We start from the raw sequence: 48,891 nt of genomic DNA on the forward strand, positions 1-48,891 counted from the left end.
TGATCGCCTTCCTGATCCTGCTGTTCCTGCTCCGCAAGTACGCGGTGCCCCGCTTCGAGAAGCTCTACGAAGAGCGGACGGCGAAGATCGAGGGCGGGATCGAGAAGGCGGAAAAGGCCCAGGCCGAAGCCGAAGAGGCGCTCACGCAGTACAAGGCGCAGCTGGCCGAAGCCCGGTCCGAGGCCGCGAAGATCCGCGACGACGCCCGGCTCGAAGCCGAGCAGATCAAGGCGGAACTGCGGGCCGAGGCGGAAGCCGAGCAGCGCCGGATCGTGCAGCAGGGCGAAGCCCAGCTGCAGGCGCAGCGAGCGCAGATCGTCGCCGAACTGCGCTCGGAACTCGGCCGCAACGCGGTCGAGCTGGCCAGCCGGATCGTCGGTGAATCGCTCGAAGAAGAAGCGCGCCGCCGCGGGACGGTCGACAGGTTCCTCGCCGAACTCGATGCCAACGGTGTGGCCGGAGCCAGGAAGTAGATACGCATGACGCTGCACGCTGCGAGCCGGGAGGCTCTTGGCCTCGTCGAGACCCGTCTCGCCGAGGTCCTCGGTGAGGCGGGCACCGACCCGTCAGCTGTCGGCGAGGAACTGCTCGCCGTGGTGGCACTGCTCGACCGCGAGCTCGGCCTGCGCCGGGCGATCGCGGACGGTTCGGCCGCGCCGGAGGCGCGCCAGGCACTCCTGCGCCGCCTGCTGGAGAGCAAGGTCAGCGCGCCGACCCTGTCGGTGCTCGACGAGGTGGCAGGCAACCGCTGGTCCAGCCCGCGGGAGCTGACCGACGGGCTCGAGTCGCTCGGCCGGTCCGCCCTGCTGACCAGTGCGGAGAAGGCCGGGAACGTCGACTCGGTCGAGGACCAGCTGTTCCGGATCGCGCGCGTCGTGGCCGGGCAGCCGGAACTCGAACAGGCGCTGGGCGAGCAGACCGCGCCCGCCGACGCCAAGCGGACCCTGGTCCGCTCGCTGTTCGCGGACAAGGTGGACCCGGTGGTCGAGCTGCTGGCCGAGCAGGTCGTGCTGCGCAACCGGGGCCGGAGCGTGAGCGCCGGGCTGGACGAGCTGGTGGCACTGGCGGCGCTGCGGCGGGATCGCTCGGTGGCCTACGTGACCAGCGCCAGCGAGCTGACCGAGGCGCAGCAGACCCAGCTGGCCGAGAAGCTGCAGCGGATCTACTCCCGGCCGATCGCCTTGCACGTCGAGGTGGACGCGTCCCTGATCGGCGGCCTGAAGGTCAAGGTCGGCGACGAGGTCATCGACGGCACGGCCGCGGGCAGGCTGGACGCACTGCGGCGCCAGCTGGCCTAGCGCCGGCACAACTACTTTGCACACTGGCAAGAACGAAGCGAGAGCGGGAACGGACATGGCGGAGCTGACGATCTCCTCGGGTGAGATCGCCCACGCGATCGAGAACTACGTCTCGAGTTACGCCCCGGACGTGAGCCGGGAAGAGGTCGGTGTCGTCCTAGACGCTGGTGACGGTATCGCCCACGTCGAGGGCCTGCCTTCGACCATGGCGAACGAGCTGCTCGAGTTCCCCGGCGGGGTGCTCGGCGTGGCGCTGAACCTGGACGCGCGGTCGATCGGTGTCGCCATCCTGGGTGACTCGGAGACGGTCGAAGAGGGCCAGCAGGTCAAGCGGACCGGCCAGGTGCTGTCGGTTCCGGTGGGCGAGGGTTACCTCGGCCGCGTGGTCGACCCGCTGGGCAAGCCGATCGACGGCCTCGGCGACATCGAGACCACCGAGCGCCGCCCGCTGGAGCTCAAGGCCGCTTCGGTGGTCGAGCGCCAGCCGGTGAAGGAGCCGCTGCAGACCGGCATCACCGCGATCGACGCGATGACCCCGATCGGCCGCGGTCAGCGCCAGCTGATCATCGGCGACCGCAAGACCGGCAAGACCGCGGTCTGCGTGGACACGATCATCAACCAGAAGGCCAACTGGGAGACCGGCGACCCGAAGCAGCAGGTGCGCTGCATCTACGTCGCGGTCGGCCAGAAGGGCTCCACCATCGCCTCGGTGAAGAAGTCCCTCGAAGAGGCGGGCGCGATGGAGTACACCACCATCGTCGCCGCCCCGGCTTCGGACTCCGCCGGCTTCAAGTGGATCGCGCCGTACACCGGTTCCGCGATCGGCCAGCACTGGATGTACGAGGGCAAGCACGTCCTCATCGTCTTCGACGACCTGTCGAAGCAGGCGGACGCCTACCGCGCCCTGTCGCTGCTGCTGCGCCGCCCGCCGGGCCGCGAGGCCTTCCCCGGCGACGTCTTCTACTTGCACTCGCGGCTGCTCGAGCGGTGCGCGAAGCTCTCCGACGAGCTGGGCGCCGGCTCGCTGACCGGGCTGCCGATCATCGAGACCAAGGCCAACGACGTGTCGGCCTACATCCCGACGAACGTCATCTCGATCACCGACGGCCAGTGCTTCTTCCAGTCGGACCTGTTCAACGCGGGTCAGCGGCCGGCGGTCGACGTGACCATCTCGGTGTCCCGGGTGGGTGGTTCGGCGCAGATCAAGGCGATGCGCAAGGTCTCCGGTTCGCTGCGCATCGACCTGTCGCAGTACCAGGAGCTGAAGGCGTTCTCCGCCCTCGCCTCCGACCTGGACGCGGCGTCGAAGGCCCAGCTGGACCGCGGCGAGAAGCTGTACGAGCTGCTCAAGCAGCCGCAGTACTCGCCGATCCCGGCCGAGGAGCAGGTGGCGATCGTGCACCTGGGCACCAAGGGCCACTACGACTCGGTGCCCACCGAGGACGTGCGCCGGTTCAACAACGAGTTCATCGACTCGCTGCGCCGCAAGGGCGAGGTCCTCGGCCGCATCCGCGAGAGCAAGCAGTTCGAGGACGAGGACGCCAAGGCGCTCGCCGAAGCGGTCGAGGAGTTCAAGAAGGGCTTCGTCACCTCCGAGGGCCACACCCTGGGAGAGGCCGAGGCGGAAGCGATGGACGCCGACAAGGTCGGGCAGGAGACCGTGAAGGTCAACAAGCCCGCCCCGAAGAAGTAGAGCGACATGGCCGCACAGCTACGCGAACTGCGGTCGCGCATCCGCGCGACCAAGTCGATCGGGAAGATCACCAAGGCGATGGAGCTCATCGCCACCTCGCGCATCACCAAGGCGCAGGCCAGGGTGGCCGCTGCCCGTCCGTACGCGGAGGAGATCACCAACGTGCTCTCCGCGCTGGCGGGCGGGGCGGCCAACCTCGACCACCCGATGTTGGTCGAGCGGGAGAACCCGCGGCGGGCGGCCGTGCTGATCGTGACCAGTGACAAGGGCCTCTGCGGTGCGTACAACGCCAACGTGCTGCGTGCCGCCGAGGAGCTGCTGTCGCTGCTGCGCTCGGAGGGCAAGACCCCCCAGGTCTACGTGATCGGTGCCAGGGGACTGAAATACTTCCTCTTCCGCGACCGCGAGGTCGTCGACAGCTGGACCGGGTTCTCCCAGCAGCCCGCCTTCGAGAACGCCAAGCCTGCCGCGGAAACGCTGGTCGAGGCGTTCCTGGCCGGGGCGGACGACGAAGGCGACCGCCCGGGTGAGGACGGGGTGCTCGGCGTGGACGAGATCCACGTGGTCTACACCGAGTTCCACTCGATGCTGACCCAGAAGCCGGTCGCCAAGCGGGTCGCCCCGCTCGAGGTCGAGTACACCGAGGAAGGGCAGGAGGCCCCCAGCGGCCTGCAGTCCTCCTACGAGTTCGAGCCCAGCGCGGACCGGCTGCTCGCCGCCCTGCTGCCGAAGTACATCAACACGCGGATCTACGCGGCGTTGCTGGAGTCGGCGGCCTCGGAGCTGGCCGCGAAGCGGACCGCGATGAAGTCGGCCTCGGACAACGCAAGCGATCTGGTGAACTCGCTCACCCGGGAAGCGAACCAGGCGCGCCAGGCGCAGATCACCCAGGAGATCAGCGAAATCGTCGGGGGCGCTGACGCGCTCGCCGGAGTGGGAAGTGATGATTGATGACTACGACTGAATCCGCAGCCGCCAAGGGCAGGATCGTCTCGGTGACCGGTCCGGTCGTCGACGTCGAGTTCCCCCGCGGCGCCGTCCCCGACCAGTTCAACGCGCTGACCGTCGAGATCGAGTTCGAGCAGCTGCGCAAGACGGTGACCCTCGAGGTGGCCAGCCACCTCGGTGACAACATCGTCCGCACCATTTCGCTCCAGCCGCAGGACGGCCTGGTGCGCGGTGCCCCGGTGACCGACACCGGCGGCCCGATCAGCGTGCCGGTGGGCGACAAGGTCAAGGGCCACGTCTACAACGCGCTCGGCGAGTGCCTCGACGAGCCGGGCTACGGCGCCGACCTGGAGCGGTGGGGCATCCACCGCAAGCCACCGGCGTTCGACCAGCTCGAGGGCAAGACCGAGATGCTGGAGACCGGCCTCAAGGTCGTCGACCTGCTCACCCCGTACGTGCAGGGTGGCAAGATCGGCCTCTTCGGTGGTGCCGGCGTGGGCAAGACGGTGCTGATCAAGGAGATGATCACCCGTGTCGCCCGCAACTTCGGTGGCACCTCGGTGTTCGCCGGGGTCGGCGAGCGCACCCGTGAGGGCAACGACCTGTTCCTGGAGATGAGCGAGGACGGCGTCATCAACGACACCGCTCTCGTGTTCGGCCAGATGGACGAGCCGCCGGGCACCCGTATGCGGGTCGCCCTGTCCGCGCTGACCATGGCGGAGTACTTCCGCGATGTGCAGAACCAGGACGTGCTGCTGTTCATCGACAACATCTTCCGGTTCACCCAGGCCGGTTCCGAGGTTTCGACCCTGCTGGGCCGGATGCCGTCGGCCGTGGGTTACCAGCCGACGCTGGCGGACGAGATGGGTGAGCTGCAGGAGCGGATCACCTCGACCCGTGGTCGCTCGATCACCTCGATGCAGGCGATCTACGTGCCGGCGGACGACTACACCGACCCGGCCCCGGCGACCACCTTCGCCCACCTGGACGCCACCACCGAGCTTTCGCGGGCGGTGTTCCAGAAGGGCATCTTCCCGGCGGTGGACCCGCTGGCGTCGACCTCGACCATCCTCGACCCGGCGATCGTCGGCGAGGAGCACTACCGGGTGGCCTCCGAGGTCATCGCGATCCTGCAGAAGTACAAGGAGCTGCAGGACATCATCGCGATCCTCGGCATGGACGAGCTGTCCGAGGAGGACAAGCTCACGGTGAACCGGGCGCGCCGCATCGAGCGCTTCCTGTCGCAGAACATGCTCGTCGCCGAGCAGTTCACCGGGCAGCCGGGCTCCACCGTGCCGCTGACCGAGACCATCGAGGCCTTCGACAAGATCGCCAAGGGTGACTTCGACAGCTACCCGGAGCAGGCGTTCCTGGGGATCGGCGGGCTCGAGGACCTCGAGAAGAAGTACCGCGAGATCACCAAGAAGTAGGCGTTCCCCTGGTGGCGGGGCCGGGTGTCCTCAGTGGACTCCGGCCCCGTCGTCCGGTAGTGGGCCCGGCGCGCGGCGAGCCTGCTATTACACTCAAGTACAAGCGCGCCCGATGTGAAGGAGAGCCACGTGGCTGAGATGTCCGTTGAGCTTGTCGCGGTCGAGCGTCGCCTCTGGTCGGGCGAGGCCACCTTCGTGGTCGCCCAGACCACCGAGGGTGAGATCGGCATCATGCCGGGCCACGAGCCGGTGCTGGGCCAGCTGGTCGAGGGTGGCGTGGTCAAGGTGAACACCACCGACGGCGAGACCTTCGTCGCCGCGGTCCACGGCGGTTTCCTGTCCGTGACCGCGGAAGCGGTGATCATCCTCGCCGAGTCCGCCGAGCTGGCCGACGAGATCGACGTGGCCGAAGCCAGGAACGCGCTCCAGCAGGCCGATGACGAGGCCGAGCGGGCGAGGGCCGCGGCGAGGCTGCGGGCGGCCGGGCAGACGGCCTGAGCGAGCAGGCGACGAGCGGGAGCCGGCCATGGACGTCAGTTTGATGGTCTTGTGGCTCCTGCTGGCCGTGCCGCTGGTCGCGATCTGGTACGCGATGCGGTGGGTCCGGATGCGGCGCGGGGGCGGCGTGAGCGTCGCCCTGCGCTGGCGGCCCGATGACAGCCGGGAGAGCTGGCACCTGGGGATCGGCCGGTACGAGGGCGAGGAGTTCGTCTGGTACCGGGTGTGGAGCCTGCGGTTGAAGCCGGACCGGGTGTACCGGCGGGAGAACCTGGAGATCGCCGACCGGCGGGACCCGGAGGGCTACGAGTCGTATGCCGTCCCGGCGGGCTCGAAGGTGCTCCGCTGCGAATCCGGGGGCCAGCACCCGATCGAGATCGCCATGGGCCCAGGCGCCCTCACCGGCTTCCTCTCCTGGCTCGAATCCGCCCCCCCCGGCCGCCGAGTCCACTGGAGCTAACCCCACCCGCACCCGAGTCCCACACTCAGGCACCCGAGTCCCACACTCGGGCACCCGAGTCCCACGTTCAGGCAGCCGAACTCCACACTCGGGCAGCCGAGTCCCACATTCAGGCACCCGAGTTCCACATTCGGGCCCGAACTCCACGTTGAGGCAGCCGAGTTCCACATTCGCGCCCGCGTATCCGACGTTCAGGCAAGCCGAACCCCGCATCCAGGCAGCCGAGTCCCACACTCGGGAAGCCGAGAGCCACGTTCGGAACGCTGAGTTCCACGTTCGCGAGGCCGAGTTCCACGCTCGGGCACTCGAACTTCACGTTCAAGCTGCCGAGCTCCTCATTGGCGCTGCTGAGTTCTGCGCTCGCGTACCTGAGTCCCGCCTTCGTGAGGCCGAACTCCACATTCGTGAAGCTTGGGTGCTGCGTCCGCGTGGGTCGTGGCCGGGCACGCGGTGGCGGGCTCAGGCCGGGCGAGCCTGCCCGAACGTAGGGTTCAGCTGCCCGAATGCGGGGTTCGCCTTCCTGAACGTGGAACTCAGCCGCCTGAATGTGGGGTTCGGCGTCCTGACTGTGGGGCTCGGGTGCGGGAGCGTGGGGCTCGGCGTCCTGAGTGTGGTGTTCGGGTGCAGGAGTGTGGGGTTCGGATGCCTGAGTGTGGGGGTCAGGCGCCGCCGGGGGTCCAGAGGATGTCGCCGTTCGGGTTGGCCAGGCGGGCCAGGATGAACAGGAGGTCGGAGAGGCGGTTCAGGTATTTGACGGCTACCTGGTTCGTCGCGTCCGGTTCGGCTTCGACGAGGGCCCAGCCCGAGCGTTCCGCCCGCCGGGCCACCGTCCGCGCCTGGTGCAGGAACGCCGCCCCCGGCGTGCCCCCCGGCAGGATGAACGAGGTCAGCTTCGGCACCCGCTCGTTGAACCGGTCGCACCACCCCTCCAGCCGCTCCACGTACGCCTCGGTGATCCGCAGCGGCGGGTACGGCGGATCCTCCACCACCGGCGCGCACAGGTCCGCCCCCACGTCGAACAGGTCGTTCTGCACCGCCCTCAGCACCTCGGCGACCTCGTCGGACAGGCCGCCGACGGCGAGCGCCAGCCCGAGCACCGAGTTCGTCTCGTCGACGTCGGCGTAGGCGCCCAGGCGCGCGGAGGTCTTCGGCACGCGGGAGCCGTCGCCGAGCGCGGTGGTGCCGTTGTCGCCGACCTTGGTGTAGACGCGATTGATCCGTACAGGCATACCGCCGAGGCTAGCCGTTCACGAACGCCGTGGCCCCCGTCCGGAGGCGGACCCGTCCACCGGCCCGCCTGGTGCGGCAGGCATTATTGGCGCCCATGAGCGAGCACTTCGACGTCCATGGCGGCGCCCGGCTGGTCGGTGAGGTCGATGTGGTGGGGGCGAAGAACAGCGTCCTCAAGCTGATGGCCGCGGCCCTGCTGGCCGAGGGCACCACCACCATCACCAACTGCCCGCAGATCCTCGACGTGCCGCTGATGGCGGATGTGCTGCGCAGCGTCGGCTGCGAGGTGGAGCTGGACGGCGGCACCGTGCGCATCACCACCCCCGTCGAGCTGTCGCACCGCGCCGATTCGGCCGCGATGGGCAAGCTGCGTGCGTCGGTCTGCGTGCTGGGCCCGCTGGTCGGCAGGCTGCGCAAGGCCGTGGTGGCGCTGCCCGGTGGCGACGCGATCGGCCAGCGGCCGCTGGACATGCACCAGAACGGCCTGCGCAAACTGGGGGCCACCAGCACCATCGAGCACGGCTGCGTGGTCGCCGAGGCCGAGGGCCTGCACGGCGCGCAGATCTGGCTGGACTTCCCCAGCGTGGGGGCCACCGAGAACATCCTGATGGCGGCCGTGCTGGCCGAGGGCACCACGGTGATCGACAACGCCGCACGCGAGCCGGAGCTGGTCGACATCTGCCAGATGCTCACCGAGATGGGCGCCAAGATCGAAGGCGCGGGCACCTCGACGCTGACCGTGCACGGCGTGGAGCAGCTGCACCCCACCCAGCACCAGGTGATCGGCGACCGGATCGTCGGCGCGACCTGGGCCTTCGCCGCCGCGATGACCCGCGGTGACCTGACCGTGCGCGGGGTCAACCCACACCACCTCGACCTGGTGCTGGACAAGCTGCGCCTGGCCGGCGCGGACGTGACCACCTTCGACGGCAAGGGTTTCCGGATCGTGCAGGCCGAGCGGCCGACCGCGGTGGACTGGGTGACCCTGCCCTTCCCGGGCTTCGCCACCGACCTGCAGCCGTTCGCGGTGGCGCTTTCGGCGGTCTCCGAGGGCACCTCGATGATCACCGAGAACGTCTACGAGGCGCGCTTCCGCTTCATCGAGGAGATGATGCGGCTGTCCGCGGACGCCCGTACCGACGGCCACCACGCCGTGGTCCGCGGCATCGAGCGGCTGTCCAGCGCGCCGGTCTGGGCCTCCGACATCCGCGCCGGTGCCGGGCTGGTGCTGGCCGGGCTGTGCGCCGACGGCGTCACCGAGGTTTGGGATGTCTTCCACATCGACCGCGGTTACCCGCATTTCGTGGAGAATCTGAACCGGCTGGGTGCCCGCATCGAACGCGTCACCGGGGACCCCGACCGCGCCAGGTGACCGCGAGGGAACAGGGGAACCCGATGTCGTTGACGATGTCCGCCGAAGAGCGCCAGAACTTCCTGGCCGAGGTCCACGTCGGTGTGGTGGCGGTGGAGCGGCCCGGCCGCGCACCGCTGGCCGTGCCGATCTGGTACGGCTACCGGCCCGGCGGCGAGGTGGTGCTGTGGACCAGCACCGACTCGGTGAAGGGCAGGCTGATCCGGGAGGCCGGGCGGTTCACCCTCACCGCGCAGACCGAGGACTGGCCGTACCGGTACGTCTCCGCCGAAGGACCGGTCGTCGCCTTCGACGAGCCCGCGTCGCCCGAGGTGGTGCGGGAGATCGCGATCCGGTACCTCGGGCCGGAAGAGGGCGCCAAGTTCACCGACGAGAACTACCAGGCCGAGGGTTCCGTGGTGATCCGGATGCGGCCCGAGCGCTGGTTGAGCACCGACTACACCAAGTTGTGAGCGGGCTCAGGCTTCGGCGGCCAGCAGGGCGCCGAAGCCGAGCAGCGCGCCGCCGGTGACCGCGTCCAGCGTGCGGCGGACCCGGCGGCGCCGCAGCCAGACCCGCACCCGGTGCACGAAGAACAGCAGCACCATCAGCCAGGCGAAGCCCAGCACGCCGACGGTGTAGGCGAGCAGCAGCGCGTCCCAGGTGGTGGTGACCGCCGGGTCGAGGAACTGCGGCAGCACCGACAGGTACAGGATCAGCACCTTCGGGTTGGTGATGTTGGACAGGAAGCCCTCGCGGAACCGCCGGAACCCGCGGGCCCCGCTCGTGCCGTCCAACGCCTGGTAGTCGCCCTTCCAAGCACCACGCAGAGCTTGGACGCCGAGGTAGCAGAGGTACGCCACGCCGAGCCACTTGAGCGTGAGGAACAAGGGCTGCGAGTGCGCGATCACCGCGCCGAGGCCGAGCGCGGCCGCGCTGCCCTGCAGCAGGTTGCCGATCAGGATGCCGGAACTGGCCACCAGGCCGCCGCGGAAACCCCCGGCCAGCGAGTTCTTCAGCACCACCATGGTGTCCGGCCCGGGGGCCAGCACGACCAACACCACCACGGCCAAGTAGCTGCCATACACACTCCAAGTCACGATCTTCGAGGCTAACGGGTGAACCCGGCGTCTCGCTCGCTGTTTTCGGTCACAGTGGAACCGCCGATGATGTTACCGGCGAGTACACTCGCCGAAACGCCCATTCTGGGAGGTAGCCGTGCCCTATCCGACGGACCGCGAGCGCGACCGGCCTTGGGTGATGCGCACCTACGCCGGGCACTCTTCCGCCGCCGCGTCGAACGAGTTGTACCGGCGGAACCTCGCCAAGGGGCAGACCGGCCTGTCGGTCGCCTTCGACCTGCCCACGCAGACCGGCTACGACGCCGACCACAAACTCGCCAAGGGCGAGGTCGGCAAGGTGGGCGTGCCGGTGGCGCACATCGGCGACATGCGGCGGCTGTTCGACGGCATCCCGCTCGCCGAGGCGAACACCTCGATGACCATCAACGCGCCCGCCATGTGGCTGCTTTCGCTGTACGTGACGGTCGCGCGGGAGCAGGCCGAGGCCGAAGGTCGCGACGTGGAGGAGGTGCTGGCGAAGCTCACCGGCACCACGCAGAACGACATCATCAAGGAGTACCTCTCCCGCGGCACCTACATCTTCCCGCCGGGGCCCAGCCTGCGGCTGATCACCGACATGATCGCGTGGACGGTGCACCACGTGCCGCGCTGGAACCCGATCAACATCTGCAGCTACCACCTCCAGGAAGCCGGGGCGACGCCGACGCAGGAGGTCGCCTACGCGTTGTGCACGGCGATCGCGGTGCTCGACGCGGTCCGCGACTCCGGCCAGGTGGAGCCGTCGGACATGGCCAAGGTGGTCGCCCGCATCTCCTTCTTCGTCAACGCCGGCGTGCGGTTCGTCGAGGAGATGTCGAAGATGCGCGCGTTCACCGCCCTGTGGGACGAGATCACCAGGGACCGTTACGGCGTCGAGGATCCGAAGGCCCGGCGGCTGCGCTACGGCGTGCAGGTCAACTCGCTCGGGCTGACCGAGGCGCAGCCGGAGAACAACGTGCAGCGGATCGTGCTGGAGATGCTCGCCGTGTCGCTTTCGCGCGGTGCCAGGGCGCGGGCCATCCAGTTGCCCGCCTGGAACGAGGCGCTCGGCCTGCCGCGGCCGTGGGACCAGCAGTGGGCCCTGCGCATGCAGCAGGTGCTCGCCTACGAGACGGATCTGCTGGAGTACGAGGACATCTTCGACGGCTCGCACGTGATCCAGTCCAAAGTGGACGAGATCGTCGCCGGTGCCCGCGAGGAGATCGCGCACGTGCAGGAGATGGGCGGTGCGGTCGCCGCGGTGGAGAGCGGCTACATGAAGTCGCAGCTGGTCTCCTCGTTCGCCGACTACCGGCGCAGGGTGGAGACCGGTGAGCAGGTGCTGGTCGGGGTGAACAAGTTCGACACCACCGAGCCGAGCCCGTTGCAGGCCGAGGGCGCCAAGGCGATCGAGACGATCGACCCGGTGGTGGAGAAGCAGGCGGTCAGCGCGCTGGAGGAATGGCGGTCCACCAGGGACAGCGAAGCCGTCGAGCGCTCACTGGAGAACCTGCGTGCGGTCGCGAAGACCACGGAAAACCTGTTCGACGCCACGCTCGCCTGCGCGGCGGCCGGGGTGACGACGGGGGAGTGGGCCGGCGCGCTGCGCGAGGTGTTCGGCGAGTACCGCGCACCGACCGGCGTGAGCGCGGCCTCCAGTTCCGGCGACTCCGGCGAGCAACTCGAACGGGTGCGCAGGCGGGTCCGGGAAACCGGTGACGAACTCGGTGAACGGCTGCGCATCCTGGTCGGCAAACCCGGCCTGGACGGGCATTCGAACGGCGCCGAGCAGGTCGCCGTGCGCGCCCGTGACGCCGGGTTCGAGGTCATCTACCAGGGCATCCGGCTCACACCCGAGCAGATCACCGCCGCCGCGGTGCAGGAGGGCGTGCACGTCATCGGGCTGTCGGTGCTTTCCGGCTCGCACCTGGAAGTGGTGCCGGAGGTGGTCGACGGCCTGCGCGCGGCCGGGGCCGGTGACGTGCCGGTGATCGTCGGCGGCATCATCCCGCCCGACGACGCGAAGCTGCTCACCGAGCGCGGGATCGCCAGGGTGTTCACGCCCAAGGACTACGAACTGACCGAGATCATGGACGAGATCGTGACCGTGGTCCGGGAGTCACGCGGACTCTCCTAGTTCTTGGTGCCACGGCACCAGTACCGGTTTGCCGCCGTACTCGGCGAAACCGACCGCGGGCAGCCCCGGCCGTCCGCCGGGTGCGGTGCCGGGTAACTCCTTGCCGGTCAGCCGCAGCGCTGGGGCGTCCTCCAGCGCTGCGACGATCGGCTTGGTGGCCATCGCTTCGGTGCCCGCGGCGATGAACCGCAGGCCGATCTGCCGGCCGTGGGGAAGCAGTTCCAGCAGCGGCTGCAGTTCGTCGGCTTCCGGCGGGATCGCGTCGTAGTCGTCCACCACGAAGAAGAGGTCCGGGCCGTGCCAGTCCTGGCCGAGGCGCTTGCGGATGGAGGTCACCGCGTCGCTGACGATGGTGCGCAGCTCGGCGGGGTTGGTCGCGTAGGCGAGCAGCCGTTCCGGCTCGACGAGCCCGAGCAACTGCCGCCGTGGATCGGCCACGATGACCACCGCGTCCGCCACGGTGTACCGCTCCCGGATGCCGCACAACACCGTGCGCAGCACCGAAGTCCGGCCGGTGCGCCGCTCACCGAAGACCAGCAGGTGCGGCTCGTCGGCGAAGTCCAGTTCCAGCGGTGAGTAGAACTCCTCGGGCAGGGCGAACGGGATGCCGTCGCCCTCGTTGCGTTCGCGCACCACGTCGTAGGTGACCGTGCCGAGCGGTGGCCACAGCGGCCGGGCTCGATTGCCGAGCACGCTCATCAGCTCACCCAGCCGCGCGAGCATGCCTTCGGGCACCCTGGCCAGCTCGAACCGCCGTGGCGGCCGGGTGAAGTCGCTTTTGAGGTAACCGTTGCCGGGCAACGCGGGCAGCGGCGCCACGTCCGGCACACCGAGGATCTGGCCGTCCGTGGCCGGGGTCGCGCTGGGCAGCGCGATGCGGCAGGGCGCGAAGGCGTAGAGCCCGCGCAGCGCGCCGCTGGGCGTGGTGCGGCCGGTCAGCAGCAGGTGCAGGCGGAGGTCGTCGCCGAGTTGCGCGGCCCGGAGCAGGCTGTCGGCCAGCAGCGGTTTGCGGGCGCTCGCCTCGCCGATCTCGTCGACCACCACGACCAGCGCCGGCGCCTTGCCGATGTCCCCGGACTCGCGCAGCCGGATGCGGTGGCGGATCTCGTCGTCGAGCAGGTCGGTCAGCTGGTCGGCGTCACGGGCGACGGTGGCCACGTGCGGCAGCTGCGCCAGCCCGTCGGCGGTGCCCGCCAGCAGGAAGTTCACGAACTCGGGGGAGTTCCGCACGGCCAGCCCGGTCACCACGGTCCGCACCAGCTCGGACTTCCCGCTGCCCGGCATGCCGACGCAGACGCAGTGCGCGGCGAGGTCGAGCTCCACCGGCTCGCCGGACTCGCCGTGCCCCAGCGGGGTGCGCAGATCGACACCGGTGCTCCACGCGGTCCGGAGCGTCTGTGAATCGTCGGGGCCTTCGACCCCGAGTAGATCGAGCAGCACGTGCTCAGCCTGCCACAACCCGGCGCTGGTTGAGGGGGTTCGCGCGGGGGCCTACGGTCGGGGACATGGGCGAGTACCAGCACCTGATCCGCGAGCAGGACGGCGACACCGTCACCATCACGATGAACCGGGCGGCCCGGCGGAATTCGCTGTCCGCCGAGCACCTCGCCGAGTTGCTCTCGGCGTTCCGCGAAGCCGGTGAGTCCGACGCGACGGGCATCGTGCTGGCGGGCGCGGGGCCGGTTTTCTCGGCGGGGCACGACTTCGCCGACGTGGCCGCGCGCGACCTGACCGGGGTGCGTGAGCTGCTGCGGTTGTGCACGGACCTGATGCAGGCGATCCAGTCGGTGCCGCAGGTGGTCATCGCGCGGGTGCACGGCCTGGCGACGGCGGCGGGCTGCCAGCTGGTGGCCTCGTGCGACCTGGCGATCGCCGCGGAGTCCGCCGGGTTCGCGCTTCCGGGCGGCAAGGGCGGCTGGTTCTGCCACACCCCGGCGGTGCCGGTGGCCAGGGCGATCGGGCGCAAGCGGCTGATGGAACTGGCGCTGACCGGTGACGTGGTGGACGCGGCCACCGCGCTGGACTGGGGACTGGTGAACCGGGTGGTGCCGGACGCCGAACTGGACGCGGCCGTCGCGGACCTGCTGGCCAGGGCGACGCGGGGGAGCCGGGCGAGCAAGGCGCTCGGCAAGCAGACGCTGTACGCGCAACTCGACCGCCCGGAAGCCGACGCCTACACGATCGCGCTGGAGGTCATGGCCGCCGCGTCCCAACTGCCGGGGGCCAAGGAGGGCGTGGCCGCCTTCCTGGAAAAGCGCCGGCCCTCCTGGCCCGACTGACCCGGTCCAATGCTATGAGTGGGGCATTACTTGCATTGAATGCTAGTAATGCCCCACTCATAGCAATCATGGCTGGCCGTGGGGCTGCGCCCACGAGCCGGGGGTTACGTGAGGAAGCTGTCGTTCGCCCAGGCGGTGCCCAGCGGGTACTGGCCGGAGTACCAGGTGAAGCCGCCGACCTCGGTGGTGGTGTTCAGGAACGCCACCAGCTGCCCGTTCGCGCTCAGCCTGCTGAGCAGGTCGGGCTTGCCGTTGAGGTCGACGTCCTTGATTTCGAAGGCGTTCGCCAGGTCCCAGCCCTCGCTGAGGATCTGGAACTCCGGTGCGGCCGCGGCGGCCTTGGCACCCGGTGCGGCGGCGTGGGTCACCGCGCGCTTGGGGGCCGGGCTCGCCGACTTGGCCGCCGGTGCCGGCTCACCGTAGTAGGCGACCAGCTGGCTGCCCTGGCGCACCACCCAGTCGCTGTAGCCGTCGAAGTTCAGGTCGGCGATGTCGAACTGGTCGATGCCCGACCAGCCGGTGCCCATCTCGAACGCCGGGCTGACCACGACCTGGCCGTTCTCGATGCCGGTGAGCCAGGTGAAGATCTTGCCGGTGCTGATCTCCCGCGCGGTGACGTCGACGAGGCCGTTGCCGTCCTCGTCGTAGAGCGCCTTGTGGTCGAAGAAGTTCCAGCCCCAGCCGCCGTACTGGGTGGTGCCGTTCAGCGTGGCGAACGGGTTGGCCGGGCTGTAGGCGCCGGAGTGCTTGTGCGCGGTGATGATGCCGTTGACCTCGGCGAGCACGTCGGGGTGCCCGTCACCGGAGATGTCACCGGCGGAGAGCCAGTGCGCGTTGTTCCAGCCGTTGTTGATCGGCGTCGACGACCCGTAACCCACGGGGACCGCCGCGGACACGGCCAGCTGCCCGTTGGGCTTGCGGGTGAGCAGGTCTTCGTGGGTGTCGAGGGTGAAGTCCCGGTCGCGGCCGGTGAACTCGCCGTCCGGCGCGGCCGAGGCCGCGGGTGCCAACGTCAGCGCGGCCAGAACCGCGGCGGAGATTCCGATGACAGAACTGCGCAAAGACATACCCGTCCCTTGGTAGCAAATAGCACTGATGTTCGAGCAGCTGCCTTACCTGATCCAACCTACCCGAACTTCACCTTGCTGTGAAACGGTTTCCCCTGCTCAGCACCCATGTTTCAAGCAGGGCTGAAATCGTCCGCCCAGTGGCAGGTCAAGGGCTTTGTGAGCTATCGCAGAATGCTTGACATCAATTGTCTTCACTGCTCGTGCAGGCGGAGCAATCCGTATGCGGCAATTGTCGGAGCGTCGGTTATTTCCCCACTGAGAATCATTTTCTCGAACTTCTCGCGGGTGAACCACTCGGTGCGCATGTCCTGTTCTTCGAGTTCCCGGTGCGGTGGGCCCTCGTGCAGGTCGGTGGCGAGGTAGACCCGGCCGCGCTGGCTGGTCAGGCCCGGTGCGAGCGAGAGGCGGGCCAGTTCGACCATCGAGCCGGCTTCGAGCCCGGTCTCCTCGCGCAGCTCGCGCGCGGCGAGTTCGGCCGGGTCGAGGTCCGCCCGGTCCGGCGCGGTGCCCTGGACGAATTCCCAGGTCCGCTCGCCGAGCGGGTAGCGGAACTGCCCGACCAGGTGCAGCCGGTCGCCGTCGAGCGGGATGACCAGTGCGAATTCGGGCTTGTCCACCACGCCGTAGATGCCGGTGCTGCCGTCGGGGCGGCGGATGTCGTCCTCGCGCACGGTCATCCAGTTGTTGCGGTAGACCTCGCGGGAGCTGATGCGTTCGATCACCCGTCCAGTATCGGGGTGTCTGATCGAGGCCACCGCGGGTTGCCCTACCCTCGCCGGGTGCGTCTTGTCATCGCTCGCTGCCAGGTCGACTACGCCGGCCGCCTCACCTCCCACCTGCCGATGGCCAACCGGCTGCTGCTGATCAAGGCCGACGGCTCGATCTCGATCCACTCGGACGACCGGGCCTACAAGCCGCTGAACTGGATGAGCCCGCCGTGCTGGCTCATCGAGGACCGCGACATCTGGACCGTGCAGAACAAGGCAGGCGAGAAGCTGGTGATCAGCATCGCCGAGCTCCTGCACGACTCCGCGCACGAGCTCGGCGCCGAGCCCGGCCTGGTCAAGGACGGGGTCGAGGCGCACCTGCAGGAGCTGCTGGCCGAGCACATCGGCACCCTCGGCGAGGGCTATTCGCTGGTGCGCCGCGAGTTCCCGACCGCGATCGGCCCGGTCGACATCATGGCCCGCGACGCCGAGGGCGCCTCGGTGGCCGTGGAGATCAAGCGCCGCGGGGAGATCGACGGGGTCGAGCAGCTGACCCGCTACCTCGAACTGCTCAACCGGGACCCGCTGCTCGCACCGGTCCGCGGGGTGTTCGCCGCGCAGCAGATCAAGCCGCAGGCGCGCACGCTCGCCGAGGATCGCGGCATCCGCTGCCTCACGCTCGACTACGACAAGCTGCGCGGCACCGATTCGGACGAATTCCGCCTCTTCTGAGCCCACTTCCCGCTCGCTGACCTGCGAGGCACGCTCCGGAGTCGTACGCTCACCGCGACTCCGGTCACCGAACTGCGCGCACAAGGCGGGAACTTTCGCCAAACCTCCCCTGTACCGGTTCAGCCGGATGCAGTAAGGTCCGCCCGTTGGTCGGTCTTGTTGGATAATGTTTGAACTTGGAGGTGGCCGGTGGGTGTGCTCGCTGAGGCGAACCTGCGGCTGGACGCGAACGCGGTGGACTACGTCCTGCTGGCGTTCTACTTCGTTCTGGTACTGGGTATCGGCTACCTCGCCCGCAGGCAGGTGTCGACCAGTCTCGACTTCTTCCTCTCCGGACGGTCACTGCCCGCCTGGGTGACCGGTCTCGCCTTCATCTCGGCGAACCTCGGCGCGATCGAGGTCATGGGGATGTCGGCGAACGGCGCGCAGTACGGGATGCCGACCGCGCACTACTTCTGGATCGGCGCGGTTCCCGCGATGCTGTTCCTCGGCATCGTGATGATGCCGTTCTACTACGGTTCGAAGGTCCGCAGCGTGCCGGAGTTCATGCTCCGCCGCTTCGGCAAGCCGGCGCACCTGGTCAACGGCATCAGCTTCGCCGTGGCGCAGATCCTGATCGCGGGCGCGAACCTGTTCCTGCTGGCCACCGTGGTCAACGTGCTGCTCGGCTGGCCGATCTGGGTGTCGGTGATCCTGGCCGCGGTAATCGTGCTCGCCTACACCGCGCTCGGCGGCCTGTCCGCCGCGATCTACAACGAGGTGCTGCAGTTCTTCGTGATCGTCGCCGCGCTGGTGCCGCTCACCTTCGTCGGCCTCTACAAGATCGGCGGCTGGGAGGGCCTGGTGGACCGGGTGACCGCCAGCCCCGGCGGTGGTGAGCAGCTGAACTCCTGGCCGGGCAACGAGCTGACCGGGTTCGGCAACAACTTCCTGTCCGTGCTCGGCCTGGTCTTCGGCCTCGGGTTCGTGCTCTCCTTCGGTTACTGGACCACGAACTTCGTCGAGGTCCAGCGCGCGATGGCCTCGAAGAGCATGTCGGCCGCGCGCCGCACGCCGATCATCGGTGCCTTCCCGAAGCTGCTGATCCCGTTCATCGTGATCATCCCCGGCATGATCGCCGCGGTCACGGTCAGCGAACTGGCCGCCTACAAGGCCGGTGACGTGGCGGGCTCCGGTGGCGTCGACTACAACGACGCGCTGCTGCTGCTGATGCGCGACCTGCTGCCCAACGGCATGCTCGGCATCGCGATCGCCGGTCTGCTGGCCTCGTTCATGGCAGGCATGGCGGCGAACCTCAGCTCGTTCAACACGGTGTTCACCTACGACATCTGGCAGTCCTACATCAAGAAGGACAAGCCGGACGGCTACTACCTCAGCTTCGGCCGCCTGGTCACCGCCGGTGGCACCATCCTGGCGATCGGCACCGCGTTCATCGCGTCCAGCTACTCGAACCTGATGGACTACCTGCAGCAGCTGTTCTCGTTCTTCAACGCGCCGCTGTTCGCCACGTTCATCCTGGGCATGTTCTGGAAGCGGATGACCGCGACCGCGGGCTGGACCGGCCTGGTGTCGGGCACGCTCGCCGCGATCGGCGTGTTCATCCTCGCCGAGTCCGGGGTCTGGGACCTGCCGGGCCAGGGTGCCAGCTTCATCGGTGCCGGTGCGGCCTTCGTGGTCGACGTGGTGGTCAGCGTGGCGGTCACCTACGCCACCCAGCCCAAGCCCGAGGCGCAGCTGGTCGGCCTGGTGTACTCGCTGACGCCGAAGGACTCGCTGAAGCACTCGGACACCGGCGAGGACAGCGGCTGGTACCGCAAGCCGGGGCTGCTGGCCGGCATCGTGCTGGCGATCACCATCCTGCTGAACATCATCTTCTAGGAGGGCCGGGACATGAGCACGGAATCCACCCCGCGCCGCGCCGGCGGCTTCGACATCCGGCTGATCATCGCCCTGCTGATGGGCGTCTACGGCTTGGTCATCCTGGTGATGGGCATCGGGTTCACCACCCAGGAGGAACTCGACCGCGCCGACGGGCTGAACATCAACCTGTGGGCGGGCATCGCCATGCTGGTCTTCAGCGCGGCCTTCGTGCTGTGGGCGAAGCTGCGGCCGCTGACGGTGCCGCCGTCGGCCACCGAATGAGGTAATGACGAGGTTGTGCACGCGTGGCGGCCGGTGGGCCGCTACCGTGCACCCCGTGTCTTCAGCAGTGCGTTTCCGGGCCGCGGTGACCGCCGCGGCGGCTGTTCTCCTGCTCGGTTCGGTCGCCGGCTGCGGTGCCGACCTGGCCCGCTCGAACTTCCAGCGCACCACGGTGCCGCCGGAACCGGGCGGGTCGGGCGGCACCGGCCCGGCCCCGGCAGGGGAGATCACCGACGCGGCCGTGTCGGCCAAGGCGCTGCGGCTGATCGAGCCGTGCGCGCTGCTCTCGGCCGAAACGTTCAGCGGTATCGGCACCCCCGCCGAACCGCGGCCCAGCGGCTGGGACCGCTGCGCGGCCGACGTCACCGACGCCGGGCAGAAGAAGATCAAGATCTCGCTCGAGATCGGCGGCATCATCATCGGCCCGATCGAAGACGCGAAGACCGCCGTCGAGGGCCTGCCGCAGCTGGAGAAGAAGGACGGCGACACCTGCACCGTCACCGCGGTGACCAGGAAGGAACCGAAGTCCGGCATCGTGCTGCAGGTCGACTACGTCGGCGGTGACCCCTGCGGGGCCGGGCGCACCGCGATGCAGCGCCTGGTCAAGAACCTGCACAGCAATCCGAAGAAGCACCCCCAGCCGCCCGGCACGGTGGTCGGCGTGGACGCCTGCGCGAGCGTGGACACCGCGGTGGTGGCCGAGGCGCTCGGCGGCAAGCCGAACGACCCGTTGCCGGTGGGCCTGCACGGCTGCTCCATCCGCACGCGCACGCCGCAGGTGATGATCAGCTTCCGGCCCACCTCCGCCCCGGCCGAGGAGGACGGCTCCAGCCGGGTCGACCTCGGCGGCGGGGTCCAGGGCTTCGCCAAGACCAGGGTCGACGACGAGCCGGAGTGCACGGTGACCTGGCAGCACCTGGTGACCGGCAAGGACGAGTACAACCAGGACCTCGCCGAGCAGGCCGAAGTGGACTACAACGGCGGTGACGGCACGCCGGAATCGGACAAGTCCTGCGAGAAGGCGGTCAAGATGGCCAAAAGCGTGGTCGCCAAGCTCCCCAAGGCCTGACGCGCGTCTTCCTTGGCGCGGGCGGGCCGGGGGAGGTAGGAAGGTCCCGCAGCGGTTTGTCCAGCGCGGGAGGCTCCGATGAAGAAGATCATCAACGACCCGGCCGACGTGGTCGTCGAATCACTGAGAGGCCTGGCCGCGGCGCATTCGGGCATCCTGCGGGTGGTCGAGGACCCGGCACTGGTGGTCCGGTCCGACGCGCCGGTGGACGGCAAGGTGGCGGTGATCTCCGGCGGCGGCTCCGGGCACGAGCCGCTGCACGGCGGGTTCGTCGGGCCGGGGATGCTCGACGCGGCCGTGCCGGGCCCGGTGTTCACCTCGCCGACGCCGGACGCGGTGCAGGCCGCCGTCGAAGCCACCACCTCCGCCGCGGGCGCGCTGCTGATCGTCAAGAACTACACCGGTGACGTGCTGAACTTCGAGACCGCCGCGGAGCTGGCCGGGGCGGAGGGCACCGAGGTGCGCAGCGTGGTGATCGACGACGACGTCGCGGTCGCCGACTCCACCTTCACCGCGGGCCGCCGCGGGGTGGGCGGCACCGTGCTGCTGGAGAAGATCGCCGGGGCCGCCGCCGAACGCCGGTACTCGCTCGACGACGTGGAGGCGGTCGCGCGCCGGGTGATCGGCCAGGTGCGCTCGATCGGCGTCGCGCTCACCCCGCCCACCGTGCCGCACGCCGGTGAGCCGAGCTTCACCCTGGCGGACGGCGAAATCGAGTTCGGCATCGGCATCCACGGCGAGCCCGGCCGCGAGCGGATCCCGGCCGAGCCCGCCGATCAGCTGGTGGCGCGCATGCTGGCGGCGATCACCGAGGACCTGCCCTTCGAACGCGGCGACCGGGTGCTGCTGTTCACCAACTCGATGGGCGGCACCCCGCAGGTCGAGTTGTACCTGGCGCACGGCATCGCCGAGCGGCTGCTCGCCGAGCAGGGCATCACCGTGGAACGACGCTTGGTCGGGCCGTACATCACCAGCCTGGAAATGCAGGGGATCAGTTTGACGCTGCTGAAACTGGACGACGAACTCGTGGAACTGTGGGACTCGTGGGTCAACACCCCGGCGCTGCGGTGGGGGGTCTGAGGTGGCCTGCGACGCGAACGGGACCGCCGGCGCGATCCGCGCGGCGGCCGCGGTGGTGACCGAGCACCGGACCGAGCTGATCGACCTGGACCGGGCGATCGGGGACGCCGACCACGGCGAGAACCTCAACCGCGGCTTCACCGCCGTGGTGTCCGCCTTGGACTCGGCGACCCCGGAAACGCCGGGCGCGGTGCTGAAGACCGTGGCCACCACGCTGATCTCGAAGGTCGGGGGAGCGGCCGGTCCCCTGTACGGCACGGCTTTCCTGCGGGCGGCCGCCGCGCTCGGTGATCGGTCCGAAGTGGACTTGGAGGGGCTGGTCGCCGCGCTGCGAGCCGGGCTGGAAGGCGTCAAGGCGCGGGGCAAGGCGGAGGTCGGCGACGCGACCATGGTCGACGCGCTGGCTCCCGCGCTCGAAGCGGCGGAGGACGCCGCGAAACAGGAGGGGGCCGACATCTCCACCGTCTTGATCGCCGCCGCGGACGCCGCGGACCGGGGTTGTGAGTCCACAGTGGACTTGGTGCCGCGCAAGGGCCGGGCGTCCTACCTCGGCGAGCGCGCGGTCGGCCACGCCGATCCGGGTGCGCGCTCGACCGCGCTGCTGCTGCGCGCGTTCGCGGAGGCCGCTCGATGAGCCGCGTGGGTCTGGTCCTGGTCTCGCACAGCGCCAAGCTGGCCGAGGGGGTGGCGGAACTGGCCGCCGAAATGGCGCCGGAGGTGACCGTGGTGCCCGCCGGTGGGCTGGCCGAGGGTGGTCTCGGCACGGACTACGACGCGGTGGTCGCCGCGGTGCAGCGGGCCGATTCGGGCAGCGGTGTGGTGCTGCTCTACGACATCGGCAGCGCGCAGATGACCGCCGAACTGGCCACCGAATCGCTCGCCGACCCGAACGCCGCGGTGGTGGCGGACGCACCGCTCGTGGAAGGCGCGATCGCGGCCGCGGTCGCCGCGCAGGGCGGTGCCGACCGGACAGCGGTGGTTTATGCCGCCGCGTCGGCGGGTGCCGCGCCGGATCTGGCGGAAGCCGCCCAGAGCCCGGCGGAGGAGACCGCGGAGCTGACCCTGCGCAACGACGTCGGCCTGCACGCCCGTCCGGCCGCGTTGCTCGCGCGCACGCTGGCCGACGTGGACGCCGAAGTCCGGGTGCGCCTGGGCGACTCCGAGGTCGACGCGCGCAGCGTGCTCGGCCTCATGTCGCTGGGTGCCCGCCAGGGCGACACCCTGCACCTCGACGCCCGCGGTGCCCAAGCCGCCGAGGCCATCCGCCGCGCGAAGGAACTGGTGGAGACGAACTTCGGCGAATAGTGTCCGAAACGGTGTAATTGCCGTCCGTCAACGGGTTCCGGGCGCGCTAGCGTTTTGCGCATGTGGAGAAACCGGGCTCGTCGGGCGGCCGGAATTCTGGTCCTGGTTACGCTGCTCAGCGGTTGTGGGAGCACGATAATCGGCAAGCCGTCGCCGGATCAGGCGGCGCTGGCACAGGTCGAGGACGAGCGTTCGCCGCTCACCGCGGCCGCGGCCTTCGGGGACTACACCACGATCGACTACTGCTCGCTGATGGACGCGGCCGCGCTCGGCCGGACGGCCGAAGTGGTGGACCCACCGCGTGTTTCCCTGGACAACTGCATCGCCAAGGTGAAGGTCGACGGCCAGGAGGCCGACCTGGCGGTCGGCTCGGTGCTCGACGAGCAGGCGCGCAGCGAGTACACGACCACCACCACCGAGGTCACCGGCGGGCCGGAGCTCAAGCGCCGGCTCACCATCGAAAAGCCGTCCAGTGAGTACGACGGCAGTTGCTACCGCTACCTCGTCTTCGCCGACGAATCCAGCCTGCAGGCCAACATCAACAGTCTCAGCACCAGCGGTACCGACCTGGCCCCCGAGCGGCTGTGCCCGCTGCTGGAGGACGCGCTGGAGCACGCCGCGTCCGTGGTGGTGGAAAAGCGCGTGGGACACCTCAGCTTCCCGGCGGGCTCGCTCGGTTCGATCGACGCCTGCTCGGTCGTCACCGATGCCGAGATCGGTGCCCACCTCGGCTCCACCCAGACCGCCCGCCGGACGCTGACCAAGCACAGCTGCCGCTGGGGCCGCACCGGCGACGACTACGTGTCGCTGTACTTCTCCGTCGACCCGCCGGCACCCGCCGGTGCCGGTTACGTGCCGGAGACGCTGGGCGGGCGCCAGGCCATGGTGTGGACGGGCAGCGGCAGCTACTGCTCGGTGCAGGTCGCGCTCAAGCCGTGGCCGGGCGCGACTAAGGGCGAGGCGGAAACCGCGTCGATCTTCGTTTCGATGTACAGCGGTGGTGACCCGTGTGCGGTCATGCGCAACGTGGCGAACACGGTGCTGCCTCGCCTGCCGGCGTGAGCCTTCCCCCATCTTGCTCGATCCCGAACTGCCTTCGTGCCATTCCCGTGTCACTATCGGTGCTCTTACCGGCGAGTAACCGTGACATTGCCCGGGGGACGACCCCCGGGCCCCCGAAGAGCCAGTGGAGGCCCCATCGTGGCACGCGAGTTCTCGAGCGTAGGAGTGGTCGGACTGGGCACCATGGGCGCCGGCATCGCCGAGGTGCTCGCCCGCAGCGGGCTGGACGTGATCGCCGTCGAGGTGGACGAAGCCGGGATCACCAGGGGCCGCGGCCACCTGGAGCACTCGACCTCGCGGGCGCTGGCCGGGGGGAAGCTGACCGGAGATGAGCACGCCGCCCTGCTCGGCCGCGTGCGGTGCACCACCTCGCTCGCCGAACTCGCCGACGTGGATCTGGTGATCGAGGCCGTGCCCGAGAACCTCCGGTTGAAGGCGGAGGTCTTCGCCCAGCTCGACGGGATCACCAAGCCGGAGGCGATCCTGGCGTCGAACACCTCGTCGTTGTCGGTGACCGAGATCGGTGTGCACACCTCGCGGCCGGGCAAGGTGGTCGGGCTGCACTTCTTCAACCCGGCGCCGGTGCTGAACTTCGTCGAAGTGGTGCGGACCGTGGTCACCGAGCCGGACGTGGTGACCGACGTGGTGGCACTGGCGCGGCGGCTCGGCAAGGAGCCGGTGGTCACCGGTGACCGCGCCGGGTTCATCGCGAACGCGCTGCTCTTCGGCTACCTGAACCACGCCGTGCGGATGTACGAAGCGCGCTACGCCACCCGCGAGGACCTGGACGCGGCGATGCGCTTCGGCTGCGGGTACCCGATGGGCCCGCTCGCGCTGCTGGACCTGATCGGGCTGGACACCGCCTACGAGATCCTCGAATCGATGTACCGGCAGTCGCGCAACCCGCTGCACGCGCCGGCCCCGCTGCTCAAGCAGATGATCACCGCCGGGCTGCTCGGCCGGAAGTCGGGCCGCGGTTTCTACACCTACGAGGCGCCGGACTCGCCGGTGGTGACGGACAGCGCGGCCCCCGAGGAATCCACAGTGGACATCTCGCCGCGCGAGGTGCGGGTGGTCGGCGTGGTCGGCACCGGCACGATGGCCACCGGCATCGCCGAAGTCTTCGCCAAGCGCGGTTTCGACGTGGTGCTGCGCGCTCGCAGCGAGGAGAAGGCGCAGGCCGCGCTGGGCAAGGTCGGCAAGTCGCTGGACCGGCAGGTGAAGAAGGGGCGGGTCAGCGCCGAGGACGCCGCGGCCGCGCTGGGCCGCATCCGGCCAGCGGTGGAGTTCGCCGAACTCGCCGACGTGGACCTGGTGATCGAGGCGGTCGCCGAGGAACTCGAGGTCAAGCGCGCGGTGTTCGCCGCGCTGGACGAGGCGGTCAAGCCGGGCGCGATCCTGGCCACGACCACCTCCTCGCTGCCGGTGATCGAGTGCGCCGCGGCCACCGCCCGCCCGAGCGAGGTCCTGGGCCTGCACTTCTTCAACCCGGCGCCGGTGATGAAGCTGGTCGAGGTGGTGAACACGATCGCCACCGCGCCGGAGGTGGTCGCCACCGCGCACGCGATCTGCCAGGCGGTCGGCAAGCACCCGGTGCACTGCGGTGACCGCGCCGGGTTCATCGTCAACGCGCTGCTGTTCCCGTACCTGAACGACGCGGTGAAGATGCTGGAGGCGCACTACGCCGAGTCGGCCGACATCGACACCGCGATGAAGGTCGGCTGCGGCCTGCCGATGGGCCCGTTCGAGCTGCTCGACGTGGTCGGGCTGGACGTCTCACTGGCCATCCAGCGCACCCTGTACAACGAGTTCCGCGAGGCCGGGTACGCGCCGGCGCCGCTGCTGGAACACCTGGTCACCGCGGGCAGGCTCGGCCGCAAGACCGGCAAGGGCTTCCGCGACTACACCTAGGAACAGCACCCGCCGCCGCAGCAGCCGCCACCGGACGCGGCGGGGGCGGGGGCGGCGGACGAGCCGGTCAGCGCGACCGTGGTCAGCAGCTTCACCGTGTCGGCGTGCCCGCCGGGGCAGGGCGCCGGGGCACCGGACTCGGCCATCGGGCGTGCCAGCTCGAAGGTCTCGGTGCATTCCCGGCAGCGGTAGGCGTAGGTCGGCATGCCGTCCATTATCGCGGCCGGGTGCCCGAGGTGGGAAGCTGGCGTCGTGCTGACCGAACTCCCGCACCTGTCCCAGGTGGTGCCCTCCGCCCTCGCCGCGCTCGGGGTCGGCGGCTTCGACGACACGCTCGGCTTCGGCGAGGCGTCCGCCGTCTGCGTGCTGCTGGTCGACGGCCTCGGCTGGGAGCTGCTGAAGGCGCACCCCGAGGACGCGCCCGTGCTGAACGAGCTCCACTCCTCGCAGCTGCGCGTCGGCTACCCCTCGACGACCGCCGCCGGGCTGGCCGCCATCGGCACCGGGCTGTCGTCGGGGGAGCACGGCATGGTCGGATACACCTTCGAGGTGCCCGGCGCCGGCGTGCTGAACGCGTTGCGCTGGTGCAGCCACGACGACGGCGGTGATCTGCGTGGCACGCTGCCGCCGGAGGAGGTCCAGCCGCTGCCGACCACCTTCGCCCGCGCCGCCGCGGCCGGGGTGCGCACCAGCGTGGTCTCCGAGGCGAAGTTCGCCGATTCGGCGTTGACGCACGCGGTGCAGCGTGGCGCGCGGTACCGCGGTGTGCACGCGCTCGGCGACCTGGCCGCCCGCACGCTCGACGCGCTCGGTGAACCCCGCAGCTTCTGCTACTCGTACCACAGCGAACTGGATTTCCTCGGCCACGTCTACGGTCCGGGCTCGGTCGCGTGGCGGATGCAGCTGCGCCAGGTCGACCGGCTGGTTGAGTCCATTGTGGAGGGGCTGCCGCCGGGTGCGTTGCTGGCGGTGGTCGCCGACCACGGCATGGTGCTGATCGACGAGAAGATCGACATCGACGAGACGCCGGAACTGCTCGCCGGCGTCCGGGCGATCGGCGGGGAGACGCGTGCCAGGCACGTCTACGCCGAAGAAGGTGCCGAGGCCGAGGTAGTGGCCGCTTGGCGGGAAATCCTCGGCGATCGGGCGTGGGTGTACAGCCGTGAGGAAGCCATCGAGCGCGGATTGTTCGGCACGCGCGTCAGCGATCGGGTGCGGCCGCGGATCGGCAACGTGGTCGCCGCCGCGAAGCACTCGTTCGGCATGGTGCGCGAACTGGCGGAGGCGGTGGAGTCTTCACTGCTGGGGCAGCACGGCTCGCTGACCACCGCGGAGCAGCTGGTGCCGCTCGCGGTGGCCGGCGGGCGCTAGCTACGGGTTCAGCACGATCTTGAACCCGGGTGTGGTGTTGCGGATGTCGATGTGGTTGTCGCTCAGCTTCAGGTTGTCGAAGGTGGCCGTGCCGACAGCCGGGCCTTCACCCGGTTCCGGCAACTCGTTCGCCCAGATCCCGAAGCCCGACTTCGCCTCGAACTCGTCACCGCTCAGCCGCGCGCCGCTGATGCTGACGTTGGTGAACACGGTGTCCTGCACCGGGTTCAGCGGCTGCCCGCCGACGTAGTCCGTCTGGAACATGATGCCGTGGTAGGTCGGGTCCACGATGTCCACATCGGACACGCGGATGCCGGTGAAGGTCTTCGACGCCGAGTACAGCCAGATCCCGGGGAAGGTCTGCGTCCCCCAGAAGTGACCACCGGCCCGCACCACCGAGATGTTCTGGAAGTTCGTCGGCCGCGGTCCGAACCCGTGCATGGGATAACCGAAGTCGAGCGAGGAGATGGTGATGGCCGAGTAGGTCAGCGTGTCCGCGAGGTAGAGGTTGCGGAAGGTGTTGTCGTACCCGCCGTAGACCGCCAGTCCCGCGGCCCGCCACGGCAGGATCGCGGTCAGGTTCTCGTAGACGTTGCCGAACTGGTTGCCCGGGTTGTTGTCGGTGGCGGCGAACAGGGCGAAGCTGTCGTCACCGGTGGAGCGGGCCTCGTTGTTGCTGACGTGGTTCCCGGTGCTGCCGTTGGTGAAGTTGAGCCCGTCGGCGAACAGGTCCCGCAGCCGCGAGTCGTACACCCTGGTGTTGTCGGTGTTCGACCCCCAGAGCAGGCACATCTGGTGCTCCACCCAGAGTTCGTCGATGGTCATGTCCGACACGTTGGAGAAGTCGAACACCTTGCCCGGTCCGTCGTTGCGCGAGGTGTAGTTGCCGAACACGGCGAACTTCGAGAACTTCGAGCCGTTCGCGGAGGCCTCGCCGCGGAAGCCGATGTCGGTGTTCTCCAGGTTCGCCGGAGCGGTGAACCGGGTGAACCAGGCACCGGCGCCGACCACGTCGACCGCCTTGCCGTAGACCTGGAACTTGTTCGAGGTCGGGTAGTCCCCGGCGGGCAGGTAGACGCCGGTGAGCGTGCCGGTGGTGTCCATCCGCACCTTGTCCAGCGCGTTCTGCACGTCCTGGTGGGTGAACCCGGCGGGCACGGTGTAGCGGGCCGGGTCCGGGTTCGCCTGCGGGGCCACCTGTTCGAAGTCGACGAAATCGATGGCGTACCGCGAGGTGTTCGCGGCGTCCTTCTGCAGCTTGATCTTGCTGCCCGCGGGGACCGTGGTGCCCAGCAGCGTGCTCGCCTCGTCGTAGATGTGCCGCGGTCCGCCCGCGCCGGGGCTGTTGCCGGGACCGGCCTCGGGACCGTAGAGCCACGCGTGCTTCGAGCTCAGCGTGATCGGCTTGAGGAAGGTGCTGTTGACGTAGACGTTCAGCGTGGCGGTGATGCCGCCACCGCCCGGTGCGTCCGGGATGGAGAAGCGGGTGACGAGCGTGTTCGTGCTCGCCCTGGTGGTGAATTCGACGGCGCTGCCGGTGTTGTCGAGCGTCACCGCCCGCCGCCCGGACGCCTCGCCCGCGAGGTGGCCGATGGTCCGGTTCGGGCCGACCACCGCGGCACCGCCGCTCACGACGGCGTCTTCGGCTTCGACCGTCTCGTAGGGCATGTTCGCCCCGCGCCCGACGAACATCGGCTGGCTCGTGGTGTTGTTCGCCCGCTTGACCGGGAGTTCGTTGGCGTCCCCGGCGAGCACGGTCTTCACCGTGTACTTGCCGTTGACCGCGGGCCAGCTGCCCAGCGCGACCGGCGCGGTGGTGGCGCCGGGGGCGATCGCGCCGGTGTGGGCGCCGGTGAACGTGCGCACCACGGCACCGGTGGTGCTGTCGGTGACGGTCAGGGTGATGCCGTGCGAGCCACCCGCCGACGCGACCGTGCCCTGGTTCTTGATCGCCACCGAGAAGTTGACCGCGGTTCCGGCCGCCGGATTGCCCGGTGTCCAGGCGGCCGGCGAGGCGACCAGGTCGGAACTGGCGACAGCCGTCACCACGAGCGGCGACGGGCTGCTGAAGGCGTTGTCGGCCTCGTTCTGCTCGATGACCTTGTTGCCTTCGTCGACCTTGGCGCTGAGCGGATGACTGCCCGCGTCACGCTGGCCGATGTTCGCCGAAACGGTCGCCGACGCACCTGCGGCCAGCGTGCCGACCTGTGCCGTGCCTGCCTTCGCGGTGCCGAGGTAGAGGTTGACGTCAGTGGCCGCGGACGGGCTCAGACCGGTGTTGCGCACGGTCGCGGAGACGGTCACCGCGTCGGTTTCCACCGGGTTCGCCGGGGTCCAGGACAGGCCGGTGACGGACAGGTCCGGGTTCGGCGCGGGCACACCGAGCGCCTGGAATTCGGCGACCTGCCCGGAAGGCGCCCCGGAGTTCGCGGTGATCCGGAGGCGGACGTCGGCCACGCGCGCGGTCAGCGGGATGGTCACCGAATTGCCGCCGGCCGGGTCGAAGGCGTACGACTTCGCGGCGGCGAGCGTGGTGAACCCCGTCGCGGCCTGCTCGCGGCCTTCCACCGCGATCGTCTGCGTGCGGCCGGCCCAGATCGGGTCCGGGTTGAGCTTGACCACCACCGAATCCAGGTCCGCGTTGGACCCGAGGTTGACCGTCAGCAGGCTCGGGTAGGCGCCGCCTTCCCAGTAGGTGGCGGTGTTGTTGTCGTTCGCGTTCGCGGCGACGAAGGAGTGCACGGTCGACGACGCGGTGATCGGCTTGCCCACGGCGAGGTTCGCGCCCGCGGCCGTGCCGCCCCTGGTCACCGTGTTGCTGTTCGCCGACTGGTTCCCGGCGGCGTCCTTGGCCCGCACGAAGTAGGCGATCGTGGTGCCCGCCGGCTGGTTGTCGGTGTGGGTCAGTACGGTGCCCGGGAGGCTGGTGCGCAGGATCCCGTTGGCGTAGACGTCGTAGCCGGTCACGCCCACGTTGTCGGTGGCGGCGGTCCAGGTGAGCCGGATCTGGCCGGTGCCGGGCTCGGTGAACGCGAGGTCCGACGGCGCGCCAGGGGCCTGAGTGTCCCCTGTGGACGGTCCGGACACGGTGAGTTCGCTGAGCTGACCGGCGGGCCAGCCGGTGTTCGCGGTGATCTGCACCCGCACGTGGCGCACGGTCGCGGTGGTGAAGTCGATGGTCACGGTGTTGCCGCCGGTGGGGGTGAAGACCTTGCCGGAGGAGGCGGCGAGATCGGTGAAGTCGGTGCCGTTGCTGCTGCCGCGCACACTCAACGTCTGCGTCCGCGTGCCCCAGCCGCTCGGGAGTTTCAATTCCACCCGGCTGGTGGGGACAGCAGCCCCGAGGTCGGCTTGGAGCCAATGCGGAATGGCGTTGTCCGCACTTTCCCAATAGGTCGCCGCGTTGCCGTCCCCGGCATTGCTCGCCGGGTATTCGCCGTGCGCACTGCTCGCGGTGAGCGTGGTGGCGAGCGGGGTGAATTCGGCGGGCCGGGCCTCGATTTCGGCCAGCTGCGCGACCGGGGCGGCGGAATTCGCGGTGATTTCCACGCGGAGGAACCGGGCGACGGTCGGGGCGAAGCCGATCCGGACGGTGTTCTGCTCGGCGGGGGTGAACGCGTGCTCCGCCGCGGTGGTGATGGTCGAGAACCCGGTGCCGTCGGAGCCGGCTTGCAGGCTGAGCGTCTGCTTCCGGGCGGAGAAGTCGCCGGGGAGTTTCAGCGTCACCTGGTCGACGCTGCGTTCGGCGCCCAGGTCCAGTTGTGCCCATTGCGGCAGGCCGGCGCTGCTTTCCCAGTAGGTGTCCTGATCCCCGTCGTTGAACTTCGAAGCGGCGGCGGGTGCACTGCTGGCCTGCGCGGCCGCGGCGGTGCCGCTGATCGCCGGTAGCACCGCCGTGGGCGCGGCCACCAGCAACGCGGCCACGGCCAGGCTCGTCGCGCGGGGTCGTCGTCTTGAACTCACCAGAACCGTCATCACCGAGGGGACCTCTCCGTTGAGGGGGCGATCGAGCGGGTTATTCCTGGAGGCTGCCTACTTTTCACGAGTCAATGTCAACTTTTTGCGCAGAGCTGTTCAAGAGTTGCAGACGGTCTGATGAGAGTCAACGGGCGCAGCAGAACGGCGCCCCAGGCGGACCTGGGACGCCGTTCTCGTGGTGGGAGCCGGTCTGGCTTCGGGGCTAGTTCCGGGGCTTGACCGCGCGCCAGCGCTGCTGGCGTCCATCCGGGTTGGCCACTTCGACCTGCTCGAAGCCGGCCGCCGCGAGCCGCCGGGGGAGCGACTCATGGGGGATCGGGTTGTAGGTGTCGCCGAGGTGGACCAGCCGGAACACCAGCCGGTGCACGCCGTCGCTCCCGGCGAACACCCCGCCGGGCCGCAGCACGCGGAACGCTTCGGCGAACAGCCGGTCCTGCTGGGCCGCGGTCGGCACGTGGTGCAGCATGGTGAAGCAGACGACCGAGCTGAACTCGTCGTCGGGCAACGGCATCGCCGTCCCGTCACCGTGGATGACCTTCGCGCGGGCACCGTGGCCGCGTTCGAGGTCCCGCGCCATCCGTTCGTCGATCTCCAGTGCGGTCAGGCTCGGCACCCGGTCCACCAGCACACGCAGGTTCGCGCCGTAGCCGGGCCCGATCTCCAGCGCGTGGTCACCGAGTTCGACGTCCTCGAGCGACCACGGCAGCATCTCCTCCTCGACGAGCTTCGCCCACTTTTCGGAACTGCACAGCCGCCGGTGGTACCAGTTCATCGCCATGCGCCGACGTTAGGGCGGTTCCGGCCTGGCCGGAAGGCGATAGGCTGCCAAGCCATGTCGCTGAACCGACAGCCCGAGGCGATGCTGTTCGGCCACTTCGACCTCCCTTCGGGCACCTGGCTCGACTGGCACGTCCACCCCGACCACCACCAGCTCGCCTGGGCGGCGCGCGGGGTGGTCGCGGTGAACGTCGGCTCGGCGCACTGGGTGCTGCCGCCCGCGCGGGCGCTGTGGGTGCCCGCCGGTACGCGGCACCGCACCGGCTCCAGCGGGAACGCCGTGCTGCGCGGGATCTTCATGGACGCCGCGCAGTCGCCGGTCTCGTGGCAGGCACCCCGGCTCGTGCGCGTGCGCCCACTGCTGCGCGAGTTGCTCGACCACCTGACCGCCGGCGGGCTCGCCGAGGACGCCCGCCGCCGCGCCGAAGCGGTCGCGTTCGACCTGATCGAACCCGTACCGGTGACGCCCATCAGCGTGCCGCTGCCGACGGACGCGCGGGCGCGCCGGGTCGCCGAAGCGCTGATCGCCGAGCCCGCCGACGACCGCACGCTCGACCGGTTCGGCCGCGAGGTGGGCGCGAGCGAGCGCACCCTGGCCCGCCTGTTCCTCACCGAAACCCGGCTCAGCTTCGGCCGGTGGCGCACCCAGGTCCGGCTGCGCGCGTCGCTGCCCCTGCTCGCCGACGGCATGCCACTGGCAGGCGTGGCCGACCGCGTCGGCTACTCGTCACCGAGCGCCTTCGTCGCCGCCTTCCGTCGCGCGGTCGGCGTGCCGCCCGGCCGGTACTTCGGCTGACCAAGGCGGATACCGTGATCCGCGTGCCTCGACGCAACAAGCCCTCGCGCGGCCCCGTGAGCCCGCCGGCCCGTGAACTGGGCGGCGCGACGGGCTGGGCCGGCAGGGAGACCGGCGCCGACGGCGACTGGCTCGTCCGCTCGGTCCCGGGCGCGCAGGCGACCAAGTTCTACCGGTGCCCCGGCTGCGACCACGAGATCCGCCCCGGCGTGCCCCACGTGGTGGTGTGGCCCGCCGACGGGACCGGCTCGGTGACCGACCGGCGGCATTGGCACCGTCCCTGCTGGGACGCCAGAGCGAGAAGGAGGCCCGGCCGGTGGTGAGGATCGGACCGAACACCCTGCTCCCCGCGCGGCGCGAGGCGGTGACGCTGCACACCGAGGACGGCCTCCGGCTGGTCGGCGAGCTCGCACTGCCCGCCGATCGCGCACCCGTGGCGACCGTGGTGCTGCTGCACCCGCTGCCCACGCACGGCGGCATGATGGACTCGCACGTCCTGCGCAAGGCCGCCTTCCGCCTGCCGGCCCTGGCCGGGCTCGCGGTGCTGCGGTTCAACACGCGCGGCGCGGCCAGCGAAGCCGGGCGCAGCGAGGGCACCTTCGGCGCGGCCGAAGGCGAACGCCTCGACGTCGCGGCCGCACTCGACTTCGTCCGGGCCCGGGAGCTACCCCGGGTCTGGCTGGCCGGCTGGTCGTTCGGCAGCGACCTCGCGCTCATGCACGGCCTCGGCGAAGCCCCAGCCGAGGACCCGGCCCAAGACCTCGTCCATGGCCTCGTGCTGATCGCACCCCCGTTGCGCTGGAGCAGCCCGGAGCAGCGGGCCGCCTGGGCACCGACGGGCAAGCCGGTGGTGGCGCTGGTGCCGGAGTTCGACGACTACCGGCTGCCCGACGACGTGCGCGAAGGCTGCGCGATGATCCCGCAGGCACGGGTGATCACCCTGCCCGACGCCGGTCACCTGCTGGTCGGCCACGCGGACGCGGTGCTCGACCACCTGGTCTCCGTCGTCGCCCCGGAAACGCCCACGCCGCTGCCGCGGGACTGGGACGGCGACTGCGAGAACCGTCAGGTGTCCATTGTGGACAGTGAGCGGCGGTAGTGGGTTGACCGCTGTCCTTGGTAGTCCTCCTCCAGGTAGGGCGTGAAGCCGAGTTTCTCGGCCACCCGCCGGGACGGTTCGTTGATCAGTGCCACGGAGATCACCACCGGACGGTCGGGCAGCGCGCGCTCTGCCCACTCGACCGCGGCCCGCGCCATTTCGGTGGCGTAGCCCTTCCCCCAGCTCTGCGGGCGGAAGCGGTAGTACAGGTTCACCAGTTGCTCGTCGTGCATTTCCTTCGACTGCACGCCACCCACCCCGGCGACCTCGCCCGTCGCGGCCTCGACGACGGCGAAGTAGCCGTAGCCGTGCTCTTCCCAGTGCGAGAGCCAGTACTCGAACTGCTTGCCCGCCTGCCTGACGTCCGGCGGGTCGGGGTTGAAGCGGTTCGTCTCCGGATCGGACTGGATGCGCACGACGGCCTCCCGGTCGTACTGGCGCAACGGACGCAGGATGAGGCGCTCGGTGTGGATGGCGTGGAACGTGGTCACTTCGCGACCGTAACCCGCGGGTCCGACAGGTCCGGCCCAAGTGCAGGATCTTGTAGTTTCAGCTCACCCCAGAACGGCCTGCTGACGGCCGGAAGCCCAGGTCAGTTCGTGTGGGCTGACTTGAGCAGGCGCGCCAGCACGGCCGGGTCGCCGAAGGTTTCCACGGCTGAGACGTCCCGGCGCTGCCACAGCAGGAGCAGCAGGTCCGAGGCGCTCGCCCGCGCCGCCGCCGCGCCCTTCCCGTGTTCCCGCGTGACCTGCCAGCCGCCGCCGTCGTGCGCGATGGTCCATTCGCCCGGCCCGTCCGTGGCGTGCAGGTGCACCGAGCCGCCCAGGTCCTCCGCCGGGGAGTCGTGCAGGAAGTGCGTGAGGAACTCGTCGATCCCGTCCACCGCGAGGTCCCGGCCGATCGGCTCGTCCCGGCCCGCCGCGAGCAGCGCGTCCCAGGCGTGGACCGCGGCTTCGTGCGCCATCCGGCGCTGGACGAACCCGGCCGTCTTGTCCGCCGACCAGGTCCAGACCGGCTTCGACGGGTCCGCCCGCCGGACCGCTTCGACCAGGTGGCGCAGGTTGTCCGCGTACCGGTCGAGCAGCTCGTCCTCGGCGGGCCGCTTCGGCTCCAGGTAGTTATCCGGCCCGCTGACCAGCCCGCTCAACTGCAGCCGCCAGAAGTAGAAGACCTCGCAGGTGTGCCACACCAGGTCCGCCACCGTCCAGTCCGGACAGCTCGGCACCGGTCTGCTCAGTTCGGTGGCCGCCGCGGCCAGCGTGGTGCCGTAGTGCGCCAGCTCGGCGGTGTACTGCTCTCGGTTCATCCGGCAACCCTATTGGGCGCGGAGTTGAGCACACCTGGTCGCCGGGCGGGCCCGCGTGCGCGAGAATGGCGCAATGCCGCAACTGCGCCTCGCCTTGGCCCAGGTCAACCCCACTGTCGGGGACCTCGCCGGGAACGCCGACCAGACCGTCGAGTGGACGCGCAAGGCCGTCGAGGCCGGTGCCCACGTGGTGGTTTTCCCCGAGATGTCGCTGACCGGGTACCCGGTCGAGGACCTGTCCCTGCGCAAGACCTTCGCCGAAGCCTCCCGCGCGAAGGTGGACGAAGTGGCCGCGCGGCTGAACGAGGCCGGGTGCGGTGAGGTGCTGGTCTACGTCGGCTACCTCGACCTGGACGAGGCCGGGCCGCGGGACGCCGCGGCCGCGCTGTACCGGGGCGAGGTCGTGGCCAGGCAGTTCAAGCACCACCTGCCCAACTACGGCGTGTTCGACGAGCACCGCTACTTCAAGCCGGGCACCACGCTCGACGTGGTCCGCTACCACGGCATCGACATCGGCATGGTCATCTGCGAGGACATCTGGCAGGACGGCGGCCCGATCGCCGCGCTGGGCAAGGCCGGGGTGGACCTGGTGGTGGCGCCGAATGCCTCGCCGTACGAACGGTCCAAGGACGACATCCGCCTGCCGCTGATCGCCCGCCGCGCCGCCGAGGCCGGTGCGCCCCTGGTCTACACCAACCAGGTCGGTGGTCAGGACGACCTGGTCTTCGACGGTGACTCCATCGTGGTCGCCGCGGACGGCAGGCTGCTGGCGCGCGCCCCGCAGTTCACCGAGCACCTGCTCGTGCTGGACATGGACATCGAGGCGGGCGGGCACGCCGCCGACGGCGAACTGGCCGGGCTGCACGTCCACCGCCGGGTGCTCTCGCCGGACCCGCTGCCCGCCTACGAACCCCTCGCCGAGCCGCCGGTCAGCGAGCCGCTCGCGGACGAGGCGGAGGTGTGGTCGGCCCTGGTCGTCGGCCTGCGGGACTACGTGCACAAGAACGGTTTCCGCTCGGTCATCTTCGGCTTCTCCGGCGGGATCGACTCGGCCGTGGTGGCCGCGCTCGCCGCCGACGCCCTCGGTGGTGACGCGGTCCACGGCGTCTCGATGCCGTCGAAGTACTCCTCGGAGCACTCGCGCTCCGACGCCGCCGAACTGGCCCGCCGCATCGGCGCGCACTTCCGCGTGGAGCCGGTCGAGGACATGGTCAAGATCTACGTCGACCAGCTGAAGCTGACCGGGCTGGCCGAGGAGAACATCCAGGCAAGGACCCGGGGCATGCTGCTGATGGCACTGTCCAATTTGGACGGTCACCTGGTGCTGGCCACCGGCAACAAGACCGAGCTGGCGGTGGGGTACTCGACCATCTACGGCGACGCCGTCGGCGGCTTCGCGCCGATCAAGGACGTGTTCAAGACGCACGTGTGGCAGCTGGCCCGCTGGCGCAACGCCGAAGCCGAGAAACGCGGCGAGACCCCGCCGATCCCGGAGAACTCGATCAGCAAGCCGCCGTCCGCGGAGCTGCGCCCGGACCAGCTCGACTCGGATTCGCTGCCGGACTACGCCCTGCTCGACGACATCCTGGACGACTACGTCGAGGGCGACCGCGGCTTCGCCGACCTGCTCGCCGCCGGCTTCGACGCCGAGGTGATCGACCGCGTGGTCCGGATGGTCGACAAGGCCGAGTACAAGCGCCGCCAGTACCCGCCGGGCACGAAGATCACCTTCAAGGCCTTCGGCCGCGACCGCCGCCTGCCCATCACCAACTCCTGGCGCGAGGTGCACTGACTGCGCCTTTAGCCGGGAGTTCACCGCCGGTCCCTGTACCCGGTGAGCGCGTTTCCGTAGCGTCCGGTGGGTTCCCCCACCACCCTGCGGAACCCTGCGAAACTCATCGGAGGCACAGCGTGTCGACCCTCAAGAGGCGTAACTTCCTGCGCGCGGCAGTACTCGGCGCGGGGGTCACGGCGTTCGGCAACACCTTCACCCCCTCGGCACTGGCGAACCCCGCCCAGAACGGCCCCAGCCCGTACGGCCCGCTCCAGGCCGCCGACGCCAACGGCATCCAGCTCCCGGCCGGGTTCACCAGCCGGATCGTGGCCCGCTCGCGGCAGAAGGTCGCCGGTTACACCTGGCACGACGCCCCGGACGGCGGTGCGGTCTTCGCCGACGGCAGCGGCTGGATCTACGTGTCCAACTCCGAGATCCCGCTCGGCGGCGGTGCCAGCGCGCTGAAGTTCGACGCGAACGGCACCATCACCGGCGCCTACCGCGTGCTGTCGAACACCCGCGTCAACTGCGCCGGGGGCGCGACCCCGTGGAAGACCTGGCTGTCCTGCGAAGAGGTCGACCGCGGTTACGTCTACGAATGCGACCCGTGGGGCGTCAAAGCGGCGATCCGGCGGCCGGCGATGGGGCAGTTCAAGCACGAAGCCGCCGCGGCGGACCCGGTGCGCAAGGCCGTCTACCTGACCGAGGACGTCTCCGACGGCTGCCTCTACCGCTTCCTGCCGACCACCTGGGGTGACCTCTCCGCGGGCAAGCTCCAGGTGCTGCGCGCGGGCACCGCCACCTCCGGCTCGTTCACCTGGGCCGATGTGCCCGACGTCGACGGCTCGCCGACCGCGACCCGCAACCAGGTCTCCGGCGCGAAGCGGTTCAACGGCGGCGAGGGCCTGCACTACGCCAACGACACCGCGTGGTTCACCACCAAGGGCGACAACCGCCTGTGGCAGCTGAACCTGGCGGACAACACCTACGAACTGGCCTACGACGACTCGCTGGTGAGCCCCGGCAGCCCGCCGCTGACCGGCGTGGACAACGTGACCGGCACGGCTTCGGGTGACCTCTTCGTCGCCGAAGACGGCGGCAACATGGAGATCTGCGTGCTCACGCCGAACGACGTGGTCGCGCCCTTCCTGCGGATCAACGGCCAGAGCGGCTCGGAGATCTGCGGCCCGGCGTTCACCCCGGCCGGGAACCGGCTGTACTTCTCGTCGCAGCGCGGCACCACCGGCTCCACCTCGGGCGGCATCACCTACGAGGTAACCGGCCCCTTCCGCAGCTGACACCTGCGAGGTCGCGCCGTTCACTGGAGTGAGGTGCCCCGGGTCGCCCCAGCGGCCTGGGGTGCCTCACTCCAGTGAACGGGTCAAAAGCGACCTCGCCGCCGCGCCGGAGGCGCGGCCGAAGACTCAATCCTTAGACTCAATCCTTCTTGCGGCGGAGCAGGCTCCGCACCTTCTTCAGCGCCTGCTCGGCGTCGGAGTCGAACGGGTTGTCGTGCACCAGGTAGGTCCACGTCGAGGTCGCCCGCCGGACCCCGGAGGCCGCGAGGTCGATGCCGTTCTCGGTGATCTCGCCCTCCTCCAGCGTGGCGATCGAGCGCTTCTCCGTCTCCGGGATGATCTTGTGGAACTCCGGGATCGCCGCGCGGTGGAACTCGTCGAGCGGGGTCTCCCTGGCCAGCGCGCGCAGGTGGATGCTTTCGCGCACGTCGGTCAGGAAGGCCAGGTGGTCCGACCACAGCTCGTCGATGTGGAACAACGCGATCTCGCGGCAGATCCGCGCCACCTTCTCCTCGTCGTCCACCGCATCGGACAGCTCCTTGAACTTCTCCGGCGCGCCCTTCTCCAGCTGCTCCTTGGCCAGGTCGGTGCGCAGGAGCTTGTCGCGGTGCGCCAGCAGTTCGGTGCGCTGCCGCTCGATCAGCCGCGTGTAGCGCCAGGTGTTGCGGTGGATCTCCAGGTCGACGCCCTCGGCCACGCGCTGGGCGTGCTTGATCTGCCGGTGCGCGGCGACGTCGGTGATCTCGCCGGTCTCGTCGTCGGAGTCGATGCCCTCGGGGATGTCCGGCGCGTTCTGCAGCACCAGGTCGTCGTTGAGGCTGGCGAAGAAGATCGAGCTGCCCGGGTCGCCCTGGCGCCCGGCGCGGCCACGCAGCTGGTCGTCGAGCCTGCTGCTCGGGTAGCGCGCGGTGCCGATGACGTGCAGCCCGCCCAGCTCGGCGACGCGCTCGCGGTCCTTGCCGTCCTTGCCACCCAGCCGGATGTCGGTACCGCGACCGGCCATCTGGGTGGACACGGTGACCGCGCCGAACCGGCCCGCGTCCGCGATGATCTCCGCTTCTTCGGCGTCGTTGCGCGCGTTCAGCACCACGCTTTCGAGGCCGACCTTCGACAGCTTCTCGGCCAGCTCCTCGGACTCGGCCACGTCCTGGGTGCCGACCAGGATCGGCTGCCCGGTCTCGTGCACCCGCGCGATCTCCTCCTCGATCGCGCGCAGCTTCTGCGACGGCGAGGCGAAGATGCGGTCCTTGGCGTCCTCGCGGACGTTCTCCGTGTTCGGCGGGATGACCGCCACCTCGAGCTTGTAGAACTCGCGCAACTGCTCGGCCACCGCCACCGCGGTACCGGTCATGCCCGCGACGTGCGGGTACCGCGCCATCAGCGCCTGCACGGTGATCGAGTCCAGGATCTCGCCGCGATCCGACGGCGGCACCTGCTCCTTGGCCTCGACCGCGGCCTGCAGCCCGTCCGGCCAGCGCTGGAGCTCGGCGACCCGCCCGCGGGAGGCGTTGATCAGCTGCACCTTGCCGTCGCGCACCAGGTAGTCGACGTCCCGCTCGAGCAGCGCGTGCGCGTGCAGCGCCACGTTCACCGCGGCCAGGCGGTCCTGCCCGGCGCCGGACTCGCCGTAGAGGTCGATGCCGCCGAGCGACTTCTCCACCACCGAGGACCCGGCCGTGGTCAGCCAGGCGTTGCGGCCGTCCTTGTCGGTCTCGTAGTGCAGCCCGAGACGCAGCCGCCGGACGACGTTGGCCACCTCTTCGTCGGCCTGGCCCGCGTCCACCGAACCGGCCATCACCAGCGGCACCCTGGCCTCGTCGACCAGCACGGAGTCCGCCTCGTCGATGATCGCGACCTCGGGGTCCGGCTGGACCAGTTCGTCGGGGTCGGTGACCAGGCGGTCGCGCAGCATGTCGAAGCCGATCTCGCTGACCGCGCCGTAGGTGACCTCGGCGTGGTAGGCCTCGCGGCGCTCCTCACGGGTGCGCGACGGCTCCACCCAGCCGACGGAGACACCCAGGAGGTCGAAAATGGGTTTCATCCATTCGGCGTCACGACGGGCCAGGTAGTCGTTGACCGTGACCACGTGCACGCGCTTGCCCTGCAGCGCGTAACCCGCCGCGGCGAGCGCGCCGGCCAGTGTCTTGCCCTCACCGGTGGCCATCTGCACGACGTGCCCGGTGAGCAGGCCCAGGGTGCCGAGCACCTGGACGTCGAAGGCGCGTTCGTCGAGCGCCCGGCGGGCCGCCTCACGACCCAGCGCACCCAGCTCGACGAGCTGGTCGTCGCCCCACTTCTCCACCTCGCGCAGCTTCGCCGCGGTCTCGGTCAACTCCTCGTCGGAAAGCTTTTCGATCTCCGGTTCCCGCTTTTCGACGGCGGGCAGGAGGGCCTCGTACCGGGTCAGTTCCACGCTGGCCGGCCGCTGGATGATCCTGCGCAACCGTTTGCCGACCCGGCTCATCAACGCTGCCACCCGTGCTCTCCTCTGTCGTGTCGCGCCCAGCGGGCGTTGTTCCGCTTGCCCAACGCGGCCCTACCGCGTCCGAGTTCCGCTCTTCGGTGCTGGCACCATCGTCGAGGTGCGCCGACTCGAACGCTACCGGTCCAAGCTGGGCCTTGTCCTCGTCCTAACGTCGCTACCGGTCGTTCTGGCCGCTTGTTCCACCGAGGCTGAACCACCGCGGCCGGTGACCGAAACGAAAGGACCGGCGGGTCCGGTTCCCGCCGGTCTCGAAAAGTTCTACGCGCAGCCCTTGAGCTGGGGCGACTGTGCACCCTACGCGACAACGACGAGCACGAAGACGGCCTTTGGGGTGAAGGGTGTCGAATGCGCCCGGCTCACCGTGCCGCTCGACTACGCCGCGCCGCAGGGCGAAACGATCACCATCGGCGTGCTGCGGCACCGGTCCGAAGGCGGGGAGCGCATCGGATCGCTGCTGTTCAACCCGGGTGGACCGGGGGCGTCCGGCATGGCGGCGGTGGCCAGCATGACCGAGTCCTCCGCCGAGCTGACCGCGCGCTTCGACCTGGTGGGCTTCGACCCGCGGGGCGTCGGCGCGAGCCAGCCGCAGGTGCGCTGCCTGACCGACGGCGAACGCGACGCCGAGCGCGCCGACGACATCGAAACCGACGGTTCGCCGGAAGGCGTGCAGGCGCAGGAGGAGGAGAGCCGGGCCTTCGCCGAGCGTTGCGCCGAACGCACCGACCACCACGACGCCATGCTCGCGAACGTCGGCACCAGGGACGTCGTCAAGGACATGGACGTGCTCAAGTCCGCCCTCGGCGACGCGAAACTTTCGTACGTCGGCTATTCCTACGGCACGCGCATCGGGTCCACCTACGCGGAGACCTTCCCGCAGAACGTCCGCGCGATGGTGCTCGACGGCGCCCTCGACCCCGAGCAGGACCCGGTCGAATCGCTGGTCGCGCAGGGGCAGGGCTTCGGCAAGGCGTTCGACGAGTTCGTGAAGTGGTGCGTGACCGAGCAGGACTGCTCGCTCGGCGTTGACGCGGCGGGCGCCACGAAGGCCTACCAGGACCTGACCCGCCCGCTCATCGACAACAAGGCCGCCGTCGGCGACGGCCGTCTGCTCTCCTACGAGGACGCGACCACCGCGACCGTGCAGGCGCTCTACAGCGAGCAACTTTGGGACACCCTGAACAGCGGACTCAACGCACTGAAGAGCGGGAACGGCGGCACGCTGATGAAGCTCGCCGACACCTACAACGAGCGCGGGTCGGACGGCAGGTACTCGACCACGCAGGACGCGTTCACCGCGATCCGCTGCGTCGACGACCCGCGCGTCACGGACAAGGCGAAGATCCTCGAGTCGCAGGAGCGGTACATGCAGGTCGCGCCCTTCCTCGACGACGGGCGACCGGACGGCGCCGCGCTCGATTCGTGCGCGTTCTGGCCCGCGCCGAACACCTCCGAGCCGCACACGCCGAACGTCGAAGGCGTGCCGCCGGTGCTGGTGATCTCGACGACGAACGACCCCGCGACCCCGTACGACGCCGGCGTGAACCTGGCCAAGGGCATGCGGGGCGCGCTGCTCACCTTCGAAGGCACCCAGCACACGGTCTTCCTGCAGGGGATCCAGTGCGTGGACAAGGCGGGCGAGGACTACCTGGTCGACGGCACACTGCCACCGGAGGGCACCCGCTGCACGGGAAGGTGAATCGATCTTCACCCCGTGGGGTGAAGTCGCGCACTGCGCCGAACGGGGGTTCGGTGGCACGATCTCGTGGTGCCCCCGTTCCGCTCAGTGATCGCTGTTGTGCTGCCGCTCGCCCTGGTCACCGCCGCCTGCTCGGCCGAAGAACCGGCGGCGAGCCCGCCGCACACGGTGGTCGAGTCCCTGGCGCCGCCGACGCCGCCGCCCGACCCGATGGCCGGTTTCTACGCGCAGACGCTCGCCTGGGGTGAGTGCGCGCCGTTCGCGACGGGTGAGGACAGCAGAGCCGCGTTCCGGGTGCCCGGTCTCGAATGCGCGAGGCTGAGCGTGCCGCTGGACTACGCGAAACCGGACGCGGAGAAGATCAGCATCGGCGTGCTCCGCCACAAGGCGGCGGGGGAGCGGATCGGCTCGCTCGTGGTCAACCCTGGCGGGCCGGGCGGCTCCGGCATGGTGGCCGCCGCGGGCCTGTCCGTACCGGCGGCCAAGGGCGAGGTCGGCAAGCGGTTCGACCTCGTCGGCTTCGACCCGCGCGGGGTCGGCGCCAGCGAGCCGAGGATCCGCTGCCTGACCGACTCCGAGCGCGACGCCGATCGCGCGGACGACGCCGAGACCGACGGCTCGCCCGAGGGCGTGACGAAGCAGGAGAACGAGGCCAGGGAGTTCGGCGTGAAGTGCGCCGAGCGCACCGAACACGGCAACGCCATGCTCGCCAACCTCGGCACCAGGGAAGTGGCCAAGGACCTCGACCTGCTCCGCGCCGCGCTCGGTGACCAGAAACTGAGCTACCTCGGCTACTCCTACGGCACGCAGATCGGTTACACCTACGCCGAGGCGTTCCCGGACAAGGTGCGCGCGATGGTGCTCGACGGCGCGGTCGACCCCGAACAGGACCAGCTCGAAGGCAACCTCGCGCAGATCGCCGGCTTCGGCAAGGCGTTCGGCGAGTTCGCGAAGTGGTGCGCCGAGCAGTCCGACTGCGCACTCGGCCGCGACCCGGCTGGCGCCACGAAGGCCTTCCAGGACCTGACCCGGCCGCTGATCGAGAAGCCGGTGCCCGCCGGGGACCGCAAGCTGTCCTACGAGGACCTGGGGACCGCGGCGATCCAGGCGATGTACTCGGACCAGCTGTGGAAGCAGCTCAACGCCGGGCTGAACGAACTGGAGCAGGGGCGCGGCGACAAGCTGATCGCGCTCGCCGACCAGTACAACGAACGCGGTGCCGACGGGACCTACGGCGCCATCCAGGACGCGTTCACCGCGATCAGCTGCGTGGACAACCCGAAGATCACCGACAAGGCCCGCATCGCCGAACTGGTCGCGCGCGCCAACGAGGCCGCCCCCTTCCTGGACGACGGCAAACCGGACGGCGCGGCACTGGACACCTGCGCCTTCTGGCCGGTGCCGAACACCTCGGAACCCCACACCCCGAAGGTCGACGGCGTGCCGCCGGTCCTGGTCATCTCCACGACGAACGACCCGGCGACCCCGTACGACGCCGGCGTCAACCTGGCTCGGGCGATGAAGGGCAGCCTGCTCACCTTCGAAGGGACGCAGCACACCGTGTTCCTGCAAGGCGTCCCCTGCGTCGACGACGCCGGCACCGACTACCTGATCAGCGGCACCCTCCCCCCACCCACCACCCGCTGCCCCACCCCCTAACCCCCCCGCGAACCCCACGCCCCCGAGCCCCACGTTCAGGCACCCGAGCCCCACGTTCAAGCACCCGAGCCCCACGTTCAAGCACCCGAGTCCACACTCGGGAAGCCGAGTCCCACGTTCAGGCACCCGAGTTCCACACTCGGGCACCCGAATCCCACGTTCAGACACCCGAGTCCTACATTTCTGCAACCGAGTCCCGCACTCGCGCAGCCGAGCCCCACGTTCGGACACCCGAACCCCACACTCAGGCATCCGAGCCCCACATTCAGACAGCCGGGTTCCACGTCCAGGCAGCCGAGTCCCACATTCGGCGCCCAGCTGGGCAGCCCGAGGGACAGCCACGGCCCCACCCCGCCGATGTCACGAATGTGCCTTTCGAGACCTCCAACGTCCCGAAAGCCACATTCGTGATACCGCCAGATCCCCACCCCATGCCGTGAAAGCCACATTCACGGCACTCAGGTCGTCGCCGGGGCCGGTTGGTTCGGGGCCGTAAGGGCCAGTTCCAGCATGATTGCGCCTTCGTTCGCCTGCCGCGGCGGCACCTGCAGCCACACCCGCACCAGGTTCCGCGTCGCCGCCTGCTCGACCCAGAACTTCACGTCCACGTCCGCCTGGATCGACGGCACCACCGCGCTGATCACCGCCTGCGGCACCTTGCCGGTCACCCGGTACGCGTGCACCTCGCCGAGCCGTTCCTTGCCCTCGGTCTCCAGCCCGGTCGCCCCGCTGAGCAGCCGCGGCAACCCGCGCGAGGCGTCCAGCAGCGTCGCCGGGGTGAACAGCGGCGGCACCTCGGTCCGGCTCGCGCCCTGCTGGTCGGTCAGCGTGAGCGTGTCCCCGCTGAGCTGGAACTGGTAGTCGACGCGGTCGTTCGCCTCCTGCACCCCGGCCCGCCCGTGCGCCGACCCGTGCGTCCCGCCCGCGCGGTCCGCGTCGCCTTCGACGTCGAGCACTTCGAGGCCGTCGAGCATGCCGCTGATGCCGAACTTGAAGTGCACGGTGTTCAGCCGTTCGACCGCCGCGGCCGCTTCGCGCACCAGTCCGGCACCGTCCGGCAGCGGCCCGCTGGTGTCCGGCGAAACGGTGCACCCGCCCAGCAGTCCGGTCAACAACAGCAGCCCGAGCAGGCGGCGCGAGAACATGCTGCCCACGTTAGCCGTTTCAGCCGCGCGCGAAGGTCCGGCGGTAGGTCAGCGGCGACACCCCGATGGCCGCGTTGAGGTGCTGCCGGAGCGACGCCGACGTACCGAGCCCCGATTCCTCCGCGACCCGGTCGATCGGCAGCGTGGTGTTCTCGAGCAGGTGCCGCGCGTGCTTCACCCGTTCCTGGATCAGCCACGCCCGCGGCGAGAGCCCGGTTTCCGCGCGAAAACGCCTGCTGAACGTGCGCACGCTCATCCGCGCGTGCTCGGCCAGCGTCGCCAGGTCCAGCGGCTCACCGAGTCGGGCGAGCGCCCAGGCCCTGGTCGACGCGGTGGTGCCGGCGCCTTCGTCGGTGACCGGCCGCTCGATGAACTGCGACTGCCCGCCCTCGCGGAACGGGGGCACCACGGTGTAGCGCGCCGCGGTGTTGGCCACTTCGCTGCCGTGGTCCGCGCGCAGCACGTGCAGGCAGAGGTCCACGCCCGCGGCGAGCCCGGCTGAAGTCAGCACGTCACCGTCGTCGACGAAGAGCACGTTCTCGTCGACCAGGATTTCGGGGTAGAGCGCCTGCAACTCGTCCGCGTAAGCCCAGTGCGTGGTGGCCGGCCTGCCGTCGAGGATCCCGGCCGCGCCCAGCACGAACGCCCCGGTGCAGATCGACATGATCCGCGTGCCCGGCCGGATCAACGCGAGCGCGGCGGCGATGTCGTCCGGCAGCGTGCCTTCGTGCCGCGGTCCCCGCACACGGGTGCCCGGGACGATCACCGTGTCGGCTTCGGCCAGCACCTCCGGCCCGTGGTCGAGCACCGCGGTGTACCCGGCGCTCACCCGGACCGGCTGATCGTCGACCCCGCAGATCCGCACGTCGTAGAGCGCTTCGCCGTTCCGCTCGGCGATCCGGAACAACAGCGCCGGGAGCTGCATGTCGTACCCGACGACCTCCTCGATCGCGAGCACGACGACGCGGTGCGGTTCGGCCATGGCCGGATTCTTTCACATATTGGCGCTCCGGCCACTAGTTGGCCTCTCGAAGTTTCACGAAACTGACCACGTGACTCAACTCCAACAGCGCACCCACCGGCTGCACCGCGCCTGGGTGGTGGCGGCCGTCGCGTTCGTGACCCTGATCGGCGCCGCCGGGTTCCGGTCGGTGCCCAGCGTGCTGATCGACCCGCTGCACGCCGAGTTCGGCTGGGCACGCGGCACGATCGGCGCCGCGGTGTCGATCAACCTCGTCCTGTTCGGCCTGATCTCCCCGTTCGCCGCCGCGCTGATGGACCGGCTCGGCATGCGCCGGGTGGTCTCCTGGGCGCTGATCCTGGTCGCCGCGGGCAGCGGGCTCACCATCTTCATGACCGCGTCCTGGCAGCTCCAACTGCTCTGGGGGGTGCTGGTCGGCGTGGGCACCGGCTCCATGTCGATGGCCTTCGTCGCGACCGTCACCGGACGCTGGTTCGTCCACCGCCGCGGCCTGGTCAGCGGCATCCTCACCGCCGCGGGCGCCACCGGCCAGCTGATCTTCCTGCCGCTGGTCGCCGCGCTGGCCACCGAATACGGCTGGCGCACGGCGTCGATCGTGGTGGCGCTCGCCGCGCTCGCGGTCGTCCCGCTGGTGGCGCTCTTCCTGCACGACCGGCCCGCCGATGTCGGTACCACCGCTTATGGTGGCGAGCCGGAGGCAGCCGTCGCGCCGGTGACGGGCAGCAGCGCGGCCCGCGCGCTGCGCACCCTGCGCGTTGCCGCGCGCACGAAGACGTTCTGGCTGCTCGCGGGTGGTTTCGCGATCTGCGGGGCGTCGACCAACGGTCTGGTCGGCACGCACTTCGTCACCGCCGCGCACGACCACGGCATGCCGCACACCACCGCGGCCTCGCTGCTCGCGCTGATCGGCATCTTCGACGTGGCGGGCACGATCTTGTCCGGCTGGCTCACCGACCGGGTGAACCCGCGGATCCTGCTCGGCGCCTACTACACGCTGCGCGGCCTGTCGCTGATGATCCTGCCCTCGCTGTTCGCGCCGGGTGTGGAGCCGAGCATGTGGGTCTTCATCATCTTCTACGGCCTGGACTGGATCGCCACCGTGCCACCGACCGTCGCGCTCTGCCGGGAGAAGTTCGGCGAAGACGCGCCCATCGCGTTCGGCTGGGTGTTCGCCTCGCACCAGGTCGGCGCGGCCATCGCGGCTTTCGGTGCCGGACTGGTGCGTGACCTGCAGGGCGAGTACGACCTGGCCTGGCTGGTCGCCGGCGGGTTGTGCGTGATCGCCGCCGTGATGTCCATCGCCGTGCCACGCCACCGGGCGTCGTGAAACACGCCGTTAACACGATCCGCATAGGGTGCGGCCATGGATCGCCAGCAGGAGTTCGTGCTGCGCACGCTTGAAGAACGGGATATCCGTTTCGTGCGGCTTTGGTTCACCGACGTGCTCGGGTTCCTCAAGTCGGTGGCGGTCGCGCCCGCCGAACTGGAGGGGGCCTTCAGCGAGGGGATCGGGTTCGACGGATCCGCCATCGAGGGGTTCGCGCGGGTCTACGAGTCGGACATGGTCGCCAAGCCCGACCCGGCCACCTTCCAGGTGCTGCCGTGGGAAACACCCGAGGGCGCGCCGTACTCGGCACGGATGTTCTGCGACATCGCGATGCCCGACGGCTCGCCCTCGTGGGCCGACCCCCGGCACGTGCTGCGCCGCCAGCTGTCGAAGGCGGGCGAGGCCGGGTTCACCTGCTACGTGCACCCCGAGATCGAGTTCTTCCTGCTGTCGAACCTCCCGGACGACGGCACCGAGCCGGAGCCCGCGGACAACGGCGGGTACTTCGACCAGGCCAGCCACGCCACCGCGACGCACTTCCGCCGCCACGCCATCGAGACGCTCGAGGCGATGGGCATCTCCGTGGAGTTCAGCCACCACGAGGGCGCGCCCGGCCAGCAGGAGATCGACCTGCGCTACGCCGACGCGCTGACCATGGCCGACAACGTGATGACCTTCCGGTACGTGGTCAAGGAGGTGGCGCTGACGCAGGGCGTGCGCGCCACGTTCATGCCGAAGCCGTTCACCGACCAGCCCGGTTCGGGCATGCACACCCACGTCAGCCTCTTCGAGGGCGACCGCAACGCCTTCTACGACCCCGAGGACCCGCACGAGTTGTCGGACACGGGCAAGGCGTTCGTCGCCGGCGTGCTGCACCACGCGCGGGAGATCTCCGCGGTGACCAACCAATGGGTGAATTCGTACAAGCGCCTGATCAGCGGCGGCGAGGCACCGACGACCGTGTCGTGGGGCCGGTCGAACCGGTCCGCGCTGGTCCGCGTGCCGATGTACTCACCGGGCAAGGCGTCCTCGCGCCGGGTGGAGATCCGCACGCTGGACTCGGCCTGCAACCCGTACCTGGCCTACTCGGTGATCCTGGCCGCCGGGCTGAAGGGCATCGCCGAGGGCTACGAGCTGCCCGCGCCCGCCGAGGACAACATCTGGTCGCTGTCCGACGCCGAGCGCCGCGCGGCCGGCTACAAGAACCTGCCGCAGAACCTGGGCGAGGCGCTGACCGAGATGGAGCGGTCCGAGCTGCTGCCCGAGGCGCTGGGAGAGCACGTCTACGACTTCTTCCTGCGGAACAAGCGGGTCGAGTGGGACAACTACCGGAGCGCGGTCACCCCGTACGAGCTGCGTACCCTGCTTCCAGTGCTCTGACCTGCGGAAACACCGTTAAGGTACCCCCCTGTTTTCGGGGGGTTGGGGACCATGTAATCTTCTCTTCGTCGCCAGGGAGCGAGCCAGGGCCGAGCGGGGGTTGACTCCGCGAGCCGGACCGGGTAACGTACTGCGACGGCCCCCAGGATGGGAAGGCCAACCCCAACGACTAGATCGAAGCGGTTGGTTGTACTTTGCCCTGGGAGCACTGCCAGACAATGTAGTGTGTTGCTTGAGAACTCAACAGTGTGCTAGTGAACTAAGCCAGTAGAGCTTATATGAAACCCCCTCGTCGGGGTTTCCTTTGAGAATACTA

Annotated in this window: 43 protein-coding genes (1 of these 43 only partly in view); 30 read left to right on the top strand and 13 right to left on the bottom strand. The window is 69.8% G+C overall.

Translation table 11 applies throughout. The features are described 5' to 3' along the window. From L3Q67_RS17280 to L3Q67_RS17310, 7 genes are all read left to right on the top strand, one after another. Positions 1 to 473: the 3' portion of a F0F1 ATP synthase subunit B family protein gene (locus L3Q67_RS17280; protein WP_499190469.1), read on the top strand. It extends 79 nt beyond the left edge of the window; 473 of the gene's 552 nt are visible here — the last part of the coding sequence; the start codon falls outside the window, past its left edge; its stop codon occupies positions 471 to 473. 6 nt (positions 474 to 479) lie between these two features. Further along, a complete protein-coding gene (locus L3Q67_RS17285; RefSeq protein WP_499190470.1) occupies positions 480 to 1,298 on the top strand; it encodes a F0F1 ATP synthase subunit delta in 819 nt (272 codons plus the stop codon). 55 nt (positions 1,299 to 1,353) lie between these two features. Beyond that, the gene (gene atpA, locus L3Q67_RS17290; protein WP_499190471.1) at positions 1,354 to 2,991 is read left to right on the top strand and encodes a F0F1 ATP synthase subunit alpha; all 1,638 of its coding nucleotides are present in this window, start codon (positions 1,354 to 1,356) and stop codon (positions 2,989 to 2,991) included. 6 nt (positions 2,992 to 2,997) lie between these two features. After that, the gene (locus L3Q67_RS17295; RefSeq protein ID WP_499190472.1) at positions 2,998 to 3,942 is read left to right on the top strand and encodes a F0F1 ATP synthase subunit gamma; all 945 of its coding nucleotides are present in this window, start codon (positions 2,998 to 3,000) and stop codon (positions 3,940 to 3,942) included. Next, the gene (gene atpD, locus L3Q67_RS17300) at positions 3,942 to 5,369 is read left to right on the top strand and encodes a F0F1 ATP synthase subunit beta (protein ID WP_499190473.1); all 1,428 of its coding nucleotides are present in this window, start codon (positions 3,942 to 3,944) and stop codon (positions 5,367 to 5,369) included. The genes L3Q67_RS17295 and atpD overlap by 1 nt, the downstream gene beginning before the upstream one ends. Before the next feature lie 138 nt (positions 5,370 to 5,507). After that, positions 5,508 to 5,867 (top strand): F0F1 ATP synthase subunit epsilon, encoded by a 360-nt coding sequence (locus L3Q67_RS17305; protein ID WP_209670619.1) that lies wholly within the window; start codon positions 5,508 to 5,510, stop codon positions 5,865 to 5,867. Positions 5,868 to 5,895: 28 nt separating this feature from the next. Further along, a complete protein-coding gene (locus L3Q67_RS17310) occupies positions 5,896 to 6,327 on the top strand; it encodes a DUF2550 domain-containing protein (protein WP_499190474.1) in 432 nt (143 codons plus the stop codon). A gap of 659 nt (positions 6,328 to 6,986) precedes the next feature. On the opposite strand, the gene L3Q67_RS17315 is transcribed toward L3Q67_RS17310, so the two are convergent. Continuing rightward, a complete protein-coding gene (locus L3Q67_RS17315; protein ID WP_499190475.1) occupies positions 6,987 to 7,556 on the bottom strand; it encodes an ATP:cob(I)alamin adenosyltransferase in 570 nt (189 codons plus the stop codon). Between the two features lie 95 nt (positions 7,557 to 7,651). On the opposite strand from L3Q67_RS17315, the gene murA reads away from it, so the two are divergent. Together murA and L3Q67_RS17325 are read left to right on the top strand one after the other, a co-directional pair. After that, positions 7,652 to 8,929: a UDP-N-acetylglucosamine 1-carboxyvinyltransferase gene (gene murA / locus L3Q67_RS17320; RefSeq protein WP_499190476.1), complete on the top strand. Its 1,278-nt coding sequence runs from the start codon at positions 7,652 to 7,654 to the stop codon at positions 8,927 to 8,929. Between the two features lie 23 nt (positions 8,930 to 8,952). Further along, positions 8,953 to 9,381, top strand: a complete 429-nt coding sequence (locus L3Q67_RS17325; protein WP_499190477.1) for a pyridoxamine 5'-phosphate oxidase family protein — start codon at positions 8,953 to 8,955, stop codon at positions 9,379 to 9,381. 6 nt (positions 9,382 to 9,387) lie between these two features. Here the strand turns inward: L3Q67_RS17325 and L3Q67_RS17330 are convergent, their stop codons facing one another. Continuing rightward, positions 9,388 to 10,008 carry a LysE family translocator gene (locus L3Q67_RS17330; protein ID WP_499190478.1) on the bottom strand — a complete coding sequence of 207 codons (621 nt, stop codon included), beginning with the start codon at positions 10,006 to 10,008 and terminating at the stop codon, positions 9,388 to 9,390. A 118-nt stretch (positions 10,009 to 10,126) separates the two neighbouring features. Between L3Q67_RS17330 and L3Q67_RS17335 the strand changes: the two genes are divergently transcribed. Further along, positions 10,127 to 12,145 carry a protein meaA gene (locus L3Q67_RS17335; RefSeq protein ID WP_499190479.1) on the top strand — a complete coding sequence of 673 codons (2,019 nt, stop codon included), beginning with the start codon at positions 10,127 to 10,129 and terminating at the stop codon, positions 12,143 to 12,145. Here the strand turns inward: L3Q67_RS17335 and L3Q67_RS17340 are convergent. Continuing rightward, positions 12,128 to 13,585 (bottom strand): type VII secretion protein EccC, encoded by a 1,458-nt coding sequence (locus tag L3Q67_RS17340; protein WP_499190480.1) that lies wholly within the window; start codon positions 13,583 to 13,585, stop codon positions 12,128 to 12,130. The two genes, L3Q67_RS17335 and L3Q67_RS17340, sit on opposite strands and share 18 nt — an antisense overlap. 65 nt (positions 13,586 to 13,650) lie before the next feature. On the opposite strand from L3Q67_RS17340, the gene L3Q67_RS17345 reads away from it, so the two are divergent. Continuing rightward, entirely contained in the window at positions 13,651 to 14,424 is a 774-nt protein-coding gene (locus L3Q67_RS17345) for a Clp protease/crotonase-like domain-containing protein (RefSeq protein WP_499190481.1), read from the top strand. Between the two features lie 104 nt (positions 14,425 to 14,528). Here the strand turns inward: L3Q67_RS17345 and L3Q67_RS17350 are convergent, their stop codons facing one another. Further along, positions 14,529 to 15,491 carry a hypothetical protein gene (locus tag L3Q67_RS17350; RefSeq protein ID WP_499190482.1) on the bottom strand — a complete coding sequence of 321 codons (963 nt, stop codon included), beginning with the start codon at positions 15,489 to 15,491 and terminating at the stop codon, positions 14,529 to 14,531. 194 nt (positions 15,492 to 15,685) lie between these two features. Continuing rightward, positions 15,686 to 16,171, bottom strand: a complete 486-nt coding sequence (locus L3Q67_RS17355) for an NUDIX domain-containing protein (protein WP_499191560.1) — start codon at positions 16,169 to 16,171, stop codon at positions 15,686 to 15,688. A 102-nt stretch (positions 16,172 to 16,273) separates the two neighbouring features. Here L3Q67_RS17355 and nucS point away from each other — a divergent pair, with 102 nt between their 5' ends. The 9 genes from nucS (at position 16,274) to L3Q67_RS17400 (ending at position 25,502) form a co-directional block, all read left to right on the top strand. After that, on the top strand, positions 16,274 to 16,933 hold the full coding sequence (gene nucS / locus L3Q67_RS17360) for an endonuclease (protein WP_499190483.1): 660 nt from the start codon (positions 16,274 to 16,276) through the stop codon (positions 16,931 to 16,933). 189 nt (positions 16,934 to 17,122) lie between these two features. Then, positions 17,123 to 18,811 carry a sodium:solute symporter family protein gene (locus tag L3Q67_RS17365; RefSeq protein ID WP_499190484.1) on the top strand — a complete coding sequence of 563 codons (1,689 nt, stop codon included), beginning with the start codon at positions 17,123 to 17,125 and terminating at the stop codon, positions 18,809 to 18,811. 12 nt (positions 18,812 to 18,823) lie between these two features. Then, positions 18,824 to 19,075, top strand: coding sequence for a hypothetical protein (locus L3Q67_RS17370; RefSeq protein WP_395904241.1), 252 nt, complete (start codon positions 18,824 to 18,826; stop codon positions 19,073 to 19,075). 55 nt (positions 19,076 to 19,130) lie between these two features. Next, the gene (locus L3Q67_RS17375; RefSeq protein ID WP_499190485.1) at positions 19,131 to 20,144 is read left to right on the top strand and encodes a DUF3558 domain-containing protein; all 1,014 of its coding nucleotides are present in this window, start codon (positions 19,131 to 19,133) and stop codon (positions 20,142 to 20,144) included. 78 nt (positions 20,145 to 20,222) lie between these two features. Next, positions 20,223 to 21,224, top strand: coding sequence for a dihydroxyacetone kinase subunit DhaK (gene dhaK, locus L3Q67_RS17380; RefSeq protein WP_499190486.1), 1,002 nt, complete (start codon positions 20,223 to 20,225; stop codon positions 21,222 to 21,224). 1 nt (position 21,225) lies between these two features. Beyond that, positions 21,226 to 21,858 carry a dihydroxyacetone kinase family protein gene (gene dhaL, locus L3Q67_RS17385; protein WP_499190487.1) on the top strand — a complete coding sequence of 211 codons (633 nt, stop codon included), beginning with the start codon at positions 21,226 to 21,228 and terminating at the stop codon, positions 21,856 to 21,858. Beyond that, entirely contained in the window at positions 21,855 to 22,529 is a 675-nt protein-coding gene (gene dhaM / locus L3Q67_RS17390; RefSeq protein WP_499190488.1) for a dihydroxyacetone kinase phosphoryl donor subunit DhaM, read from the top strand. Before dhaL ends, dhaM begins: the two co-directional genes overlap by 4 nt. A gap of 60 nt (positions 22,530 to 22,589) precedes the next feature. Next, positions 22,590 to 23,591 carry a DUF3558 domain-containing protein gene (locus L3Q67_RS17395; protein WP_499190489.1) on the top strand — a complete coding sequence of 334 codons (1,002 nt, stop codon included), beginning with the start codon at positions 22,590 to 22,592 and terminating at the stop codon, positions 23,589 to 23,591. Positions 23,592 to 23,729: 138 nt separating this feature from the next. Then, positions 23,730 to 25,502, top strand: coding sequence for a 3-hydroxyacyl-CoA dehydrogenase family protein (locus L3Q67_RS17400; protein WP_499190490.1), 1,773 nt, complete (start codon positions 23,730 to 23,732; stop codon positions 25,500 to 25,502). Here the strand turns inward: L3Q67_RS17400 and L3Q67_RS17405 are convergent. After that, entirely contained in the window at positions 25,499 to 25,708 is a 210-nt protein-coding gene (locus L3Q67_RS17405; RefSeq protein ID WP_209662141.1) for an FmdB family zinc ribbon protein, read from the bottom strand. The two genes, L3Q67_RS17400 and L3Q67_RS17405, sit on opposite strands and share 4 nt — an antisense overlap. Between L3Q67_RS17405 and L3Q67_RS17410 the strand changes: the two genes are divergently transcribed. Next, positions 25,707 to 26,873 carry an alkaline phosphatase family protein gene (locus L3Q67_RS17410; RefSeq protein WP_499190491.1) on the top strand — a complete coding sequence of 389 codons (1,167 nt, stop codon included), beginning with the start codon at positions 25,707 to 25,709 and terminating at the stop codon, positions 26,871 to 26,873. The two genes, L3Q67_RS17405 and L3Q67_RS17410, sit on opposite strands and share 2 nt — an antisense overlap. On the opposite strand, the gene L3Q67_RS17415 is transcribed toward L3Q67_RS17410, so the two are convergent. Together L3Q67_RS17415 and L3Q67_RS17420 are read right to left on the bottom strand one after the other, a co-directional pair. Beyond that, a complete protein-coding gene (locus tag L3Q67_RS17415; RefSeq protein WP_499190492.1) occupies positions 26,874 to 30,848 on the bottom strand; it encodes a discoidin domain-containing protein in 3,975 nt (1,324 codons plus the stop codon). A 205-nt stretch (positions 30,849 to 31,053) separates the two neighbouring features. Further along, on the bottom strand, positions 31,054 to 31,629 hold the full coding sequence (locus L3Q67_RS17420; protein ID WP_499190493.1) for a class I SAM-dependent methyltransferase: 576 nt from the start codon (positions 31,627 to 31,629) through the stop codon (positions 31,054 to 31,056). Between the two features lie 54 nt (positions 31,630 to 31,683). Between L3Q67_RS17420 and L3Q67_RS17425 the strand changes: the two genes are divergently transcribed. From L3Q67_RS17425 to L3Q67_RS17435, 3 genes are read left to right on the top strand one after another with little or no spacing between them, the layout of a single operon-like run. Continuing rightward, positions 31,684 to 32,424 carry an AraC family transcriptional regulator gene (locus L3Q67_RS17425; protein ID WP_499190494.1) on the top strand — a complete coding sequence of 247 codons (741 nt, stop codon included), beginning with the start codon at positions 31,684 to 31,686 and terminating at the stop codon, positions 32,422 to 32,424. A gap of 23 nt (positions 32,425 to 32,447) precedes the next feature. After that, positions 32,448 to 32,747: an Rv1322 family protein gene (locus tag L3Q67_RS17430; protein ID WP_499190495.1), complete on the top strand. Its 300-nt coding sequence runs from the start codon at positions 32,448 to 32,450 to the stop codon at positions 32,745 to 32,747. After that, on the top strand, positions 32,744 to 33,523 hold the full coding sequence (locus L3Q67_RS17435; protein WP_499190496.1) for an alpha/beta hydrolase: 780 nt from the start codon (positions 32,744 to 32,746) through the stop codon (positions 33,521 to 33,523). Before L3Q67_RS17430 ends, L3Q67_RS17435 begins: the two co-directional genes overlap by 4 nt. Here the strand turns inward: L3Q67_RS17435 and L3Q67_RS17440 are convergent. Beyond that, on the bottom strand, positions 33,490 to 34,014 hold the full coding sequence (locus tag L3Q67_RS17440; RefSeq protein ID WP_499190497.1) for a GNAT family N-acetyltransferase: 525 nt from the start codon (positions 34,012 to 34,014) through the stop codon (positions 33,490 to 33,492). The two genes, L3Q67_RS17435 and L3Q67_RS17440, sit on opposite strands and share 34 nt — an antisense overlap. Positions 34,015 to 34,115: 101 nt before the next feature. Then, positions 34,116 to 34,829 (bottom strand): maleylpyruvate isomerase family mycothiol-dependent enzyme, encoded by a 714-nt coding sequence (locus L3Q67_RS17445; RefSeq protein ID WP_499190498.1) that lies wholly within the window; start codon positions 34,827 to 34,829, stop codon positions 34,116 to 34,118. Positions 34,830 to 34,902: 73 nt separating this feature from the next. On the opposite strand from L3Q67_RS17445, the gene L3Q67_RS17450 reads away from it, so the two are divergent. After that, positions 34,903 to 36,621 carry an NAD(+) synthetase gene (locus L3Q67_RS17450; protein WP_499190499.1) on the top strand — a complete coding sequence of 573 codons (1,719 nt, stop codon included), beginning with the start codon at positions 34,903 to 34,905 and terminating at the stop codon, positions 36,619 to 36,621. A gap of 119 nt (positions 36,622 to 36,740) precedes the next feature. After that, a complete protein-coding gene (locus L3Q67_RS17455; protein ID WP_499190500.1) occupies positions 36,741 to 37,901 on the top strand; it encodes a PhoX family protein in 1,161 nt (386 codons plus the stop codon). 139 nt (positions 37,902 to 38,040) lie between these two features. On the opposite strand, the gene secA2 is transcribed toward L3Q67_RS17455, so the two are convergent. Continuing rightward, the gene (gene secA2, locus L3Q67_RS17460) at positions 38,041 to 40,377 is read right to left on the bottom strand and encodes a preprotein translocase subunit SecA (protein WP_499190501.1); all 2,337 of its coding nucleotides are present in this window, start codon (positions 40,375 to 40,377) and stop codon (positions 38,041 to 38,043) included. 136 nt (positions 40,378 to 40,513) lie between these two features. Here secA2 and L3Q67_RS17465 point away from each other — a divergent pair, with 136 nt between their 5' ends. Both L3Q67_RS17465 and L3Q67_RS17470 read left to right on the top strand, forming a co-directional pair. Beyond that, complete coding sequence (locus L3Q67_RS17465; RefSeq protein ID WP_499191561.1) at positions 40,514 to 42,082, top strand: alpha/beta hydrolase; 1,569 nt, start codon at positions 40,514 to 40,516, stop codon at positions 42,080 to 42,082. A gap of 87 nt (positions 42,083 to 42,169) precedes the next feature. Beyond that, the gene (locus L3Q67_RS17470; RefSeq protein WP_499190502.1) at positions 42,170 to 43,741 is read left to right on the top strand and encodes an alpha/beta hydrolase; all 1,572 of its coding nucleotides are present in this window, start codon (positions 42,170 to 42,172) and stop codon (positions 43,739 to 43,741) included. Positions 43,742 to 44,199: 458 nt separating this feature from the next. On the opposite strand, the gene L3Q67_RS17475 is transcribed toward L3Q67_RS17470, so the two are convergent. Both L3Q67_RS17475 and L3Q67_RS17480 read right to left on the bottom strand, forming a co-directional pair. After that, positions 44,200 to 44,886, bottom strand: coding sequence for a LolA-like protein (locus L3Q67_RS17475; RefSeq protein ID WP_499190503.1), 687 nt, complete (start codon positions 44,884 to 44,886; stop codon positions 44,200 to 44,202). Positions 44,887 to 44,905: 19 nt separating this feature from the next. After that, positions 44,906 to 45,868 (bottom strand): GlxA family transcriptional regulator, encoded by a 963-nt coding sequence (locus L3Q67_RS17480; RefSeq protein WP_499190504.1) that lies wholly within the window; start codon positions 45,866 to 45,868, stop codon positions 44,906 to 44,908. 70 nt (positions 45,869 to 45,938) lie between these two features. Here L3Q67_RS17480 and L3Q67_RS17485 point away from each other — a divergent pair, with 70 nt between their 5' ends. Both L3Q67_RS17485 and glnA read left to right on the top strand, forming a co-directional pair. Next, positions 45,939 to 47,195 carry an MFS transporter gene (locus L3Q67_RS17485; protein WP_499190505.1) on the top strand — a complete coding sequence of 419 codons (1,257 nt, stop codon included), beginning with the start codon at positions 45,939 to 45,941 and terminating at the stop codon, positions 47,193 to 47,195. 36 nt (positions 47,196 to 47,231) lie between these two features. Beyond that, complete coding sequence (gene glnA / locus L3Q67_RS17490) at positions 47,232 to 48,575, top strand: type I glutamate--ammonia ligase (RefSeq protein WP_209662127.1); 1,344 nt, start codon at positions 47,232 to 47,234, stop codon at positions 48,573 to 48,575. Positions 48,576 to 48,891 lie beyond the last annotated feature (316 nt).

The organism is Saccharothrix sp. AJ9571, from assembly GCF_021725495.1.
Taxonomy (GTDB): domain Bacteria; phylum Actinomycetota; class Actinomycetes; order Mycobacteriales; family Pseudonocardiaceae; genus Amycolatopsis; species Amycolatopsis magusensis.

Excerpts from the sequence above, each read along its gene's own strand:
- L3Q67_RS17405 (WP_209662141.1), bottom strand. The coding sequence starts at position 25,708 with ATGCCGACCTACGCCTACCGCTGCCGGGAATGCACCGAGACCTTCGAG.
- L3Q67_RS17425 (WP_499190494.1), top strand. The coding sequence starts at position 31,684 with ATGTCGCTGAACCGACAGCCCGAGGCGATGCTGTTCGGCCACTTCGAC.
- L3Q67_RS17325 (WP_499190477.1), top strand. The coding sequence starts at position 8,953 with ATGTCGTTGACGATGTCCGCCGAAGAGCGCCAGAACTTCCTGGCCGAG.
- L3Q67_RS17315 (WP_499190475.1), bottom strand. The coding sequence starts at position 7,556 with ATGCCTGTACGGATCAATCGCGTCTACACCAAGGTCGGCGACAACGGC.
- L3Q67_RS17370 (WP_395904241.1), top strand. The coding sequence starts at position 18,824 with ATGAGCACGGAATCCACCCCGCGCCGCGCCGGCGGCTTCGACATCCGG.
- L3Q67_RS17355 (WP_499191560.1), bottom strand. The coding sequence starts at position 16,171 with ATGACCGTGCGCGAGGACGACATCCGCCGCCCCGACGGCAGCACCGGC.
- L3Q67_RS17305 (WP_209670619.1), top strand. The coding sequence starts at position 5,508 with ATGTCCGTTGAGCTTGTCGCGGTCGAGCGTCGCCTCTGGTCGGGCGAG.
- L3Q67_RS17475 (WP_499190503.1), bottom strand. The coding sequence starts at position 44,886 with ATGTTCTCGCGCCGCCTGCTCGGGCTGCTGTTGTTGACCGGACTGCTG.
- L3Q67_RS17420 (WP_499190493.1), bottom strand. The coding sequence starts at position 31,629 with ATGGCGATGAACTGGTACCACCGGCGGCTGTGCAGTTCCGAAAAGTGG.
- L3Q67_RS17480 (WP_499190504.1), bottom strand. The coding sequence starts at position 45,868 with ATGGCCGAACCGCACCGCGTCGTCGTGCTCGCGATCGAGGAGGTCGTC.
- L3Q67_RS17310 (WP_499190474.1), top strand. The coding sequence starts at position 5,896 with ATGGACGTCAGTTTGATGGTCTTGTGGCTCCTGCTGGCCGTGCCGCTG.
- dhaK (WP_499190486.1), top strand. The coding sequence starts at position 20,223 with ATGAAGAAGATCATCAACGACCCGGCCGACGTGGTCGTCGAATCACTG.
- L3Q67_RS17295 (WP_499190472.1), top strand. The coding sequence starts at position 2,998 with ATGGCCGCACAGCTACGCGAACTGCGGTCGCGCATCCGCGCGACCAAG.
- L3Q67_RS17450 (WP_499190499.1), top strand. The coding sequence starts at position 34,903 with ATGCCGCAACTGCGCCTCGCCTTGGCCCAGGTCAACCCCACTGTCGGG.
- glnA (WP_209662127.1), top strand. The coding sequence starts at position 47,232 with ATGGATCGCCAGCAGGAGTTCGTGCTGCGCACGCTTGAAGAACGGGAT.
- L3Q67_RS17285 (WP_499190470.1), top strand. The coding sequence starts at position 480 with ATGACGCTGCACGCTGCGAGCCGGGAGGCTCTTGGCCTCGTCGAGACC.
- L3Q67_RS17410 (WP_499190491.1), top strand. The coding sequence starts at position 25,707 with ATGCCGTCCATTATCGCGGCCGGGTGCCCGAGGTGGGAAGCTGGCGTC.
- atpA (WP_499190471.1), top strand. The coding sequence starts at position 1,354 with ATGGCGGAGCTGACGATCTCCTCGGGTGAGATCGCCCACGCGATCGAG.
- L3Q67_RS17350 (WP_499190482.1), bottom strand. The coding sequence starts at position 15,491 with ATGTCTTTGCGCAGTTCTGTCATCGGAATCTCCGCCGCGGTTCTGGCC.
- L3Q67_RS17395 (WP_499190489.1), top strand. The coding sequence starts at position 22,590 with ATGTGGAGAAACCGGGCTCGTCGGGCGGCCGGAATTCTGGTCCTGGTT.
- dhaM (WP_499190488.1), top strand. The coding sequence starts at position 21,855 with ATGAGCCGCGTGGGTCTGGTCCTGGTCTCGCACAGCGCCAAGCTGGCC.
- murA (WP_499190476.1), top strand. The coding sequence starts at position 7,652 with ATGAGCGAGCACTTCGACGTCCATGGCGGCGCCCGGCTGGTCGGTGAG.
- L3Q67_RS17345 (WP_499190481.1), top strand. The coding sequence starts at position 13,651 with ATGGGCGAGTACCAGCACCTGATCCGCGAGCAGGACGGCGACACCGTC.
- L3Q67_RS17445 (WP_499190498.1), bottom strand. The coding sequence starts at position 34,829 with ATGAACCGAGAGCAGTACACCGCCGAGCTGGCGCACTACGGCACCACG.
- atpD (WP_499190473.1), top strand. The coding sequence starts at position 3,942 with ATGACTACGACTGAATCCGCAGCCGCCAAGGGCAGGATCGTCTCGGTG.
- L3Q67_RS17415 (WP_499190492.1), bottom strand. The coding sequence starts at position 30,848 with ATGACGGTTCTGGTGAGTTCAAGACGACGACCCCGCGCGACGAGCCTG.